55 protein-coding genes (2 of these 55 cut by a window edge) are annotated in these 55,796 nt (G+C 71.6%); 36 read left to right on the top strand and 19 right to left on the bottom strand.

Annotation, left to right across the window (positions count from 1 at the left end; all coding sequences use genetic code 11):
• Positions 1-665: the 5' portion of a sensor histidine kinase gene (locus tag ACIBK8_RS05675; protein WP_399040265.1), read on the bottom strand. It extends 661 nt beyond the left edge of the window; 665 of the gene's 1,326 nt are visible here — the first part of the coding sequence; its start codon is at positions 663-665; its stop codon lies off the left edge, out of view.
• Between the two features lie 253 nt (positions 666-918).
• On the opposite strand from ACIBK8_RS05675, the gene nirB reads away from it, so the two are divergent.
• The 10 genes from nirB to ACIBK8_RS05625 all read left to right on the top strand — a co-directional run bounded on the left by nirB (position 919) and on the right by ACIBK8_RS05625 (position 11,560).
• Positions 919-3,570 (top strand): nitrite reductase large subunit NirB, encoded by a 2,652-nt coding sequence (gene nirB / locus ACIBK8_RS05670; RefSeq protein ID WP_399040264.1) that lies wholly within the window; start codon positions 919-921, stop codon positions 3,568-3,570.
• Complete coding sequence (gene nirD / locus ACIBK8_RS05665; RefSeq protein WP_399040262.1) at positions 3,570-3,947, top strand: nitrite reductase small subunit NirD; 378 nt, start codon at positions 3,570-3,572, stop codon at positions 3,945-3,947. Before nirB ends, nirD begins: the two co-directional genes overlap by 1 nt.
• Positions 3,948-4,062: 115 nt before the next feature.
• On the top strand, positions 4,063-4,542 hold the full coding sequence (locus ACIBK8_RS05660; RefSeq protein WP_399040261.1) for an SRPBCC family protein: 480 nt from the start codon (positions 4,063-4,065) through the stop codon (positions 4,540-4,542).
• Positions 4,539-4,925, top strand: coding sequence for an ArsR/SmtB family transcription factor (locus ACIBK8_RS05655; RefSeq protein WP_399040260.1), 387 nt, complete (start codon positions 4,539-4,541; stop codon positions 4,923-4,925). The genes ACIBK8_RS05660 and ACIBK8_RS05655 overlap by 4 nt, the downstream gene beginning before the upstream one ends.
• Before the next feature lie 88 nt (positions 4,926-5,013).
• A complete protein-coding gene (locus tag ACIBK8_RS05650) occupies positions 5,014-5,955 on the top strand; it encodes an oxidoreductase (protein WP_399040259.1) in 942 nt (313 codons plus the stop codon).
• Between the two features lie 222 nt (positions 5,956-6,177).
• On the top strand, positions 6,178-7,035 hold the full coding sequence (locus ACIBK8_RS05645) for a putative protein N(5)-glutamine methyltransferase (protein ID WP_399040258.1): 858 nt from the start codon (positions 6,178-6,180) through the stop codon (positions 7,033-7,035).
• Between the two features lie 166 nt (positions 7,036-7,201).
• Complete coding sequence (locus tag ACIBK8_RS05640) at positions 7,202-8,476, top strand: ABC transporter substrate-binding protein (RefSeq protein ID WP_399040257.1); 1,275 nt, start codon at positions 7,202-7,204, stop codon at positions 8,474-8,476.
• The gene (locus ACIBK8_RS05635) at positions 8,473-9,465 is read left to right on the top strand and encodes a carbohydrate ABC transporter permease (protein WP_399040256.1); all 993 of its coding nucleotides are present in this window, start codon (positions 8,473-8,475) and stop codon (positions 9,463-9,465) included. The genes ACIBK8_RS05640 and ACIBK8_RS05635 overlap by 4 nt, the downstream gene beginning before the upstream one ends.
• Positions 9,466-9,471: 6 nt before the next feature.
• A complete protein-coding gene (locus ACIBK8_RS05630) occupies positions 9,472-10,308 on the top strand; it encodes a carbohydrate ABC transporter permease (protein ID WP_399040255.1) in 837 nt (278 codons plus the stop codon).
• Between the two features lie 301 nt (positions 10,309-10,609).
• A complete protein-coding gene (locus tag ACIBK8_RS05625; protein ID WP_399040253.1) occupies positions 10,610-11,560 on the top strand; it encodes a TauD/TfdA dioxygenase family protein in 951 nt (316 codons plus the stop codon).
• A gap of 37 nt (positions 11,561-11,597) precedes the next feature.
• Here ACIBK8_RS05625 and ACIBK8_RS05620 read toward each other — a convergent pair whose 3' ends face one another.
• Both ACIBK8_RS05620 and ppdK read right to left on the bottom strand, forming a co-directional pair.
• Positions 11,598-12,443, bottom strand: a complete 846-nt coding sequence (locus ACIBK8_RS05620) for an ArsR/SmtB family transcription factor (RefSeq protein WP_399040252.1) — start codon at positions 12,441-12,443, stop codon at positions 11,598-11,600.
• 582 nt (positions 12,444-13,025) lie between these two features.
• On the bottom strand, positions 13,026-15,806 hold the full coding sequence (gene ppdK / locus ACIBK8_RS05615; RefSeq protein ID WP_399040299.1) for a pyruvate, phosphate dikinase: 2,781 nt from the start codon (positions 15,804-15,806) through the stop codon (positions 13,026-13,028).
• Positions 15,807-16,380: 574 nt separating this feature from the next.
• Between ppdK and ACIBK8_RS05610 the strand changes: the two genes are divergently transcribed.
• Positions 16,381-17,472 carry a glutathione S-transferase family protein gene (locus tag ACIBK8_RS05610; RefSeq protein ID WP_399040251.1) on the top strand — a complete coding sequence of 364 codons (1,092 nt, stop codon included), beginning with the start codon at positions 16,381-16,383 and terminating at the stop codon, positions 17,470-17,472.
• A gap of 21 nt (positions 17,473-17,493) precedes the next feature.
• On the opposite strand, the gene dusB is transcribed toward ACIBK8_RS05610, so the two are convergent.
• Positions 17,494-18,621, bottom strand: a complete 1,128-nt coding sequence (gene dusB, locus ACIBK8_RS05605; protein ID WP_399040250.1) for a tRNA dihydrouridine synthase DusB — start codon at positions 18,619-18,621, stop codon at positions 17,494-17,496.
• A gap of 138 nt (positions 18,622-18,759) precedes the next feature.
• Between dusB and ACIBK8_RS05600 the strand changes: the two genes are divergently transcribed.
• Positions 18,760-20,235: an MFS transporter gene (locus tag ACIBK8_RS05600; RefSeq protein WP_399040249.1), complete on the top strand. Its 1,476-nt coding sequence runs from the start codon at positions 18,760-18,762 to the stop codon at positions 20,233-20,235.
• Positions 20,236-20,273: 38 nt separating this feature from the next.
• Here ACIBK8_RS05600 and ACIBK8_RS05595 read toward each other — a convergent pair whose 3' ends face one another.
• Complete coding sequence (locus ACIBK8_RS05595) at positions 20,274-21,194, bottom strand: helix-turn-helix transcriptional regulator (protein ID WP_399040248.1); 921 nt, start codon at positions 21,192-21,194, stop codon at positions 20,274-20,276.
• Positions 21,195-21,295: 101 nt separating this feature from the next.
• Between ACIBK8_RS05595 and ACIBK8_RS05590 the strand changes: the two genes are divergently transcribed.
• The 3 genes from ACIBK8_RS05590 (at position 21,296) to ACIBK8_RS05580 (ending at position 24,710) form a co-directional block, all read left to right on the top strand.
• Positions 21,296-22,780 carry an MFS transporter gene (locus ACIBK8_RS05590; protein WP_399040247.1) on the top strand — a complete coding sequence of 495 codons (1,485 nt, stop codon included), beginning with the start codon at positions 21,296-21,298 and terminating at the stop codon, positions 22,778-22,780.
• 142 nt (positions 22,781-22,922) lie between these two features.
• Positions 22,923-23,927, top strand: a complete 1,005-nt coding sequence (locus ACIBK8_RS05585) for an aldo/keto reductase (RefSeq protein ID WP_399040246.1) — start codon at positions 22,923-22,925, stop codon at positions 23,925-23,927.
• A gap of 201 nt (positions 23,928-24,128) precedes the next feature.
• Positions 24,129-24,710, top strand: coding sequence for a TetR family transcriptional regulator (locus tag ACIBK8_RS05580; RefSeq protein WP_399040245.1), 582 nt, complete (start codon positions 24,129-24,131; stop codon positions 24,708-24,710).
• Between the two features lie 86 nt (positions 24,711-24,796).
• On the opposite strand, the gene ACIBK8_RS05575 is transcribed toward ACIBK8_RS05580, so the two are convergent.
• Both ACIBK8_RS05575 and ACIBK8_RS05570 read right to left on the bottom strand, forming a co-directional pair.
• Positions 24,797-25,438 carry a response regulator gene (locus tag ACIBK8_RS05575; RefSeq protein WP_399040298.1) on the bottom strand — a complete coding sequence of 214 codons (642 nt, stop codon included), beginning with the start codon at positions 25,436-25,438 and terminating at the stop codon, positions 24,797-24,799.
• Between the two features lie 44 nt (positions 25,439-25,482).
• Positions 25,483-26,694, bottom strand: coding sequence for a sensor histidine kinase (locus ACIBK8_RS05570; RefSeq protein WP_399040244.1), 1,212 nt, complete (start codon positions 26,692-26,694; stop codon positions 25,483-25,485).
• A 177-nt stretch (positions 26,695-26,871) separates the two neighbouring features.
• Here ACIBK8_RS05570 and ACIBK8_RS05565 point away from each other — a divergent pair, with 177 nt between their 5' ends.
• On the top strand, positions 26,872-27,294 hold the full coding sequence (locus ACIBK8_RS05565) for a hypothetical protein (RefSeq protein ID WP_399040242.1): 423 nt from the start codon (positions 26,872-26,874) through the stop codon (positions 27,292-27,294).
• 124 nt (positions 27,295-27,418) lie between these two features.
• Here the strand turns inward: ACIBK8_RS05565 and ACIBK8_RS05560 are convergent, their stop codons facing one another.
• Positions 27,419-28,801 carry a glycine--tRNA ligase gene (locus tag ACIBK8_RS05560; protein ID WP_399040241.1) on the bottom strand — a complete coding sequence of 461 codons (1,383 nt, stop codon included), beginning with the start codon at positions 28,799-28,801 and terminating at the stop codon, positions 27,419-27,421.
• Between the two features lie 231 nt (positions 28,802-29,032).
• Here ACIBK8_RS05560 and ACIBK8_RS05555 point away from each other — a divergent pair, with 231 nt between their 5' ends.
• The 4 genes from ACIBK8_RS05555 to ACIBK8_RS05540 all read left to right on the top strand — a co-directional run bounded on the left by ACIBK8_RS05555 (position 29,033) and on the right by ACIBK8_RS05540 (position 32,331).
• Positions 29,033-30,001, top strand: a complete 969-nt coding sequence (locus tag ACIBK8_RS05555; protein WP_399040240.1) for a metal ABC transporter substrate-binding protein — start codon at positions 29,033-29,035, stop codon at positions 29,999-30,001.
• A 49-nt stretch (positions 30,002-30,050) separates the two neighbouring features.
• Entirely contained in the window at positions 30,051-30,836 is a 786-nt protein-coding gene (locus tag ACIBK8_RS05550) for a metal ABC transporter ATP-binding protein (protein WP_399040239.1), read from the top strand.
• A 1-nt stretch (position 30,837) separates the two neighbouring features.
• Complete coding sequence (locus ACIBK8_RS05545; protein WP_399040238.1) at positions 30,838-31,746, top strand: metal ABC transporter permease; 909 nt, start codon at positions 30,838-30,840, stop codon at positions 31,744-31,746.
• A 150-nt stretch (positions 31,747-31,896) separates the two neighbouring features.
• On the top strand, positions 31,897-32,331 hold the full coding sequence (locus ACIBK8_RS05540) for a Fur family transcriptional regulator (RefSeq protein WP_393680149.1): 435 nt from the start codon (positions 31,897-31,899) through the stop codon (positions 32,329-32,331).
• A gap of 100 nt (positions 32,332-32,431) precedes the next feature.
• Here ACIBK8_RS05540 and ACIBK8_RS05535 read toward each other — a convergent pair whose 3' ends face one another.
• The 3 genes from ACIBK8_RS05535 to ACIBK8_RS05525 form a co-directional block, all read right to left on the bottom strand.
• Positions 32,432-33,250, bottom strand: coding sequence for an isoprenyl transferase (locus ACIBK8_RS05535; RefSeq protein ID WP_393680151.1), 819 nt, complete (start codon positions 33,248-33,250; stop codon positions 32,432-32,434).
• Positions 33,251-33,364: 114 nt separating this feature from the next.
• Positions 33,365-34,111, bottom strand: a complete 747-nt coding sequence (gene recO / locus ACIBK8_RS05530; RefSeq protein WP_393680153.1) for a DNA repair protein RecO — start codon at positions 34,109-34,111, stop codon at positions 33,365-33,367.
• Positions 34,112-34,164: 53 nt separating this feature from the next.
• On the bottom strand, positions 34,165-34,569 hold the full coding sequence (locus tag ACIBK8_RS05525) for a VOC family protein (protein ID WP_399040297.1): 405 nt from the start codon (positions 34,567-34,569) through the stop codon (positions 34,165-34,167).
• Positions 34,570-34,676: 107 nt separating this feature from the next.
• Here ACIBK8_RS05525 and ACIBK8_RS05520 point away from each other — a divergent pair, with 107 nt between their 5' ends.
• Positions 34,677-35,675 (top strand): helix-turn-helix transcriptional regulator, encoded by a 999-nt coding sequence (locus tag ACIBK8_RS05520; protein WP_399040236.1) that lies wholly within the window; start codon positions 34,677-34,679, stop codon positions 35,673-35,675.
• Positions 35,676-35,692: 17 nt separating this feature from the next.
• Here ACIBK8_RS05520 and ACIBK8_RS05515 read toward each other — a convergent pair whose 3' ends face one another.
• From ACIBK8_RS05515 to ACIBK8_RS05505, 3 genes are all read right to left on the bottom strand, one after another.
• Positions 35,693-36,277, bottom strand: coding sequence for a hypothetical protein (locus ACIBK8_RS05515; RefSeq protein ID WP_399040235.1), 585 nt, complete (start codon positions 36,275-36,277; stop codon positions 35,693-35,695).
• A 124-nt stretch (positions 36,278-36,401) separates the two neighbouring features.
• Entirely contained in the window at positions 36,402-36,626 is a 225-nt protein-coding gene (locus ACIBK8_RS05510) for a hypothetical protein (protein ID WP_399040233.1), read from the bottom strand.
• Entirely contained in the window at positions 36,623-36,820 is a 198-nt protein-coding gene (locus tag ACIBK8_RS05505) for a hypothetical protein (protein ID WP_399040232.1), read from the bottom strand. The genes ACIBK8_RS05510 and ACIBK8_RS05505 overlap by 4 nt, the downstream gene beginning before the upstream one ends.
• A gap of 121 nt (positions 36,821-36,941) precedes the next feature.
• Between ACIBK8_RS05505 and ACIBK8_RS05500 the strand changes: the two genes are divergently transcribed.
• The 10 genes from ACIBK8_RS05500 to ACIBK8_RS05455 all read left to right on the top strand — a co-directional run bounded on the left by ACIBK8_RS05500 (position 36,942) and on the right by ACIBK8_RS05455 (position 45,303).
• Positions 36,942-37,787, top strand: coding sequence for a helix-turn-helix domain-containing protein (locus ACIBK8_RS05500; RefSeq protein WP_399040231.1), 846 nt, complete (start codon positions 36,942-36,944; stop codon positions 37,785-37,787).
• Positions 37,769-37,981, top strand: coding sequence for a DUF397 domain-containing protein (locus tag ACIBK8_RS05495; protein ID WP_399040230.1), 213 nt, complete (start codon positions 37,769-37,771; stop codon positions 37,979-37,981). Before ACIBK8_RS05500 ends, ACIBK8_RS05495 begins: the two co-directional genes overlap by 19 nt.
• A gap of 158 nt (positions 37,982-38,139) precedes the next feature.
• Complete coding sequence (locus ACIBK8_RS05490) at positions 38,140-38,427, top strand: DUF397 domain-containing protein (RefSeq protein WP_399040228.1); 288 nt, start codon at positions 38,140-38,142, stop codon at positions 38,425-38,427.
• A 295-nt stretch (positions 38,428-38,722) separates the two neighbouring features.
• The gene (locus ACIBK8_RS05485; protein WP_399040227.1) at positions 38,723-40,249 is read left to right on the top strand and encodes an ATP-binding protein; all 1,527 of its coding nucleotides are present in this window, start codon (positions 38,723-38,725) and stop codon (positions 40,247-40,249) included.
• Entirely contained in the window at positions 40,246-40,674 is a 429-nt protein-coding gene (locus ACIBK8_RS05480; protein WP_393680164.1) for a roadblock/LC7 domain-containing protein, read from the top strand. The genes ACIBK8_RS05485 and ACIBK8_RS05480 overlap by 4 nt, the downstream gene beginning before the upstream one ends.
• Positions 40,671-41,030: a DUF742 domain-containing protein gene (locus ACIBK8_RS05475; RefSeq protein WP_393680166.1), complete on the top strand. Its 360-nt coding sequence runs from the start codon at positions 40,671-40,673 to the stop codon at positions 41,028-41,030. Before ACIBK8_RS05480 ends, ACIBK8_RS05475 begins: the two co-directional genes overlap by 4 nt.
• The gene (locus tag ACIBK8_RS05470) at positions 41,005-41,631 is read left to right on the top strand and encodes a GTP-binding protein (RefSeq protein ID WP_399040225.1); all 627 of its coding nucleotides are present in this window, start codon (positions 41,005-41,007) and stop codon (positions 41,629-41,631) included. The genes ACIBK8_RS05475 and ACIBK8_RS05470 overlap by 26 nt, the downstream gene beginning before the upstream one ends.
• A complete protein-coding gene (locus ACIBK8_RS05465) occupies positions 41,628-43,091 on the top strand; it encodes a cytochrome P450 (protein WP_399040224.1) in 1,464 nt (487 codons plus the stop codon). The genes ACIBK8_RS05470 and ACIBK8_RS05465 overlap by 4 nt, the downstream gene beginning before the upstream one ends.
• Positions 43,016-44,239 carry a cytochrome P450 gene (locus ACIBK8_RS05460; protein WP_399040222.1) on the top strand — a complete coding sequence of 408 codons (1,224 nt, stop codon included), beginning with the start codon at positions 43,016-43,018 and terminating at the stop codon, positions 44,237-44,239. The genes ACIBK8_RS05465 and ACIBK8_RS05460 overlap by 76 nt, the downstream gene beginning before the upstream one ends.
• Positions 44,240-44,448: 209 nt before the next feature.
• Positions 44,449-45,303, top strand: a complete 855-nt coding sequence (locus tag ACIBK8_RS05455; RefSeq protein ID WP_399040220.1) for a hypothetical protein — start codon at positions 44,449-44,451, stop codon at positions 45,301-45,303.
• Between the two features lie 45 nt (positions 45,304-45,348).
• Here ACIBK8_RS05455 and ACIBK8_RS05450 read toward each other — a convergent pair whose 3' ends face one another.
• Together ACIBK8_RS05450 and leuA are read right to left on the bottom strand one after the other, a co-directional pair.
• A complete protein-coding gene (locus tag ACIBK8_RS05450; RefSeq protein WP_393680349.1) occupies positions 45,349-46,050 on the bottom strand; it encodes a TerB family tellurite resistance protein in 702 nt (233 codons plus the stop codon).
• A 370-nt stretch (positions 46,051-46,420) separates the two neighbouring features.
• Complete coding sequence (gene leuA, locus ACIBK8_RS05445; RefSeq protein WP_393680173.1) at positions 46,421-48,199, bottom strand: 2-isopropylmalate synthase; 1,779 nt, start codon at positions 48,197-48,199, stop codon at positions 46,421-46,423.
• A 297-nt stretch (positions 48,200-48,496) separates the two neighbouring features.
• Here leuA and ACIBK8_RS05440 point away from each other — a divergent pair, with 297 nt between their 5' ends.
• From ACIBK8_RS05440 to ACIBK8_RS05420, 5 genes are all read left to right on the top strand, one after another.
• Positions 48,497-49,576, top strand: coding sequence for a M4 family metallopeptidase (locus tag ACIBK8_RS05440; protein WP_399040218.1), 1,080 nt, complete (start codon positions 48,497-48,499; stop codon positions 49,574-49,576).
• Between the two features lie 46 nt (positions 49,577-49,622).
• A complete protein-coding gene (locus tag ACIBK8_RS05435) occupies positions 49,623-49,889 on the top strand; it encodes a protealysin inhibitor emfourin (protein WP_399040216.1) in 267 nt (88 codons plus the stop codon).
• Positions 49,890-50,007: 118 nt separating this feature from the next.
• On the top strand, positions 50,008-51,387 hold the full coding sequence (locus ACIBK8_RS05430) for a GH1 family beta-glucosidase (protein WP_399040215.1): 1,380 nt from the start codon (positions 50,008-50,010) through the stop codon (positions 51,385-51,387).
• Positions 51,384-52,634, top strand: a complete 1,251-nt coding sequence (locus ACIBK8_RS05425; RefSeq protein WP_399040213.1) for an MFS transporter — start codon at positions 51,384-51,386, stop codon at positions 52,632-52,634. Before ACIBK8_RS05430 ends, ACIBK8_RS05425 begins: the two co-directional genes overlap by 4 nt.
• A 111-nt stretch (positions 52,635-52,745) precedes the next feature.
• Positions 52,746-53,705 (top strand): lysostaphin resistance A-like protein, encoded by a 960-nt coding sequence (locus ACIBK8_RS05420; RefSeq protein WP_399040211.1) that lies wholly within the window; start codon positions 52,746-52,748, stop codon positions 53,703-53,705.
• Here the strand turns inward: ACIBK8_RS05420 and era are convergent.
• The 3 genes from era to ACIBK8_RS05405 form a co-directional block, all read right to left on the bottom strand.
• Complete coding sequence (gene era / locus ACIBK8_RS05415) at positions 53,702-54,640, bottom strand: GTPase Era (protein ID WP_399040210.1); 939 nt, start codon at positions 54,638-54,640, stop codon at positions 53,702-53,704. The two genes, ACIBK8_RS05420 and era, sit on opposite strands and share 4 nt — an antisense overlap.
• A 70-nt stretch (positions 54,641-54,710) precedes the next feature.
• On the bottom strand, positions 54,711-55,088 hold the full coding sequence (locus tag ACIBK8_RS05410) for a cytidine deaminase (protein ID WP_399040209.1): 378 nt from the start codon (positions 55,086-55,088) through the stop codon (positions 54,711-54,713).
• Between the two features lie 63 nt (positions 55,089-55,151).
• Positions 55,152-55,796 carry the 3' portion of an AAA family ATPase gene (locus ACIBK8_RS05405; RefSeq protein WP_399040208.1) on the bottom strand. The gene runs 159 nt beyond the window's last position, so only the last 645 of its 804 coding nucleotides appear in the window; the start codon falls outside the window, past its right edge — the gene reads right to left on this strand; the stop codon is at positions 55,152-55,154.

Genomic DNA, 55,796 nt, shown 5'->3' with positions numbered 1-55,796 from the left:
GCGGCGTCCGGGCCGAGCAGGGTGCGCAGCAGCAGGCGGTGCGGGGCGGCGGCGGTGCGCAGCAGCCAGGGCGCGGCGGCCAGCAGCAGCGCTCCCGCGGCGACCACGACCGTCCACCGTGGCCAGGTGTCCAGTTGCACGCCGTGGATCTGGACCGCCACCTTGCGTACGGATCCGTCGGCGTTGTGCAGCGTGAAGTAGTTCCAGTGCCTGATGACCGGGTGGGCGAGCATCAGCAGGCCGTAGACGTAGCCGGCCACCACGGCCAGCAGCGGCGGGAGTGCGGTCAGCGGGGCCAGCAGGGCGCAGCCGACGGCCCGCCAGCCGGCGCGGTCGGCGAGCTGTGCCCGACGCCAGCCGAACACCCCGGCTCCGGTGCGCCGTTCGGCGGGCTCGATCCCGAATCCCAGCAGGCGCCCGGCCATGGCCCGTTGGAGGTCTCCGGCGGCGAGCGCGGCCCGTACGGACAGGGCGAGCAGCCAGGGCCCCGCAGCCGTCCAGGACAGCGCGCCGCCCAAGGCGAGCCCGGCCGGCACCAGCAGCAGGCCGAGCAGCGCCACCGGCAGCGCGAGCAGGGCGTGCAGCGCCCCGGCCAGTGCGCGGGGCGTGAACGGCGTGGTCAGGAGCGTACGGGCGGCGCGCAGGGCCGCGGTCGGGCGGGGCATGGGGGCCAATGTAAGCGGCGGGCGCGATCGTTGGCGGGGCGGCGGCGGGCGCGGTCCCGGGCGGGATCTCACCGGGGCCTCACAGGGGCGGCGCGGGGCCGCTGAGGGCAGTGTTCCGCACGGGAAACAGCGGAGATGCCGGCGGGTAACAGCGGCGGCGCACGCTGGCGGCACGGCGTCGAAGGGCCCGGCGGACCGCCGGGGACCAGGCGTCCCGCCGTTCCCGGCGCACCACCGATGGAGGGTTTCGACCATGGCCGCAGCCGCCCACCGCCCGAACACCGCAGCGCCGGCGACCGGCGCCGCGACCGCCCGTGGCCTGCCCGTCCTCGTCCTCGTCGGCCACGGCATGGTCGGCCAGCGGTTCCTGGAGGAGCTGGCGGAGCGCGGGGTCACCGGGCGGATGCGGGTCGTGGTGCTGTGCGAGGAGCCCCGCCCGGCGTACGACCGGGTGCAGCTGACGTCGTACTTCGCGGGCCGCTCCCCCGATGATCTCTCGCTCACCGCGCGGGACTTCATGGCGCGGCACGGCATCGAACTGCACCTGGGCGACCCGGCGACGGCGATCGACCGGGAGGCCCGCACGGTCACCGCGCGCTCCGGCCGTGTCATCGGCTACGACACGCTGGTGCTGGCCACCGGCTCGGCCCCGTTCGTGCCGCCGGTGCCGGGCCGGGACAGTGCGGGGTGTTTCGTCTACCGCACCGTCGACGACCTGCTCGCGATCGAGGAGTACGCCAAGAACTCCCGTACCGGCGTGGTCGTCGGCGGCGGGCTGCTCGGTCTGGAGGCGGCGGGCGCGCTCAAGGGCCTGGGGCTTCGCACCCATGTCGTCGAGTTCCACCCCCGGCTGATGGCGCTCCAGGTGGACGAGGGCGGCGGCGCCGCGCTGCGCAAGGCCGTCGAGGAGCAGGGCCTGGAGGTGCACACGGGCGTGGCGGGCACGGAGATCACGGCGGGCCGGGACGGCGCGGTGACCGCGATGGAACTGTCGGACGGTTCGCGGATCGGGACGGATCTCGTGATCTTCTCGGCGGGGATCAGGCCGCGTGACGAACTGGCCCGCGCCTGCGGCCTGCCGGTCGGCGAGCGGGGCGGCATCGACGTCGACGGGCGGTGCAGGACCTCCGACCCGGCCGTCTTCGCGATCGGGGAGTGCGCGCGGGCCGCCGACGGGCGGGTCTACGGCCTGGTGGCGCCCGGCTACGACATGGCCCGTACGGCCGCCGAAGCCATCGCCGGTGCGTCAGGACCTGCCTTCACCGGGGCGGACGTGTCCACCAAGCTGAAGCTGCTCGGGGTGGACGTGGCGTCCTTCGGCGATGCGCACGGCGCCGCCGAAGGCTGCCTGGACGTCGTCTACTCCGATGCCCGCAGCGGCATCTACAAGAAGCTGGTCGTCGGGCCCGGGGGCGAGCTGCTGGGCGGCGTGCTGGTCGGCGACGCGGAGGCGTACGGCGTGCTCCGTCCGCTGACCGGCAGTGTGCCGCCGGTGCCGCCCGAGCAGCTGGTGCTGCCCGCGGGACCGGCGGCGGGCGGCGGCGCGGCGCTCGGTCCTGCGGCGCTGCCCGACAGCGCGGTGCTGTGCCACTGCCATCACGTCACCACGGGGGCGGTGCGCGCCGCCGTGTCCGAGGGTTCCTGCGGTGGCGTTCCCGAGGTCAAGAAGTGCACCAGGGCCGGTACCGGCTGCGGCAGTTGCGTCAAGGCGCTGACCGCCGTGGTCAACGACGAGCTGGCCGCTTCGGGTGCCGTCATCGACACCGGGCTGTGCGGCTGCTTCCCGCACACCCGCGCCGAGCTGTACGAGATCGTCCGCACCCTGCGGCTGACCTCGTACGCCGCGCTCCTCGCCTCGCACGGCCGTCCGGCGGCCAGGGGCGGCGAGGGCTGCGAGGTCTGCAAGCCGGCGATCGGTTCGATCATCGCCTCGCTGGCTCCGTCCGTGGGCGCGGGCGGCTACGTCCTGGACGGCGAACAGGCCGCCCTTCAGGACACCAACGACCATCACCTGGCCAACCTCCAGCGCAACGGCTCGTATTCGGTCGTGCCGCGGATACCCGGGGGCGAGATCACCCCGGAGAAACTGATCGTCATCGGCGAGGTGGCCCGCGACTTCGGCCTCTACACGAAGATCACCGGCGGCCAGCGGATCGACCTGTTCGGCGCCCGCGTCGACCAGCTCCCGCAGGTCTGGGCGCGTCTGGTGGCGGCCGGCTTCGAGTCGGGGCACGCCTACGGCAAGGCGCTGCGCACCGTGAAGTCCTGCGTCGGGCAGACCTGGTGCCGCTACGGCGTCCAGGATTCCGTCCGGATGGCGATCGGTCTGGAGCTGCGCTACCGGGGCCTGCGGTCGCCGCACAAGCTCAAGTCGGCGGTCTCCGGCTGCGCCCGCGAGTGCGCGGAGGCCCGCGGCAAGGACTTCGGCGTGATCGCCACCTCGCACGGCTGGAACCTGTACGTCGGCGGCAACGGCGGCGCCGAACCGCGCCACGCCGACCTGCTCGCCCAGGACCTCTCGGACGACGGACTGGTGCGCCTCATCGACCGGTTCCTGATGTTCTACATCCGCACCGCGGACCGTCTGGAGCGCACCTCCGCCTGGCTTCAGCGCATCGAGGGCGGCCTCGACCACGTACGGGACGTCGTCGTGCACGACGCACTCGGGCTCTGCGACGAGCTGGAGGCCCTGATGGCCGCGCACGTCACCCACTACCGCGACGAATGGGCCGAGACGCTCGCCGACCCCGAGCGCCTCGCGCGCTTCGTCTCCTTCGTCAACGCCCCGGACGCGCCGGACCCGACGGTCCGCTTCGTGCCCGAACGCGACCAGGTCAAGCCGGACCCCACCCTGCTGGCCGGCCCGACCCTGCCCGTACGCACCCTGGAAGGGACCTCCGTGTGATGCCCGTACCGACGCCAGAGCCCACGACGCCGGACCGGACCGCCGCCGCGGTGGTCGAGATCCACGGCCCCGACGGCTGGTTCGCGGTCTGCCCGCTGTCCCGGCTCCTTCCCGGGCGTGGTGTGGCCGTGCTGCTGCCCGACGGCGGCCAGGCGGCCCTCTTCGTCGACCGCGCGGGCCGCCCGTACGCGCTCGGCAACCGCGATCCGTTCACCGGCGCGCATGTGCTCTCCCGCGGTCTGACGGGATCGTCCGACGGCCGTCCTTTCGTCGCCTCGCCCCTGCTCAAGCAGCGTTTCGACCTGGTGTCCGGGGTCTGCATCGACGATCCGGACGTCTCGGTCCCCGCCTACCGGGTGCGGACCAGGGAGGGGTAACGGGAAACCGGACGCGCAACCCTCCGGTTGCGCGATCCTCCGTGACGTGCCAGGCTCGACACATACGCAACCCACGAGTTGCACGTCACGGAGAGCGGCACCCAGGAGGCACCCCATGAGCGACACCACCGACGGCCACCACCACGACACCGACCGCATCGAACGGGAGATCAGCATCGCGGCGCCGGTGGCACGCGTCTGGGCGGTGCTCACCGAGCCCGAGCACGTCGGCAACTGGTTCGGACAGGGCGAGCCCACCCCCGTCGACCTGCGCCCCGGCGGCCTCATGCACCTCGACCACGGCCCCTACGGCCAGTTCCCGACCACCATCGTGCGGGTCGAGCCGCCGCACCGCTTCGCCTACCGCTGGGCGAGCGGCCACCCCGGCGAGGTCGCGGTGGAGGGCAACTCCACCCTGGTGGAATTCACCCTCACCCCGGAGGGCGACGGCACCAGGCTGCGGGTCGTGGAGTCCGGCTTCGACACCATCGACATCCCCGAGGGGCGCACCGGCGCCTCGTACGAGAGCCACGCGGAGGGCTGGAGCGGGCAGACCGAGAACATCAGGCAGTACGCGGAGCGGCTCGCGGCATGAGCGCGGAATCCCCCCTGGACACCGTGGCGGACGTGCTGTCCGCCCTGGCGGACCCGACCCGCCGCCGGATACTCGACACCCTGGCCGCCCACGGCGAGGCGACCGCCACGGCCCTGGCGGCGCAGCTGCCGGTCAGCCGCCAGGCCATCGTCAAGCACCTCGCCGTCCTCGACCGGGCCGGCCTCGTCACCGGCCACCGGGAGGGCCGCGAGACGCGCTACGCCGTACTCCCCGCCCGCCTCGGCGTCACCGCCCGCCGGATGGACCGCATCGCCGCCGACTGGGACGGCCGCCTGTCCGCCATCAAGCGCCTCGCGGAGTCGGCACCCGATCCGGACGAGCCGGGCGCGGCGGGCGGCCCCGGTGCCGGGGCGGCCCCCTGAGGGCGGCAGGCGCCGCGGCCCCAACTGCCCTGCTTCCGGGCCGCATCCCCGGGCGTACGCTGGATTCCCCCCGACAGAGGAGCCAGGCGTGCCCCGGTGGACCACCCGCCAGATCCCGGACCAGACCGGCCGCTGCGCCGTCGTCACGGGCGCCAACAGCGGCATCGGCTATGTCACCGCCCGTGAGCTGGCCCGCAGCGGCGCCCGCGTCCTGCTGGCCTGCCGCAACGAAGCGCGCGGCAGCGCGGCCCTGGACCGGCTGCGCACCGAAGTCCCGGCCGCCGAGGCCGAGTTCCGCCCCCTCGACCTCGCCGACCTGTCGTCGGTACGCGCCTTCGCCACCGGACTCGACACCTTCGACCGCAGCCGCCTCGACCTGCTTGTCAACAACGCCGGCGTGATGGCGCTGCCGTACCGCACCACAGCCGACGGCTTCGAGATGCAGCTCGGCACCAACCACCTCGGCCACTTCGCCCTCACCGGCCTGCTGCTCCCCCGGCTGCTCGCCACCCCCGGCGCCCGGATCGTCACCGTCTCCAGCTTCCTCCACGTCCTCGCCAGCGTCGACCCGGACACGCTCAACAGCAGCCGCCCCTACCACCGTTGGGCCGCCTACGGCCGCTCCAAGAGCGCCAACCTGCTGTTCGTGCACGAGCTGGCGAACCGGCTGGCCGCGGCCGGATCGCAGGTCGTCGCCGCCGCCGCGCACCCCGGCTACGCGTCGACCAACCTCCAGACCACCGGCGCCAGGATGGCGGGCCGCAGGTCCGTCGAGCGCCTGATGGAACTGGGCAACCGCATCGTCGGCCAGCGCCCGGAGGGCGGCGCGCTGCCCACCTTGTGCGCGGCCACCGCCCCGCAGGTGAAGCCGGACGCCTTCATCGGCCCGCGCGGCGGCCTGCGCGGCGCCCCGGCCCCGTCCCCGCGCGCCCCCTGGACCACGAACGACGCGCTCTCCGCCCGCCTGTGGGCCGCGTCGGAACGCCTCACCGGCGTCCGCTACGACTTCTCCGCCCCCGCCGGGCCCTGACCGCGGCGTCCGGGCCCGGACGTGGGCCCGCCCCCGCACCGCGGCGGACCGCGCTGCGCGTCCCGCTGCCCCCGGGGTAAAGTGGGTGACTTCAGCAGTGGACACGACGAGGAGGTGAGACCCATTACCGCTGTATCAGCTGGGTGCTCTCACCTCGCGACCGTGCGGTTCACCAGGCAGAGGTGACCGGGAGAGCGCCCTTCGGTACCCCGAAAGGCCCTCATGTCCGTGCATCCTTCTCCTGTTTCCGCCTCACCGGCTTCCCGCACCGCCGTATCCCCCGCCGCGCCTTCGCCCCGCCCCGCCGTCGTCGCCCGGCTGCGCGCCGCGGGCTGCGTCTTCGCCGAGGACGAGGCGGAACTGCTCCTGTCGACCGCCCGCACCCCCACGGAACTCGCCGCCATGGTGCGGCGCCGCGCGGACGGCCTGCCGCTCGAACACGTCCTGGGCTGGGCCGAGTTCTGCGGCCTGCGGATGACCGTGGGCCCCGGCGTGTTCGTGCCCAGGCGCCGTAGCGAACTCCTCGTCCGGCAGGCGGCTGCGCTCGCCGCGCCGGGCGCCGTCGCCGTCGACCTGTGCTGCGGATCGGGGGCGCTGGGCGCGGCGCTCGCCGCGCGGGTGCCGGGTGTCGCACTGCACGCCGCGGACATCGACCCGGCCGCGGTGCGCTGCGCCCGCGCCAACGTCGCCGCCGCCGGCGGCCTGGTCCACGAGGGCGACCTCTTCGCGGCGCTGCCCGCCGCCCTCCGCGGCCGGATCGACGTGCTGCTGGCCAATGTGCCGTACGTCCCCAGCGAAGAGGTCGGCTTGCTGCCGTCGGAGGCCCGTGAGCACGAGCCGCTGGTGGCGCTGGACGGCGGCACGGACGGGCTGGACGTCCTGAGACGGGTGACCGCCGCGGCGGCGGCGTGGCTGGCGCCCGGCGGGAGCCTGCTGGTCGAGACCAGCGAGCGGCAAGCCGACCGGGCCGCCGCCCTGTTCGCGGACGGCGGCCTGACCCCCCGCTCGGTGACGTCCGACGAGCTGTACGCCACCGTCGTCATCGGCACCCGGCCGGGAAGGCGCCCGGCGGACCGGTGAGCAGCGGGCCGGGGGCGCGGGCGGGGCGCCCGCGCCCGTAACCGGCGTGCCAGGGGGCGGATTTGCACGGTTGCCATGCGTTCTTCACGTGCGTACGGCACAGTGGTCGGGCACCGTACGTTGATCGACGATCACCGATGAGCAGCACGGCAGGGGGCGAGGGGCCATGACGGGCACAGGCACCGGCACAGGCATCGGCAGACGACGGCTGCTGGCCGCGGGCGGCGGCCTCGCGCTGACCGGCGCCCTCGCCGCCTGCGGCGCCAACACCGGCCGGGGCGGCGGAGGTTCGGGCCCCGGGCTGAGCCAGTGGTACCACCAGTACGGCGAGAGCGGCGTCGAACAGGCCGTCGGACGCTACGCCGCCGCGTACCGGAAGGCGCAGGTCACCGTGCAGTGGCGGCCGGGCGACTACGACCGGCAGACCGCCGCGGCGCTGCTGACCGACTCGGGTCCTGACGTGTTCGAGGCCAACGGGCCGCTGCTGGACCAGATCCAGAGCGGCCAGGTCGTCGACCTGACCGCGGAGGTCGAACCCGTCAAGGACGACTTCAACCAGGCGGTGCTCGCCCCGAAGATCTGGCAGGACAAGATCTGGGGCATCCCGCAGGCCGTCGACATGCAGATGCTCTACTACCGCAAGAGCCTGCTGAAGGACGCCGGGCTCCAACCCCCGCAGACGCTCGACGCGTTGGTGGACGCGGCGAAGAAGCTGACGACGAAGAAGGCCAAGGGCCTGTTCCTCGGGAACGACGGCGGTGCCGGGATGCTGGGCGGCACCCCGCTCTTCGCCGCCGGTCTGAGCCTGATCACCGAGGACGGCAAGGTCGGGTTCGACGATCCGGCGGCGGCCAGGACCCTCGGCAAGATCCGCCAGCTGTACGCGGACAAGTCGCTGCTGCTGGGGGCGCCCACCGACTGGTCCGACCCGTCGGCGTTCCTCCAGGGCCTGACCGCGATGCAGTGGTCGGGGCTGTGGGCGCTGCCGCAGGTCGAGAAGGCGTTCGGCGACGATTTCGGGGTCCTGGCGTTCCCGAAGGACGGACCGGACGGCCGGCCTTCGGTGCCGGTGGGCGCGTACGGCGCCGCGGTCAGCGCCCGCAGCGCACACCGGGCGCAGGCCAAGGACTTCGCGAAGTGGCTGTGGGTGGAACGCACCGATTTCCAGCAGGACTTCGCGCTGTCGTACGGCTTCCACATCCCGGCCAGGATCTCTCTGGCGAAGAAGGCGGAAAAGCTGCGGAAGGGCGCGGCGGCGGACGCGGTCCGGTTCGCGACGGACCACGGCTCCGCCGAGCCGCTCCTGTGGACGGCCGCGTCCCGTACCGCCTATCAGGACGCGCTGAGCCGCATCATCAAGGACGGGGCGTCTCCGGAGAGCGAGCTGAGGACCGTGGTGCGCAAGGTCAACGCCGAACTGGCGCGGGTCAGGAAGAAGTGACCGTCAAGACGACGGGTGCGGCGGCGGGCGGTCCTGCCGCCGGGGCGCGTCCTGCGGGCGCCGCGCAGGGCCCGCGCCCCGCCCGCTGGCTCGGCCCGCAGCGCCGCACCCTCTGGTTCTGGGTGTTCGTCGGCCCGTTCGCGCTCGGGCTCGGCCTGTTCACGTACGTGCCGCTGGCGTGGAGCGTCTACCTCAGCTTCTTCGACGCGCACAACACCGTCAGCCCCACGGACTTCGTCGGCGCCGGCAACTACACGTCGATGCTGACCGATCCCGCGTTCCTGTCGAGCCTGGGCACGTTCCTGCTGTTCACGGCCTTCATCGTGCCGGCGACCTACGTGCTGTCGCTCTCCCTGGCGCTGATGGTCAACCGGCTGCGCTTCGCCCAGGCGTTCTTCCGGTCGGTGTTCTTCCTGCCGACCGCCTGCTCGTACGTCGTGGCGTCGCTGATCTGGAAGCTGTCGCTGTTCAACGGGGTGCGGTTCGGCCTGGCCAACACCGTTCTCGGCTGGTTCGGCGCCGATCAGACGGCGTGGCTCTCCACCACCGATCCGCCCTGGTACTGGCTGGTCATCGTGACCGTGCGGCTGTGGCTCCAGGCCGGTTTCTACATGATCCTGTTCCTGGCCGGGCTCCAGCGGATCTCCCCGCAGCTGTACGAGGCCGCCGCGGTGGACGGCGCGCGGCCCGGCTGGCAGGTCTTCCGGCACCTCACCTTCCCGCAGCTGCGCGCCACGTCCGTGGCGGTGGTGCTGCTGCTGGTGATCAACTCTTTCCAGGCGTTCGACGAGTTCTACAACCTGCTCAGCGATTCCCGCGGCTATCCGCCGTACGCCCGCCCGCCGCTGGTCTACCTCTACTACACCGCGCTGGGCCGGGACCAGAATCTGGGGCTCGGCAGCGCGGGCGCGGTGATCCTCGCGCTGATCATCGCGGTGGCGACCGTCGTCCAGGCCCGCTGGTTCGGCCTCGGCCGCAAGGAGGACTGACCGCCGATGCACGACGCTCTGACCCGGGTGGGCCGCGCACTGCGGGTGGTACTGCTGCTCACGCTGGCCCTGCTGTTCCTGATCCCGTTCTACCTCCTGGTGCGCAACGGCCTGGCGACCGAGGCGGACATCACCGCGCCGGACTGGACCCTCTTCCCGCGCAGCCTCCAGTGGTCGAACCTGACCGAGGTCTTCGACGACCCGAACCTCCCGCTGGGCCGGGCGCTGCTCAACTCCACACTGATCGCCGTCGCCACGACCGTCGGCACGGTGCTGCTCGCCTCGCTCGCCGGCTACGGACTGGCCCGGATCCCCTACCGCGGCGCGAACGCGGTCTTCTACGCGATCCTCGGCACCCTGATGGTCCCGGCGGCCGTCACGTTCGTCCCGAGCTTCGTGCTGGTCTCGACGCTCGGCTGGATCTCCACGCTGCGCGGACTCGTCATCCCGACGCTGTTCAGCGCGTTCGCCTGCTTCATCTTCCGGCAGTACTTCCTCGGCTTCCCCAAGGAGCTGGAGGACGCAGCCAGGGTCGACGGCCTGGGGTACTGGCGCACGTACTGGCGGATCGTGGTGCCCAATGCCCGCCCGGTGTTCGCCGCGGTCTCCACCATCGTCTTCATCGGCGCCTGGAACGCCTTCCTGTGGCCGCTGGTGATCGGCCAGGACCAGCAGTCGTGGACGGTGCAGGTCGCCCTGTCGACGTTCACCACCGCGCAGAACCTCAACCTCCACAAGCTGTTCGTCGCCGCGGCCGTCTCGATCGCCCCGCTGGTGGTGGTGTTCCTGGTGCTCCAGCGGTACATCGTGGCGGGTGTGGAACGGTCGGGCATCGACGACTGAGGGCCCAGGCCCGCTATGGGCGGCGGCTTCGGCGGCCGGTGGATGGGGTACGGTGCCAGGCATGAGCACGCACCCGAACGTCCGTGAGGCGGCGCCGCGACACCGCGGCCCCCACGGCGAGTGCGCGCCCCGCGGCCTGAGCTTCCTGCGCCGCCGCGGCCGGGTGGGTTCTCCCCCCGCCGCCCTCTGTACGTCCTGACGGCACCCGGTACCGGCTTCGGCCTCCCGGCTCCCGTCACGACGCTCTCTCCCCCTCCCCCTCCCTCTCCCCTGCCCTCTTCTCCCCTACCAGGAGGATCAGTTGACGGCTCTCACCGACTCCCCGCGCCCCGCCACCGCCCCCGCCCTGCGTCCGCACCGCATTCCCGCCGACGGCCTGTACGAAGGCGACCGCGTCCTGCGCCGCACCCCCGACGGCTGGCAGGACCGGCCGTACGACCTGTTCGACGTCGTACCGCAGGGCCGCACCATCGGGGCCGAAATTCGCGGCCTCGACCTGTCCCGTCCGCTCTCCGCCGAGCTGCGCGCGGAGCTGAACCGGGCGCTCGTCGAATGGAAGGTGCTGTTCTTCAGGAGTCAGCATCTGACCTCCGCCGCGCAACGCGAATTCGCCGCGAACTGGGGGGAGTTGGAGACCAATCCGCTCCTGGCGACCGGCGCGGAGAAGGACGTGGTGCGCTTCGACAAGGGCTCCGACTCCGTACCGACGTTCGAAAATGTCTGGCACACGGACGTCACCTTCCGCGAACGGCCCGCGCTGGGCGCGGTGTTGCAGCTGCGGGAGGTGCCGCCGTCCGGCGGTGACACCATGTGGGCCGATATGGCCGCGGCCTACGACAACCTGCCGTCGGACATCAAGGAACGCATCGACGGGGCGCGTGCGGTGCACGACTACCTGCCGGGATTCGCGCGCTTCTATTCCGCGGAACGGCTCGCCCCGCTCCAGGAGGAATTCCCTCCGGTGGAACACCCGGTGGTACGCCGCCATCCCGAGACCGGCCGCCGGATGCTGTTCGTCAACACCTCGTTCACCACCCGCATCGTGGGCCTTCCGGAAGCCGAGAGCGACCGGCTGCTGCGCCTGCTCTTCCAGCAGGCGCACGTACCGGAGTTCCAGGTCCGCTTCCGCTGGCAGCCGGGCGACATCGCCTTCTGGGACAACCGCGCGACCCAGCACTACGCCGTCGCCGACTACGCCCCGCACCGCCGGGTCGCCGAACGCGTCGCCATCGCGGGCGACCGGCCGTACTGAGGGCCGTGCGGCCGGGGGCGGGGCAGTGCCGCCGCCCTCAGCCGCACGTCGACCGCTCGTAGGCCGCCTCCGCCGGTACACCCCCGCGCAGCAGGGCGGTCCCCAGCGGCGTCAGGGTGTGCAGTACGGCGTTGCCCTGCCGGAGGGTGACCAGCAGACCGGCGTCGCGCAGCACCGTCGCGTGCTGGCTGGCCGAGGCGAGCGAGACGTCGACGCGGCGGGCGAGTTCGCTGGTGGTGCAGCCGACGCCGATGCCACGGAGGATCTCCGAGCGGGTGCGTCCGACCAGCCGGCCCAGGGAGTGTTCGGGCGGCAGCGGGGGCACGGTCCGCGGCACCGGGTGCTCGACGGGATAGACCAGGACGGGTGTCAGGTCCGGGTTGTGGAAGGTGACCGGCGTGCGGCGGCAGAAGTACGAGGGCATCAGCAGCAGCCCGCGGCCGTCGAGATGCAGATCGCGGTCGACGGGGTAGTCGGCCTCCAGGACCGGGGCGCGCCAGCGCAGCATCGGCGGGAGGGTGGCCAGCAGTTGGTCGGCGCCGCCGTCCAGCAGGGCCCGGCCGCGGGCGGCCCGGTCGGCCGCTATGCGGGCCTGGAGCCGCGGCCAGTAGGGGGCGACGGCGGCGTCGTGGTAACGCTGGAGGGTGCCGGCGAGGCGGCCGATCTGGCGGACGTCGCCGTCCCCCATGGCCCGTATCCATGACGGGAGCGGGTGGGCGTGGGAGAGCCTGGACAGCTCGGTGTGCACCCGCGCGGGCGGCGTCTCGCGCAGTGCGCCCAGCGCATTGTCGAGGCCCAGCAGCCCTTCGGGCGGGGTGAGGAAATCCGGGAAATAGCCCCGGGTGGGAACGAGCGGCGCCAGCAGACGCGTTTCGCCATTCAACTTCTCTCGTGTTTCTGCGCGCCATTTTCCGAACGCCGTGTCGTCACGTCGGTCGCGCAGTCGGTGAAAACTGAGGATCGTCTCCCACAGCACATCCGGACGCGCGGCTATCCGCACGCGGGCCAGATCGAGTCCACTGAAATGGACGCGTAACACCGAACCCCCACCCATGGCTTCCTCGGTTGCCCCCCGGCACGCCTGAGTATGCACGCCGACACACGCGGTCACCATGCCCTTTTGGCCAGAGTTGAAAAGGGTCGCGCTTCCCCGTGGTGAGCGGGAATGCTGTACTCAATTCAACGGCGGTACGTACGGCACGGATTGCTCGATCCCGTGGGGGGTGATGGGCAAAGACCCGGCCGTTCGGCATTCCCCGTTGAAGGCCGCCTTCCCACGCCGACATGGGAGGCGGCAGCTCCCGAGGGGGGAGTCCGGAAAAAGGCGAGGGCGGCACCTCCGCACAGGTGCCGCCCTCGTTGTGGTGCCGGACCCGGCGGCGCAGTTGAGGGTCTGGTGCCGCCGCCGGTCCGGTGGTCGCATGCCGGGTGCCGCGCGCGCCTAGCGCTCGCGTCACCCGTCGGGTCAGCGGCTGTCGCTCCCCTTCGACTCGGCTGCCGCGCGGCCCGCCTCCAGGCGGGCGACGGGGATGCGGAACGGCGAGCAGGAGACGTAGTCCAGACCCGCCTCGTGGAAGAAGTGCACCGACTCGGGGTCGCCGCCGTGCTCGCCGCAGACGCCGAGCTTGAGGTCGGGGCGGGTGGCCCGGCCGGCCGCCGCGGCGTCCCGTACGAGCTTGCCGACGCCGTCCTTGTCGATGGTCTCGAAGGGGCTGACGCCGAAGATGCCCTTCTCCAGGTAGGCGGTGAAGAAGCTGGCCTCGACGTCGTCGCGGGAGAAGCCCCAGACGGTCTGTGTGAGGTCGTTGGTGCCGAAGGAGAAGAAGTCGGCGGACTCGGCGATCTGACCCGCCGTCAGTGCGGCACGGGGCAGCTCGATCATGGTGCCGAGGGTGAGCTTGAGGCTGACCCCGCGGGCCTGTTCGACCTCGGCGATGACCTGCTCGGCCTCGTCGCGGACGATCTCCAGTTCCTGGACGGTGCCGACCAGCGGAATCATGATCTCCGCGCGCGGGTCGCCCTTGGCGTTCTTCCGCTCGGCCGCCGCCTCGGCGATGGCCCGCACCTGCATGGCGAACAGGCCGGGGATGACCAGCCCGAGGCGCACACCGCGCAGCCCCAGCATCGGGTTCTGCTCGTGCAGCTTGTGCACGGCCTGGAGGAGGCGCAGGTCGTTCTCGTTGGCGTCCTTGCGGGCCTCGGCGAGCGCGACCCGGACCGACAGCTCGGTGATGTCGGGCAGGAACTCGTGCAGCGGCGGGTCAAGGAGACGTACGGTCACCGGCAGCCCGTCCATCGACTCGAACAGCTCGATGAAGTCGGCCTTCTGGAGCGGCAGCAGCTCACGGAGCGCGGCTTCCCGGTCGGCGTCGGTGTCGGCCAGGACGAGGCGCTCGACCATCTCGCGGCGCTCGCCGAGGAACATGTGCTCGGTGCGGCACAGGCCGATGCCCTGGGCGCCGAACCGGCGGGCGCGGGCGGCGTCCTCGGCGTTGTCGGCGTTGGCGCGCACCCGCAGCCGGCGCACCCGGTCCGCGTACGCCATGATCCGGTGGACGGCCTTGACCAGTTCGTCGGCGTCGTCGGCGCCGGCGTGCATCCGGCCCTCGAAGTACTCGACGACGGGCGACGGCACGACCGGCACCTCGCCGAGGTAGACCTTGCCCGACGAGCCGTCGATGGAGACGACGTCGCCCTCCTCGACGACGACGCCGTCCTTGGTCGTCATCCGGCGGGACTTGGTGTCGACCTCCAGCTCCTCGGCGCCGCAGACGCAGGTCTTGCCCATGCCGCGGGCGACGACGGCGGCGTGCGAGGTCTTGCCGCCGCGTGAGGTGAGGATGCCCTCGGCGGCGATCATGCCGTTGAGGTCGTCGGGGTTGGTCTCGCGGCGGATGAGGATGACCTTCTCGCCCGAGCGGGACCACTTGACGGCGGTGTACGAGTCGAAGACGGCCTTGCCGACGGCGGCGCCCGGCGATGCGGCGATGCCGCGGCCGATGGTCTCGGACTTCGCGTCGATGTCGAAGCGCGGGAACATCAGCTGGGCGAGCTGCGCGCCGTTGACCCGCTGCAGGGCCTCGGCCTCGTCGATCAGCCCCTGGTCGACGAGCTGGGTGGCGATGCGGAAGGCGGCGCCCGCGGTGCGCTTGCCGACCCGGGTCTGGAGCATCCACAGCTTGCCGCGCTCGATGGTGAACTCGATGTCGCACAGGTCCTTGTAGTGCGTTTCGAGGGTTTCCATGATCTGCATCAGCTGGTCGTAGGAGGACTTGTCGATGCCCTCCAGGTCGGCCAGCGGCACGGTGTTGCGGATACCGGCGACGACGTCCTCGCCCTGCGCGTTCTGGAGGTAGTCGCCGTAGACGCCCTGGTGGCCGCTGGCGGGGTCGCGGGTGAAGGCGACGCCGGTGCCGGAGTCGGGGCCGAGGTTGCCGAAGACCATGGAGCAGACGTTGACGGCGGTGCCGAGGTCGCCGGGGATGCGCTCCTGACGGCGGTAGAGCTTGGCGCGGTCGGTGTTCCAGGAGTCGAAGACCGCCCGTACGGCGAGGTCCATCTGCTCGCGCGGCTCCTGCGGGAACTCGCGCCCCGTCTCCTTGGAGACGATGGTCTTGAACCGCTCGACCAGCGCCTGGAGGTCGGCGGCGTCCAGGTCGACGTCGACGGTGACGCCCTTGGCCCTCTTGGCCTCCTCCAGCGCCTCCTCGAAGAGGTCGCCCTCGACGTCCAGCACGGTCTTGCCGAACATCTGGATGAGGCGGCGGTAGGAGTCCCACGCGAACCGCTCGTCGCCCGCCTGCGCGGCGAGGCCGGAAACCGACGCATCGGAGAGCCCGATATTGAGGACGGTGTCCATCATGCCGGGCATCGAGAACTTCGCCCCTGAACGCACCGATACGAGAAGGGGGTTGTCGGCCTGGCCGAGCTTCTTGCCCATCTGCCGCTCAAGAGCGTCGAGGTGCTCGGACACCTCGGCACGCAGTGCCTCGGGCTCCTCGCCGCTGTCGAGGTAGACCTTGCAGGCTTCGGTGGTGATGGTGAAGCCGGGCGGGACGGGGAGCCCCAGGTTGGTCATCTCGGCAAGGTTGGCGCCCTTGCCACCGAGGAGGTCCTTCAGGTCCTTGTTGCCTTCGGTGAAGTCGTAGACGAACTTCGCGGACGCAGGCTGGTTTACGTGGGGATTCTGTGTTTCCGACACGGGACTGGACTCCTCGCGGACGGCTGCCCTGACGGCGAGGAACATACCCAGATCGAAGGCGTCTGGGTACGTCCACTTGGTCGACATGCGTGCGTAACCCGTCGTCCGCCACCAGATCGAAAGTTTTCCCTCGCTGCGGCATGAATTCATTACATGAATGCATCACTCCACTGAGTGATCGAATCTGCCGAGGCCCGCTACACATCGTGCATCCTGAGTCGATATACCGAATACTGAACCCATGGCACCCAGTGCCACCGTTGGAGAGATGGAGCCCTCTTGAGGGTGCTCATGTGAGCGGACCCCCTATCAAGGGTGGCGAGAATCACGCGCTCTAGCGAGTCCCGGTCCCCTCATTCGAGCGACATGGAGTGTCGCGCGAGGCACGCAACAGCCGCCCTTTCCGTCGCGATCCGGACCTCTCTCCGGGCCACCAGGTGCCGAGCGACAGGATCCGGTCATAGTTCCGCGGGGCCGGCGGCCGTCGGACCCCGCCTTCCGGGCCGGGGCCGCCACGGCGCTGCGCCCGGTCGGCCGAGCGCCAGGGGATGGCGCTCCGCCCGGCGGGCAGGCTGGTGGGGACAGCGCACCGAGAGCCGCACACGGCAAGGAGCCAACGATGGGCCCCACCGACAGCCACCCGGACGACGCCCAGCCCACCGCAGCGGCCGACGAGGGCCGGGAACAAGGCGCATCCGCCGGAGAGTTCGGCAACGCGACGTACGGGCAGAAGCCGTTCCGCCGGTCCCGGAGCCACTTCGCCGACCGCGTCACGGCCGACGGCAGGGACGGCTGGCCGGTCGAGGCGGGCCGCTACCGGCTGGTGGCCAGCCGGGCCTGCCCCTGGGCGAGCCGGGTGCTGGTCTCCCGTCGGCTGCTCGGCCTGGAGGACGCCCTCTCGCTCGGCATCGCCGACCCCCTCCAGGACGAACGCAGCTGGCGCTTCACCCTGGATCCGGGCGGGCGCGACCCGGTCCTCGGCATCCGGTACCTCAGCGAGGCGTACGACGCGCGGGAGACCGGCTATCCGGGCGGCGTCAGCGTGCCGGCGATCGTGGACGTGCCCAGCGGGCGGCTGGTCACCAACGACTTCCAGCAGATCACCCTGGACCTGGCGACCGAGTGGACGGCGCTGCACCGGCCGGGCGCCCCCGACCTGTACCCGGAGCCGCTGCGCGCGGAGATCGACGAGGTCATGGAGGGGGTCTACCGCGACGTCAACAACGGCGTGTACAAGGCCGGGTTCGCCACCGGGCAGCGCGAGTACGACGAGGCGTGCACGGCCCTGTTCGCGCGCCTGGAGGCGCTGTCCGAGCGGCTGTCGGGGCAGCGCTACCTGGTGGGCCGCTCCGTCACGGAGGCCGACATCCGGCTGTTCACCACCCTGGTGCGGTTCGACGCCGTCTACCACGGCCACTTCAAGTGCAACCGCTTCAAGCTGGCCGAGGACCCGGTGCTGTGGGCGTACGTGAAGGACCTCTACCAGACACCTGGCTTTGGTGACACGGTCGATTTCCACCACATCAAGCAGCACTACTACCGGGTGCACACGGGTGTGAACCCGACCGGCATCGTGCCGCTCGGACCCGACCTCGACGGCTGGCTCACGCCGCACCACCGCGAGGAGCTGGGCGGCACGCCGTTCGGGGACGGCACCCCGCCGGGCCCGGTCCCCGCGGGCGAGGAGGTGCCGCCCGGGGGACGCCCCTGATCCCGGGCCGCCCCGGGGCCGTCAGCCGCCGGAGGTGTCCAGCTCCGCGTCCGCGCCCACGCCGGCGCAGTCGTACGGGTCGTCCAGCCAGCCGTCGGGCAGGACCACGCGGTCCCGGCCCGAGGTGCGGCCACGCGGGCCGTCGGCGCCGGCCGGCCAGGGCTGGTCGAGGTCCAGCTGCTGGAGCAGGCCGTCCAGCTCGTCCAGCGACGAGGTGACGGCCAGGCTCCGGCGCATCTCGGAGCCGATCGAGAAGCCCTTGGTGTACCAGGCGACGTGCTTGCGGAAGTCGATCACACCGCGGGTCTCGTCGCCGATCCACTCGCCGAGCAGCGTCGCGTGCCGCACCATCACGGCCGCGACCTCCTTGAACGTCGGCTCGGTGTACGTACCGGTGCCCTCGAACGCGGCCACCAGATCGCCGAACAGCCACGGCCGCCCCAGGCAGCCGCGCCCCACGACGACGCCGTCGCAGCCGGTCTCGCGCACCATCCGCAGCGCGTCGTCCGCCGACCAGATGTCTCCGTTGCCCAGCACCGGAAGCTCGGGGACGTGCTCCTTGAGGCGCGCGATGGCGTCCCAGTCAGCGGTGCCGCTGTAGTGCTGGGCCGCCGTCCGCCCGTGCAGCGCGATGGCGGTGATGCCCTCATCGGCGGCGATCCGCCCGGCGTCGAGGTAGGTGAGGTGATCGTCGTCGATGCCCTTGCGCATCTTCATCGTCACCGGCAGCGCGCCCGCGTTCGCCACCGCGTCCCGCAGGATCGCCCGCAGCAGGTGCCGCTTGTACGGCAGCGCGGAGCCGCCGCCCTTGCGGGTCACCTTGGGCACCGGGCAGCCGAAGTTCAGGTCGATGTGGTCGGCCAGGTCCTCGTCGGCGATCATGCGGACGGCCTTGCCGACGGTGTCCGGGTCGACGCCGTACAGCTGGATCGAGCGCGGCTTCTCGGTCGCGTCGAAGTGGATCAGCTGCATGGTCTTCTCGTTGCGCTCGACCAGCGCCCGCGTCGTGATCATCTCGCTGACGAACAGGCCCTTGCCGCCCGAGAACTCCCGGCACAGCGTCCGGAACGGGGCGTTGGTGATCCCGGCCATCGGCGCGAGCACCACGGGCGGTTGCACCGCGTGCGGTCCGATCTGGAGCAAGGTCATGGAAGCGGATTCCTTCGGCGGTCGGGGGACGGATGGCGGCGCGGCACCGGGCGGGCCGTCGTGCGACCTCCCATTGTCCCGCATCCGATGACCGGTTCCGGCAGGGCCTTCGGCCACCGGTCGTTGTAGCGTTCAACCATGCCTGAGCTGAGCCACCGGCGGCGCCTGCTCGTCCTGGCGATCTGCTGTATGAGCCTGCTGATCGTCAGCCTCGACAACACCGTCCTCAACGTCGCGCTGCCCTCCGTGCAGCGCGAACTGCACGCATCGGTCTCCGGCCTGCAGTGGACCATCGACGCCTACACGCTGGTCCTGGCCTCGCTGCTGATGCTGTCCGGCTCGATGGCCGACCGGCTCGGCAGGCGCCGGGTCTTCCTGGCCGGTCTGGTCGTCTTCTCGCTCGGGTCGCTGCTGTGCAGCCTGGCGCCCGGCCTGGAGTGGCTGGTGGTCTTCCGGATGGTGCAGGCGGTCGGCGGCTCGATGCTCAACCCCGTCGCGATGTCGATCATCACCAACACCTTCACCGAGCCCCGCGAGCGGGCCCGCGCGATCGGTGTGTGGGGCGGCGTGGTCGGCATCAGCATGGCGGCCGGGCCGATCGTCGGCGGCCTGCTGGTGGAGTCCGTCGGCTGGCGTTCGATCTTCTGGATAAACGTCCCGATCGGTGCCCTGGCCCTCTTCCTGACCCTGCGCTACGTGCCCGAGTCCCGCGCCCCGAGGCCGCGCCGGGCCGACCCGGTCGGACAGCTGCTGGTCATCGCCCTGTTCGGCTCGCTCACGTACGCGATCATCGAGGCGCCCGACGCCGGCTGGCTCTCCGCCGAGATTCTGACCTTCGCCCTCGTCGCGCTGGCCGCGCTGGCCGGTCTCGTCGGCTACGAAAGGCGGCGCCGCGACCCGCTGATCGATCTGCGGTTCTTCCACAGCGCGCCGTTCAGCGGGGCCACCGTCGTCGCGGTCTGCGCGTTCGCCTCGCTCGCCGGGTTCCTCTTCATGAACACCCTCTACCTCCAGAACATCCGCGGCCTGTCCGCCCTGGAGGCCGGGCTCTACATGCTGCCGATGGCCGGGATGACGCTGCTGTTCGCGCCGCTGTCGGGGCGGCTGGTCGGCAGCCGGGGGCCGCGGCTTCCGCTGCTGCTCGCGGGCTGCGCGATGGGCGCCAGTGGGCTGCTGTTCGCGGCGTTCGACGCGGCGGCCGACAACGCGCTGCTGTTCACCGGCTACGTGCTCTTCGGCGTCGGATTCGGCCTGGTCAACGCGCCGATCACCAATACCGCCGTGTCCGGCATGCCGCGCACCCAGGCGGGGGTCGCCGCGGCCGTCGCCTCGACCAGCCGCCAGGTCGGATCGTCGCTGGGTGTCGCGGTGATCGGCGCGGTGCTGGCGGGCGGTGTGCACACCGCCGCGCACCCGGCGCACGCGGCGGCAGCAGCCGACTTCGTCGCAGCCGCCCGCCCCGCCTGGTGGATCCTCACCGGCTGCGCCGCCGCCATCCTGCTGCTCGGCGCGCTGACCACAGGACGCTGGGCCCGCGCCACCGCACGGCACACCGCTGCGCTGTTCGACGAGGAACCGGCCCGCGGGCAGCCGTCGGCGACCACGGGCGCCTGACGTCCGCGGCCCGCCCGGGGCGCGCTGGGCACCCGGTGCTACTCCAGGCGGGCCAGGGCTTCCAGACGCTCCCGGGTCGCGTCGTCGACCGGCGTGTACGTGAGCAGCCTGGGGCCGCGGTTGGGGCCCGTCCACAGCGACGCGACGGCGAACTGGACGATGCCCACCTGCGGGTGCCGGAAGACCTTGGTCCTGCTGACCGGTTGGACGACTTCGTGCCGGGCCCAGATCTCCCGGAACTCCGGTGACGCGTCGGTCAGCCGCGCCAGCAGCGACTTCCAGTCGTGTTCGGCGACGTGGTCGGCCATCGCGGCGCGGAACTTCGCCGCCATCGTCCGCACCACGACGTCCAGGTCGACGAGCCGGGCCCGCCACTCCTCGTTGGTGAACGCCAGCCACAGGCAGTTGCGGTCCTCCTCCGGCAGCGCGTCCAGGTCGCACAGCAGCCGCCCGTAGGTGGCGTTGTACGCGAGGAGATCGAACCTGCTGTTCTGGATGACGGCGGGGAACGGCGACAGCTGGTCGAGCACCTGCCGCAGCGCGTCGGGTATGCCCGTGCACTCCTTGCCGCCCCGCGGCTCGGCCTCCCCGGCGAGCGCGAACAGATGGCTGCGCTCGGCGCGGTCCAGCAGCAGGCCCTTGGCGATGGCGTCCAGCACCTGCGTCGAGACGCGGATGTCCCTGGCCTGCTCCAACCACGTGTACCAGGTGACGCCGACGGCGGCGAGCTGCGCGACCTCCTCGCGGCGCAGCCCCGGGGTGCGGCGGCGCCTGCCCCGGGGCAGGCCGACCTGCTCCGGGGTGATCCGCTCCCGGCGGCTGCGCAGGAAGCTCGCCAGTTCGGCGCGCCGGATCTCGGCGTCGGTGCGCGGACCGGCCGGCCGCAGGGGCCCGGTCCCGGTCCAGCCGGCGGGAGGGGCCTGGATCTGCATCTGAGGGGTGGACACGGTCGCCGTCATGCGTCAAGAGTGCAGCAGGGCTCAGCCGGTTACCAGGTGGTAGCAGTACCAGGATAAAGACACTCTGGTACCAGGCTGAGGCGGCGGTGATCGTCGTCCCCGTGAGCGATACCCGCATACCCACCACCGTTCCTGCCGGCCCCGGAACCGCACCGCCCGCGGCCGGTCACGGCGCCACCGCGGCGTCCGCGCCCGGCGCCGCACCGTCCCTCCTGACCCCCGTCGGCCTGCTGACCGTCCTCCTGGGCGCGGCCCTGCCGATGATCGACTTCTTCATCGTCAACGTCGCCCTGCCGACCATCGACCGTGACCTGGACGCGGGCCCGGCGATGCTGGAAATGGTGGTGGCGGGCTACGGCGTCGCGTACGCGATGCTGCTCGTCCTGGGCGGCAGGCTCGGCGACATGGCGGGCCGCAGGCGGCTGTTCCTGTGGGGTCTTGCCGCTTTCGGTGTGACCTCGCTGGCCTGCGGCCTGGCGCCGGACGCGTGGACGCTGGTGGCCGCCCGGGTCGCCCAGGGCGCGGCTGCCGCGCTGATGCTGCCGCAGGTGCTGGCCACCATCCAGGCCACGACGACCGGCGCGCACCGGGCCAGGGCCGTCAGCCTGTACGGCGGCACGGCCGGGATCTCCAGCGCCGTCGGCCAGGTGCTCGGCGGGCTGCTGGTCTCCGCCGACCTGGCGGGCACCGGCTGGCGGGCGGTCTTCCTGGTGAACGTGCCGATCGCCGCCGCGGCCTGGCTGCTCGCCCTGCGTACCGTCCCTGAGACCCGCTCGCCGCACCCGGCGCGGGTCGACGGCCCCGGCACCGCGCTGCTGGCCGCCGCGCTGATCTCCCTGCTGCTGCCGCTGACCGAGGGCCGGGCGGCGGGCTGGCCGCTGTGGTCCTGGGTGCTGCTCGCCGCGTTCCCGTTCGCCGCCGTCGCGTTCGTCGTCGTCGAGCGTCGCGCCGAACGCACCGGGCGCGCCCCGCTCGTCCCGCCGTCCCTGTTGCGCATCCCTTCCGTGCGCAGCGGCCTCACCATGATCGTTCCGTTCTCCGTCGGCTTCGGCGGCTTCATGTTCGTGGTGGCCGTCGCCCTCCAGGACGGCCTGCGGTACGGGCCGTTGGCCGCGGGTCTGTCGCTGGTGCCGCTGTGCGTCATGTTCTTCCTGGCCTCGCTCGCCGGGCCGCGGCTGGTGGGGAGGTTCGGCCGCCGGGTGGTGCTGGCCGGTTCGGTGATCCAGGCGGCCGGTCTGGTGGCTCTGGCGCTGACCGTGCACGGCGGGTGGCCCGGCGTTTCGGTGGCCGGTCTCGCGCCGAGCATGGCGATTCTGGGGCTCGGCCAGGGGCTGGTGCTGCCGGTGCTGATGCGGGTCGTGCTGAGCGAACTGCCGATGGCGCAGGCCGGGGTCGGCGGCGGTGTCATGGTCACCACGCAGCAGTCCGGGCTCGCGCTGGGCGTGGCCACGCTCGGCACGCTCTTCCTGTCGGTGGCGCCCTCGACCGGTATCCGTGACGCGCTGCTCGCGGCCCTGCTCACCCAGCTGGTGATCGTTCTGGGCACCACCGCCCTGGGCTTCCGGCTGCCGCGCACGCTGCGCTGAGCGGGCCGGGGCGGGGCGGGCGGCCCGCTCCCGGCACCGGACTCACACATGACGACCGATGACGACTGACAGATATTGAAATCTGTCAGTCGTCATGCCATGCTGGGTGCACGCCACCGTCCCTCCCATCAAGGAGCACATCGTGCGCACCCGCACCCTCGGCACCACAGGACCCCGGACCTCCGCGCTCGGTCTCGGCTGCATGGGCATGTCCGCCCTCTACGGCGACACCGACCGCGCCGAGTCCATCGCCACCCTGCACGCCGCCCTCGACGCCGGCGTCACCCTGCTCGACACCGGCGACTTCTACGGCATGGGGCACAACGAACTCCTCATCGGCGAAGCCCTGCGCACCGCTCCGGCCGCCGCCCGCGAAAAGGCCCTGACCAGCGTCAAGTTCGGCGCCCTTCGCTCCGTCGAAGGCGCCTTCAACGGCTACGACGGCCGTCCCGCTGCGGTCAAGAACTTCGCCGCGTACTCCCTCCAGCGGCTGGGTGTCGACCACATCGACATCTACCGCATCGCCCGGCTCGACTCCGACGTCCCCGTCGAGGAGACGGTCGGCGCCATCGCCGAGCTGGTCGAGGCGGGCCACGTCCGGCACATCGGCCTGTCCGAGGTCGGCGCCGACACCCTGCGCAGGGCCGCGGCCGTCGCCCCGATATCCGACCTCCAGATCGAGTACTCCCTCATCTCCCGCGGCATCGAGGACAGCATCCTGCCCACCGCCCGCGAGCTGGGCATCGGCGTGACCGCGTACGGCGTGCTCGCCCGCGGCCTGATCAGCGGGCACTGGCAGCGCGACCGCAAGCTCGCGGCGAACGACTTCCGCGGGATGAGCCCGCGCTTCCAGGGCGAGAACCTCGACCGCAATCTCGACCTGGTGGACGCGCTGCGCACGATCTCCGAGCAGCGGGGCGTCTCGGTCGCCCAGACCGCCATCGCCTGGGTGCTCTCCCGCGGCGAAGACATCGTGCCGCTGGTCGGCGCCCGCCGCCGCGACCGGCTGGCCGAGGCCCTGGGCGCCGCCGACCTCACGCTGGACGCCGACGACCTCGCCGCCATCGAGGCCGCGGTACCCGCCGGTGCGGCGTCCGGCGACCGCTACCCGAAGGAGGCGATGGCGGACCTGGACAGCGAGCGGTGAGCGGCGGGGGCACGCGGGGCGGCTGCCGGGTACGGTCCCGTACGTATCCGGCGCACCCGCCAGGTACGGTCCGTACGTACCCGGCGCGTGTGTTCCCCGGTGTCCGCCTCCTCCGGCGGGTGCCGGGCGGGCACTCCGGGCGGGCGCACCCGCCGGATGCGTCCGTACTCCGCCCCGTCACTCCGAAAGGCCGGCCGCGTCATGTCCTCCGAGACCCTGACTCCCGAGCGCATCCTCGAAGCCACCGAGGACGTGCTGCGCCGCTACGGCCCGGCGAAGGCCACGGTCGTCGATGTCGCGCGTGCCCTGGGAGTCAGCCACGGCAGCGTCTACCGCCACTTCCGTACGAAGGCGGCGCTGCGCGAGGCGGTCACGGCGCGCTGGCTGGACCGCACCAGCGAGCAGCTGTCGGAGATCGTCACGGAAGAGGGCCCGGCGGCCGACCGCCTGGACCGCTGGATGACCGCCCTGTTCGAGGCCAAGCGGCACAAGGCCGGTGACGACCCCGAGCTCTTCGCGACGTACATGGCGCTGATACGCGAGAGCGGCGGCGTCATCGACCGGCACATCACCGACCTGGAATCCCAGCTCACCGCCATCATCGAGGCCGGCGTGGCCCAGGGCACCTTCACCGCGCCTTCCCCCGCCGTCACCGCCCGCGCCGTCTTCGACGCCACCGGCCGCTTCCACGACCCGGCCTACGCCCCCGAGTGGTCCCGCCCCGACATCGCCCCGGCCTTCGAAGCGGTACGCCACCTCGTCCTGCGCGGCCTGGGCGCCTGACGCCGGAGGCGGGAGGCGGGAGGCGGGAGGCAGGAGGACGGCGGCCACGGGCCGGGCCACCGGGCCGGGCCACGGCCGCGTGCCCCTCAGTCCCGCCCCACGCCCAGGAAGCGGAGCACCGCCAGCACCCGGCGGTGGTCGGCGTCGGTCACCGGCAGGTCGAGCTTGGCCAGGATGCTGTTGATGTGCTTGGCGACCGCGCTCTCGCTCACGACGAGCTGCGCGGCGATCCCCGCGTTGGAGCGGCCCTCGGCCATCAGCGCCAGCACCTCGCGCTCGCGTCCGGTCAGCCGCTCCATCGGGTCGCTCGCCCTGCGCACCAGCAACTGCGCGACGACCTGCGGGTCGAGGGCGGTGCCGCCGTCCGCGACCCGCCGCAGCGCCTCGATGAACTCCTCGACGTCCGCGACCCGTTGCTTGAGGAGATAGCCCACCCCGCTGGTGTGGCTCGCGAGCAGATCGGCCGCGTAGCGCTCCTCCACGTACTGGGACAGCATCAGCACCGCGGTACCCGGCCACTCCCGCCGGATCGACAGCGCGGCCCGCACCCCCTCGTCCGTGAAGCCGGGCGGCATCCGGACGTCCACCACCGCGAGGCCGGGCCGGTGGGCGGCGACGTCGGCCAGCAGCTGCTCCGCGTCGCCCGCTTCGGCCAGCACCGTGAACCCGGCCATCTCCAGCACCTTGACCAGGCCGATCCGCAGCAGGACCGAGTCCTCGGCGATCACGGCGGTGCGCCCGCCGGCGCCCTCGGGGACCACGGCGGCACGGCTCACATCGGGCACGGCAACTCCACTCTCATCACGGTCGGCCCTCCCACGGGGCTGCTCATCCGGAACGTCCCGTCCACCGAACGCACCCGCTGGGCAAGCCCCTTCAGGCCGCTCCCCCGCGACACGTCGGCGCCGCCCGCCCCGTCGTCGGCTATCGCCACCCGCAGTATTCCGCCGAGCCGGGTGACGGTCACATCGGCCCGGGTCGCGTCCCGCGCGTGCTTGGCCACGTTGGTCAGCGCCTCCGACACGACGAAGTACGCGACGGCCTCGACGGGCGCCGCGGCCCGCTCCGGCAGATCGACCCGCAGCCGCACCGGCAGCGGCGCACGGGCCGCGAGCCCCGACAGCGCGGCGTCCAGGCCGAGTTCGTCGAGTACGGCGGGGTGCAGCCCGCGCACCAGGCTGTTCAGCTCCTCGATCGCGTCCTTCGCCTCGCGGTGCGCCGCGTCGATGACGTCCTTGGCCTCGGGAGGCAGATCGGTGAGCGTCGCCTTCGCCAGACCGAGGTTGAGCGCCAGCGACACCAGGCGCTGCTGGGCGCCGTCGTGCAGATCCCGCTCGATGCGGCGGCGTTCGGCGTCGGCCGCGTCCACCGCACCCGCCCGGCTCTCGGTCAGGTCCTCGACCCGCCGCTCCAGTTCGTCGGACCGGCTGACCCCCAGCACCGCCCGCCCGACGAGATCCTCCAGCCGCACCAGACCGGCGGCCAGCGGCGGCACCGCGGCCAGCGCGAGCAGGCCGAGCGCGGTGACGTAGGCGGCCCGGGTCGTGTAGCCGGGGTGCCCGACGCGCCACTGCCAGGGCACGATCCAGATCCACACCAGCACCGTCGACGCCGCGATGCCCACCGCCAGCAGCGCGAGCAGCAGGAGTTCGAGCACGCCGAGCAGCGGGCCGATCAGGAACTGGTAGCCGAACTGCCGCCGCGCGCGCCGGAATCCGAGCCGCGGCAACTCCACCCCGCACAGGGCGCGGAACCGCCACCGCTGCGCCTCCGTCAGGCCGTACCCGGCGGCGACGAGCAGGGCCAGCGGGACGGAGAGGATCACCGGGGCGTCGGACGAGGTGCCGGCCAGCGTCTGGCCGATGAGCACCGCGGCCCAGACGAACAGGGGGACCGGCAGCAGGTGCACGAGCACCCCGGCGGCGAGGAAGAGCAGGTCGCGCCGCAGCCGCAGCAAGCGGCGCAACCAGGGCGGAAAGGTCATGTCCCCACGCTATGCGGGGTGCGCGCGGCACCGCATTGACGCCACCTTCCGGTTCGGGGGTGTACCTGGTGCCACCCCAGGTCGGACAGCCGGGCTACCGACACGGGCGGCCCGGATCACCAGAGTGGAAACCGAGCCCGAGAGCCGGGTTCCCTCTCCCCGAAAGTGGTCCCGACCATGGCCCTTGTCACCCTCAACTCCCCTGTCCCGACCGGCGGTTGGCGCCTCGCACGGGTCGGTGGCGGCAGCCGTTGGCAGGGCCGGGTGCTGACCGGCGCGGGGCTCGCCCTGCTGCCGTGGACGGTCTGCCTCGCCACCACGCTGCCGCCCCGGCAGGCCGCCGCCTGGATCGCCCTCGACCTCCTGGAGGCGGCGGCCCTGCTGACCGCGGGGGCCCGCCTGCGGCGCGGCACGCCGGGCCACCGCACGGCCGCGGCGGGCGCCGCCGTACTGCTGACCGCCGACGCCGTCGTGGACGTCGCCACCGCGGCCGGCCCCGACCTGGCCTGCGCCGTGGCGATGGCGCTCGCCGCCGAACTCCCGCTGGCGGCCCTGTGCGCACGGCTCGCGCTGCGCCCGGCCACGCCGCACGGCCGCTGATCCGGCCCCGCGACCCGCCCCCTTCGCCACACACGTCAGGCGCCGTCCCTCCGGGAATTCCCGGCGGGACGGCGCCTGATGCGACGCGTGGACGGCGCGACCTCGAAAGGCCCCGCGCCCCGGACTAGCAGCCGAGCAGCCGCGCGCCCAGGTATGCCTGGATCTGGTCCAGGGAGACGCGCTCCTGCTTCATGGTGTCGCGCTCGCGCACGGTCACCGCGTTGTCGTCGAGGGTGTCGAAGTCGACGGTGACGCAGAACGGGGTGCCGATCTCGTCCTGGCGACGGTAGCGGCGGCCGATGGCGCCCGCGTCGTCGAACTCGATGTTCCAGTTCTTGCGCAGGTCGGCGGCGAGGCCCTTGGCCTTCGGCGACAGCTGCGGGTTGCGGGACAGCGGCAGCACGGCGACCTTGACCGGCGCCAGGCGCGGGTCGAGACGCATGACCGTGCGCTTCTCCATCTTGCCCTTGGCGTTCGGCGCCTCGTCCTCGATGTACGCGTCGAGCATGAAGGCGAGCATGGCGCGGTTCACGCCGGCCGCCGGCTCGATGACGTACGGAGTCCAGCGCTCGCCGGCCTCCTGGTCGAAGTACGACAGGTCCTGGCCGGACGCCTTGGAGTGCGCGGACAGGTCGAAGTCGGTGCGGTTGGCCACACCCTCCAGCTCGGAGAACTCGGTGCCGCCGAAGTTGAAGCGGTACTCGATGTCAGCGGTGCGCTTGGAGTAGTGGGAGAGCTTCTCCTTGGGGTGGTCGTACCACCGGATGTTCTCCTCACGGATACCGAGGTCGCGGTACCAGTTCCAGCGCTGCTCCATCCAGTACTCGTGCCACTGCTCGTCCTCGCCCGGCTTGACGAAGAACTCCATCTCCATCTGCTCGAACTCGCGGGTGCGGAAGATGAAGTTGCCCGGAGTGATCTCGTTCCGGAACGACTTGCCCATCTGCGCGATGCCGAACGGCGGCTTCTTGCGGGAGGTCTGCTGGACCTGGGCGAAGTTGGTGAAGATGCCCTGCGCGGTCTCGGGGCGCAGGTAGGCGACCGACGCGGTGTCCTGCGAGGGGCCGAGGTGGGTGGAGAGCAGGCCGGAGAACTGCTTGGGCTCGGTGAAGGAGCCCTTGTTGCCGCAGTGCGGGCAGTTCAGGTCGGCCAGACCGTTCGCGGGCAGCCGCCCGTGCTTCGCCTCGTACGCCTCTTCCAGGTGGTCGGCGCGGAAGCGCTTGTGGCAGGCGGTGCACTCGGTGAGCGGGTCGGTGAAGGTGGCGACGTGGCCGGAGGCCACCCAGACCTCGGGGGCCAGGATCACGGACGAGTCGAGGCCGACGACGTCGTCGCGCGAGGTGACCATGGAGCGCCACCACTGACGCTTGAGGTTCTCCTTGAGCTCGACACCCAGCGGACCGTAGTCCCAGGCGGCCCGCGAACCGCCGTAGATCTCACTACAGGGGTAGACGAAGCCACGGCGCTTGCTCAGGCTGACGATGCTATCGATCTTGTCGGCGGCCACGGTGCTCTCTTCATACGACGACGAACGATGGATGGGGGGCGGCGCACAGCGCCACGATGCGGAGGCGGTGATGAGACGAACCAAGAATGATTCAGGGTACCGGCGGCCGTACCCCCCGGGCCAAATCGGATAACGGCCACTTCCCGCTTCGTCCCGGAACCCGCCCTTCCCTACCGGTCCGACAATCCGCTTTGTTGACAATCGTTTCCAACTTTGTTGAAAATGACTGTCATGAACATACGTCGCCTCATACCGACCGCTGCCGTCGCCGGAGCCTCCGCCCTCGGTCTCCTGGCCCTCTCCGCCTGCTCCGCGTCCGACGGCGCGGGCCGCGACAACGGCAAGCTGAAGGTGACGGCGTCGTTCTATCCGATGCAGTTCCTCGCGGAGCAGATCGGCGGCGACCACGTCGAGGTGTCCAACCTCACCAAGCCCGGCGTCGAGCCGCACGACCTGGAGCTTTCCCCGCGGCAGACCGGCGCGCTCGGCGAGTCCGGCGCCATCGTCTACCTCAAGGGCCTCCAGCCCGCCGTCGACGAGGCGATCAAGCAGTCCGGCGTCAAGAACGTCGCCGACGCCGCCGCGATGACCTCGATGGAGGAGCACGGCTCCGAGGTGGGCGGCCACCACCACACCACCGGCGACGACCACGCGCACTCCGAGGCCGAGGCCAAGGCCGGCGACGACCCGCACATCTGGCTCGACCCCGTGAAGTACGCCCAGGTCGCCAAGGGCGTGAACAAGACCCTCGCCAAGGCCGACCCTGACCACAAGGCCGACTACCAGAAGAACACCAACGCCCTGGTCAAGAAGCTGGACGGGCTGAACACCGCCTTCGAGAACGGCTTGAAGAACCGCGCGTCGGACACCTTCATCACCACCCACGCGGCCTTCGGCTACCTCGCCGAGCGCTACGGCCTGACCGAGGAGGCCATCAGCGGCATCGACCCCGAGTCCGAGCCCAGCGCCAACCGCATCAAGGCGCTGCACGGCCTCGCCGACAAGCACCACGTCTCCACGGTGTTCTTCGAGACCCTCGCCAACCCGGCCACCGCCAAGTCCCTGGCGGGCGACCTGCACCTGAAGACCGACGTCCTCGACCCGCTCGAAGGGATCACGGACAAGACCCGCGGCCGGGACTACTTCGAGGTGATGCAGTCCAACCTCGCCGCCCTCCAGAAGGCGCTCGGCAGCAAGTGACCCACCCCCAACCGCCCGCCCTGGACCGCACGTCGTGACGGAGACCACCATGAACACACCGGCGCGAGAGCCGGACCGGCAGCCGGTCATCGACCTGCGCGCGGCCACCGCGACGCTGGGCGCCCGCCAGGTCCTGCGCGGCGTCGACCTGACCGTACGCACCGGCGAGGTCGTCGCCCTGCTCGGCGCCAACGGCTCCGGCAAGTCCACCGCCGTACGGTCGGTGATCGGCCAGGTGCCGCTCACCGGCGGCACGCTGTCGCTCTTCGGCACGGAGTTCCGCCGCTTCAAGGACTGGGCGCGGATCGGCTACGTGCCGCAGCGCACCACGGCCGCGGGCGGCGTCCCCGCCACCGTCAGCGAGATCGTCACGGCCGGGCGGCTGGCCCGTACGAAGTTCGGCCTGCTGCGCAAGGCCGACCGCGCCGCCGTGCACCACGCCCTGGAGCTGGTCGGGATGGCCGACCGCGCCAAGGACTCGGTGAGCGCGCTCTCCGGCGGCCAGCACCAGCGGGTGCTGATCGCCCGCGCGCTGGCCGTCGAGCCGGAACTGCTGATCATGGACGAGCCGATGGCCGGTGTGGACCTGGCCAGCCAGGAAGTGCTGGCGGGCGCGCTGCGCGAGCAGGTCGCCCGCGGCACCACCGTCCTGCTCGTACTGCACGAACTGGGCCCGCTGGAGCCGCTGATCGACCGTGCCGTGGTCCTTCGGGACGGCTGCGTGGTGCACGACGGCCCGCCGCCGGAGGCCGTCGGCCAGCACGCCCTGCCCGGCCACGACCACGTCCACCCGCACGCCGACCCGGCACCGATCCGTACGGGACTGCTGAGCTGACATGGAAATCCTCGACTACACCTTCATGCAGCGGGCCCTGCTCGCCGCCCTGATCGTCGGCATCACCGCGCCCGCCATCGGCATCTACCTCGTCCAGCGGCGGCAGTCCCTGATGGGCGACGGCATCGGCCACGTCGCGCTGACCGGCGTCGGCCTCGGCTTCCTGATCAACAGCGGCTCCATCTGGGCCAGCCCGGTCTGGGTCGCCACCTTCGTCGCCATCGGCGGCTCCGTCGCCATGGAGCTGATCCGCTGGTACGGCAGGACCCGCGGCGATCTGGCGCTCGCCATGCTGTTCTACGGCGGTATGGCCGGCGGCGTGATGCTGATGAACCTGTCCGACGCGGGCTCCAACGCCAACCTCAGCACCTACCTCTTCGGCTCCATCACCACCGTCTCCTCGCAGGACATGGTGACGATCTGCGTGCTGGCAGCCGTGGTCCTCGCGATCACCATCGGGCTGCGCCGCCAGCTGTTCGCGGTCTGCCAGGACGAGGAGTTCGCCCGGGTCACCGGACTGCCGGTGCGGCTGCTGAACCTCCTGGTGGCGGTCACCGCCGCGGTCACCGTCACCGTCGCCATGCGGGTCGTCGGCCTGCTGCTGGTCTCCGCGCTGATGGTGATCCCGGTCGCCGCCGCCCAGCAGATCACCCGCAGCTTCGCGGTGACCTTCGTGCTGGCCGTGGCGATCGGCGTCGGCGTGACCCTGACCGGCACCGCCACCTCGTACTACGTCGACGTCCCGTCCGGCGCGACCATCGTGCTCTTCGCCATCGTGCTGTTCGTGCTCTTCACCGCGCTCGCCGCACCCCTAGCGAAAAAGCGCGCGCGGGCTGCCGCCGGCGGCGCGAAGGGGTGCACCCTGGAAGTACCCGGCGGCCGGACCGCGGCGGACGACGTGAGCGTCTGACCTCGGGGGCGGTGCCGGGTGACAGTGCGGGCGGGAGTGCGGGTGACCCGCCCGGGACTGCCGGTAAGTGTTCCACCGGCGTTCCGGTCATCACCTGGCACAATGGCCCCACCCGTCCAAGGGGGACGGCCACGACCTAGGGAGGCAACGGTGGCGACGAGCGCGGGATCTCCGGTACGCGGCCGGTCGACGCGGCAGCGGACCGCGGTGTCCGCCGCACTCGACGAGGTGGACGAGTTCCGCAGTGCGCAGGAGCTGCACGACATGCTCAAGCACCGCGGCGACTCGGTCGGGCTGACCACCGTCTACCGCACGCTGCAGTCCCTCGCCGACGCAGGCGAGGTCGACGTACTGCGCACCAGCGAGGGCGAGGCCGTCTACCGCCGGTGCAGCACCGACGACCATCACCACCACCTGGTGTGCCGGGCCTGCGGCAAGGCCGTCGAGGTCGAGGGCCCTGCGGTGGAGAAGTGGGCCGACCAGATCGCCGCGGAGCACGGCTTCCGCGACGTGGCGCACACCATCGAGATCTTCGGTACCTGCGGCGACTGCGCGGGCGAGCAGCCGGACGCGGCGCAGGCGTAGCCGCAGAAGCGAACGAACGGGCCGCCTCCCCCTGATCCGGGGAGGCGGCCCGTTCTGCGTTCTCGGCGTTCTCGGCGTTCCGCCGCGGCTGCGACAGGCCCTACGTCGCCGACTCGCCCTCCGCGACCGGCGCCGCGCCGAACCTGCGGTCCCGCTTCGCGTACTCCAGGCAGGCTTCCCAGAGGTTCCGGCGGTCGAAATCCGGCCAGAGAATGTCCTGGAACACCATCTCGGCGTAGGCGCTCTGCCAGATCAGGTAGTTCGACGTGCGCTGCTCGCCGGACGGCCGCACGAAGAGGTCCACGTCCGGCATGTCCGGGTAGTACATGTACTTCGCGAGGGTCTTCTCGTTGACCTTCGCCGGGTCGAGCTTCCCCGCCTTCACGTCCGCCGCGATCCCGGCGGCGGCGTCCGCGATCTCCGCCCGACCGCCGTAATTCACGCAGAAATACAGCGTCATCGCGTCATTGTTCTTGGTCTGCTCCTGCGCGACCTGGAGTTCCTGGACGACGGACTTCCACAGCTTCGGCATCCGCCCGACCCACCGGATGCGGATACCCAGCGCGTCCATCTCGTCACGCCGCCGCCTGATGACGTCCCGGTTGAAATTCATCAGGAAACGCACCTCGTCGGGTGACCGCTTCCAGTTCTCCGTCGAGAAGGCGTACAGCGAAAGGTTCTTCACACCCATTTCGATGCAGCCCTTGAGCACGTCCATGACGACGCCCTCGCCGACCTTGTGCCCTTCGGTGCGCGGCAGCCCGCGTTCCTTGGCCCAGCGGCCGTTCCCGTCCATGACGACGGCGACGTGTTCCGGCACCAGCTCACCGGGAATCTTCGGCGGACGCGCGCCGGAAGGATGCGGTTCGGGCGTCTCGTATTCACGCCGGTTACGGCCCAGAATCCCGCGTCGTGCCATGCGCCCCACGTCTCCCATTTCTCCATCGCCCTGGGCCGGTTCAGGCCGGACCGGGCCGGATTACGTCTCGTCCTGCGTCTCGTCGATTCCTGCACACCGGGCCCCCGTCACGCGCTATTTCTCCACGTACCTGAGGGAACGCAGACCCCGCTCCAGGTGCCAGTGCAGATACGCGGCGACGAGCCCGCTGCCCTCGCGGACATGCCGCGGCTCGCTCGCGTCCGCCGTCTCCCAGTCGCCGGTCAGCAGCGCGCTGAGGAGCCCGATGGCCTCAGAGGAGGGTACGACGCTTCCCGGCACCCGGCAGTCGCCGCACACCACACCTCCCGAACCGACCGAGAAGAACCGGTTCGGGCCCGGCAGTCCGCATTTCGCACAGCTGTCGAAGCTCGGCGCGTAGCCGTTGACGGCCAGCGAGCGCAGCAGGAACGCGTCCAGGACCAGATGCGGCTCGTGCTCCCCGCGCGCCAGCGTCCGCAGCCCGCCGACCAGCAGCAGGTACTGCTGCACCGCCGGCTCGCCCTCGTGATCGGTGAACCGCTCGGCCGTCTCCAGCATCGCCGTGCCCGCCGTGTAGCGGCCGTAGTCGGTGACGATCCCGCCGCCGTACGCCGCGATCGTCTCGCTCTGCGTGCACAGCGGCAGCCCGCGCCCGATCAGCTCGCTGCCGCGCGCGAAGAACTGCACGTCGACGTGGGAGAACGGTTCGAGGCGCGCCCCGAACTTCGACTTCGTCCGCCGCACGCCACGCGCCACCGCCCGTACCCGGCCGTGACCACGGGTGAGCAGCGTGATGATCCGGTCCGCCTCACCCAGCTTCTGGGTGCGCAGCACGATGCCGTCGTCGCGGAACAGACTCATGGGGGCCATTCTCGCGCATCGGCCGGACGCGGCGGGCCCGGCCCTTGGGGACCTCAGGCTCGGGACGCGAACTTCTCGATGGCCGCCGTGGTGACGGGGGTGAAGAAGTTGACGAGGTTGCCGTCGGGGTCGCGGAACAGCAGCGACCTGTTGCCCCAGGGCATCGTGGTGGGTTCGGCGACGAAGTCGGGGACGAAGCCGGTCAGCTCCTGGTGCACGCGGTCCACGTCGTCGACGCGGAACTCGGTGATCACGCTGCGGTTGTCCGCCGGGCGGGCCGAGCCCGGGGCGAACAGCGGGACGGTGCGGGTGCCGGCGATCGCGAGGGTCGCGTGGGGAGTCCTGAGTTCGGCGAAGTCCTCGGTGGCCCACGCCGCCTGCACCCCCGTGACGCGCTCGTAGAACGCGACGAGGCGCGCGACGTCGCCGGTGATGATGCGGATCGAGACGAAGTCCATGCCCATGGTGATCTCCTTGGCTGCTGAGGCTGCTGGGGCTGTTGCGCCTCGCAGGCTAGGAGAAATAGCGGACAGAATCGGTCCAGTATTCGCGTTAGGTTGGGAACATGCCTCGCCCCACCGGCCGCGTGCTGACACTCCTGGAACTGCTTCAGTCGGGCGGCACGCGCACGATGGCCGAACTGGCCGACCGGCTCGGCGTCGACGGTCGCACCGTGCGGCGGTACGTGGACCAACTGGCCGACCTCGACGTGCCCGTGGAGTCGGTGCGCGGGCGCTACGGCGGGTACCGGCTCGCTCCCGGATACCGTCTGCCTCCGCTCATGTTCAGCGACGACGAGGCGCTGGCCGTACTGCTCGGCCTGGTCGCCGGCCGCCGGACAGGGTTGGTGACGGCGGGGCACACGGCGAGCGAAACGGCGTCGGCCAAGATCCGGCGGGTGCTCCCCCGGCACGTCGCCCGCCGGCTCGACACGCTCCTGGAATCGCTCGCCTTCACGGAGCGGCCCGGCGCGTTCGCCACCCCGGACGCCGGGGTCCTGCTCACCCTCGCCGACGCGGTGCGCCACCACCGCCCCGTCGCGATCAGATACACCGACCGCGACGCCCGGCGCAGCGAACGCACCCTGCACGCGTACGGGATCGTCGCCCATGCGGGCCGGTGGTACGTCACGGGCAAGGACCCCGGGATCGGCGAGGACCGCACCTTCCGGCTCGACCGCATCGCAGACGCGCGGACCCTGCCCGGCTCGTTCGATGCGCCCGCCGATCCCGATCCGGCACAGCGCGTGCTGTCAGGGTTCGCCGCGGCCGAGTACCGGCACGAGGTGATCTTGCGGATCCACGGGACGGCCGAGCAGATCCGCGCCCACCTTCCCGCCGCCGTCGCGAGCCTGGAAGAGCCGACGGAGCACGAGCCCGTGCCGGGCGGAGCCCCGGCGACCGCACACCGGCTGCACGTCCGCCTACGGGTGGAGCGGCTCGACTGGCTGCCCCCGGTACTGGCCGCCCTCGACCGGCCGTTCGTCATCGAGCGCCCCGATGAACTCCGCGACCTCGTCATCGCGTTCGCGGACCGCCTCGCGTCCCACGCCCGCCGGACCTGACCGAGGGGGAACCGGCGTCAGGCCACCTCGTCCCAGTCGTCGCAGCTCTTGATGTCGTCGTCGCAGCCACGCACCTTGTCCGGCGCGACAGTGTTCAGCTCCCAAAGGATCAGGCCGGTGCCGTCCTTGATCGGATCGATGGCGGCCGTGAACGGCTCGCCCGGCGGGATGTTGAACTGATCTGCTTGGTTATCCCCGCAGGCGATTCCGTAGGGCTGCTCGTGACCGCCACGGGACAAGGTGAGAGTGAGTTCGCCGATGCCCTGGGTGTTGCAGGTGATATCGAGGCGGTAGTGCCTCTTCCCCGTCGCGGTGAATTTCTTCGCCATCCCCGTCGTGACAGAGGGCCCTTCGGTCTCCACGAGTACGGGATGCGAACCGTCATCGTCGTCATAGCGCAGCGCTCGCTCGGCCCGCTGCAACGCTCTCTTGGGGTTCCACTCGGGGGCACTTCCGCCCGATGCCGTCTCGTCCTGATCGGAAGACGTCGACGACTCCGTTGAGACGGCGTCCGTTTCCCCGCTCTCGCGGGCCTCGCCCTGGGAACAACCGGCGACGAGAACGGCGGCGGCACAGAGCGGCACGACACGTCGTATACGCATAGTGATCCTTGTGGTCCTTTTGAAGTGCGGCAATACGACGCAGGAGGTCAGGGCCATATACGGTGCCACAACTGCCGTGAACGACCTCCCCGCCGTGCATCACCGCGCGGCAGCGCCACCTGCCTCAGGCCACCTCCCCCCTACTGCGGGCGTTCAGGTAAGCGGTGGCCGCGCTGAGGCGTTCGGCGACGGTCGCCTGGCGGGCGTCGTCGGCCGGGCAGTCCCACTCCCTGCCGCCGCCGATCGGCCGCAGGCAGAGGCGGGGCCCGTCGTACGCCATGACCTTGCCGACCCGCCCCGTACGGGTGTCCACCGCGAAGGTCCACAGCGGTGGCCGGCCCGCCGTCACCGCCTCTCCCGCAACACCGCCGCCAGCCGTCGCGCCACCTCGGTGTTGCAACGGCCCAATTCGACGAGCGGGGGCAGTGAGAAATGCGTGCAGGAGACGATGTCGGGGCCGAGTGACGGCAGCACGATACCGACACCGGCGAGCGCTTCCTCCAATTCCTTCGTGGCTTCTTCAACTTCCTTGGTGCGGTTCATCCGCCGCCCTCCACACTTTCGCTGGGATATTCCCCGTTCGCATTCCCAGCGTGCCGGTACGGAACTAGGCTGCGCAACGAGCGGCGGGCAGCAACTGCCGCGCAGACAAGGGGAGTAGGTCATGGCCAAAGGTCCACAGAGTGGTCAACGACAGGCCGCCTGGGAGTTCTTCGGAGCGGAACTGAAGCGGCGAAGGGAGAATGCGAGTCTCACGCAGGATGCCCTGGGGGCCCTGGTTTTCGTCTCCGGCGGCTATATCGGGCAGTTCGAGCAGGCGATTCGCAAGCCGCAGTTGGATGTGGCGATTCGGATCGATGAAGTTCTACAAACCGAGGGCTTTTTCGAGCGGACCTGGCGACAACTGATCGATGACAAGCGGTATGCGGATTACTTCACGGCAGCGGCGGATCTGGAGCGGCTGGCGACGAAGATCTGCGAGTTCGAGTCGATGGTCGTGCCGGGACTGCTGCAGACCTCGGCATACACACGAGCAATCATGCGTGCAGGCAGCCCGTTCACGGCAGACGAGTTGATCGAGGAGAACGTCCGCTCCCGAGCGGATCGGGCGGTCATCCTCGGGTGCGCTACACGCCCCACGTATTGGGCAGTGCTGCACGAGGCTGTGCTGCGGCTCCCCGTGGGCGGCCCAACCGTCATGGCCGCCCAGTTGGGGCACATCACCCAAACCGCACGCGAGCACAAGGTCCTCGTACAGGTCCTCCCGTTCGCCGCGGGCCCCTACCCATCGGTGGGCAAGATGCTGAGGCTCATGGAGTTCGACGATGCTCCGCCAACGGCCTATACGGAAGGCGTGTATTCGGGGAATCTGCTGGACGATCCGGCCATAGTGAAGCGCGCACAACAGGACTACGATCTGATTAGGGCCGCCGCGCTGTCGCCGGAGGCGTCCCTGGCCCTGATCGAATCGGCGGCGGAGGACTACAAACGATGCGCGAGTACGACCTGAGCACCGCCCAGTGGCGTAAGAGCAGCTACAGCGACCACAACAACGGCAACTGCGTCGAGGTCGCGGACCATCTTCTCGACATCGTCCCCGTCCGCGACAGCAAGAACCCCACCGGCCCCGCGCTCGTCTTCCCCGCCGCCGACTGGTCGGCGTTCGTGACGGCCGTGAAGGTGGACGGGTTCGACGCTCACTGAGCCGTATCCGGCCCCGTCCGCCTCCGGGTGACGGGGCCTCATCGTGTCCGGGACCTGGATGGTGAAGCCGCCGGGTTCGCCCTACGATCCGCCCAGGGCCGCCCCGTACCGCGAAGGCGTCCCTGGCCCTGACCGAATCGACGGCGGAGGACCGAATAATGCGCTACGACCTGAGCAACGCTCACTGGTACAAGAGCAGCTACAGCGATCAGAACGGCGGCAACTGCGTCGAGGTCGCCCACGACTTTCTTGACGCCGCCTCCTGGCGCAAAAGCACCTACAGCAGTGCCGCCTCGGACAACTGCATCGAGGTCTCCGACAACCACCCCGGCATCGTCCCCGTCCGCGACAGCAAGAACCCCACCGGCCCCGCGCTCGTCTTCCCCGCCACCGACTGGTCGGCGTTCGTGACGGCCGTCAAGGTGGACGGGTTCATGGGCGGCTGAGGTGCGTCGCTGCTCCACCCAGGCCCCGTCCACCCCCGGGTGACGGGGCCTCACCATGTCCGGTCCGCATCCGGTCCGTGTCCGGATCGCGCCCCCTTCGCGCAACAGGGACGGAACGTGACCTTCCGCACTTCTCCGACGACCGTAGGTACGGGCCCTCACGAAGCGCCGACACGCCGGTAGCATCCCGTCACATGATCGGCCGCTCCACGCGATGCCACCGGAGGCCGCTCCGGCGGCATCGAGTGCTCGACGCCGTGACGACCGGCCGCCCCCGTTCCCCACGAGGATCCCGATGACATCCATACCGGAGGCGCTGTTGTGGTGCCTCAGTGCAGGATCGGCCGCCGCCGTGGTGCTGGCGGTTTTCCTGTTCCGAGCACGGACACAGCGGAACGGGCTCACCGAGCGCCTGACCGCGTCCGAGGAACAGGCCGCGGCCACAGTGCACAGCAACACCGAACTCACCGCCAGGCTGCGAGCCACCGAGGCGGAGATCCGGCACCTCGCCGGCGCCCGTATCCCGGACCTCACCACCGCGATCGCCCACCCGCACGTGCCCGTACGCGGGTTGCTCGACCCCCGGTTCGCCGGTTCCGAGACCGACCACGCGCTGACCGCCGTACTGGAACAGATCCGCGACGCGGTCAGCAAGGAGCGGCTGCGCGTGGACGCCGCCGCCCAGTCCACGCTGCGCGGTGCGACCACCACCATTCAGGCGCTGCTCTACCGCCTCCAGACGGCGCTTCAGGACATGCAGCACCGCTATGACGACCCGGACGTCGCGCAGGACCTGCTGAACGCGGACTTCCTCAACGAGCAGGCGCTGCGGCGCATTCAGGCAACCGGTGTGGTGTGCGGCGCCTGGCCCGGCCTGACCCGTGAGGACTCCTACCTCGCCGAACTGGTCGTCGGCTCCGCCTCCCGGCTGCGCGGCTACGAGCGTGTGCAGGTCAGCAACCAGCTGCGCGACCCGGTGGCCGTCGTCGCCCGTGCCGTCGAGCCGGTGGCGATCACCGTCACCGAGCTGCTGGCGAACGCGCTGCACCACTCGCACCGCGAACTGCCCGTCACCGTCACCCTCCAGCAGGGCAACCGCGGCGCCTCGGTGATCATCGACGACTACGGCGTCGGCATGCACGCCGACGAGGTCGCGCACGCGATGAGTCTGCTGTCAGGCGAGGACGACGTGCTGCTGACCCAGCTCGGCGACCCGCCGCGCTCCGGCTTCGCGGCGGCCGGCCAACTGGTGCGCCAGTACGGCTTCGGCGTGCACGTCGAGTCGTCGCCGTACGGCGGGGTGCGGGCCGTGGTCTACGTGCCGGGCGACCCCCTTCTCACCGTCCTCGACGAGAGCCGACAGCCCATGTCCGTGATGGCCCCGCTGCCGCACAGGTCCGGCGCCACGGACCGGTCCGCCGTCCTGCCCACCGGCGCCTCATCGCCCGCCGCCTCGCACGCGCCCGCCCACGCGGCGCCGAGCCACGCCGCTCCTTCGCACGCGGCACCCTCACACGCCGCCCCGTCGCACGCGGCACCGGCCCACGCCGCGCCCGCCGCGCCCGCGCACGCCGCGCCCGCACAGCCCGGCCCCGCCGATGCGCCCGCCGACCCGCCCGCCGAGGGTGAACTGCCGCGCAGGCGACGCCGTAAGCCGACCGCCGAGCAGGAGCAGAGCCTGCCGCGCACCGAGCCGGTCCACGAACGCACCCCGGAAGAGGCCGCCTCCCGCTGGGGCGCACTCCAGCAAGGCACCGAATCCGGCCGCGCCGCAGCCCAGTCAGAACCCCCTCGCAGCCCCGAAGGGAACCCCCAGCCATGAACACCCCGACCCGCCGCCGTGTCACCGAGGACAAGTCCTGGGTGCTGGCCCCTCTCCTGGAGCTGCCGCATGTTATCCACGCCGCCGTGATCTCCGGTGACGGATTCATCGAGGGAGCGTCGCCCGGCCTGAAGCGTGAGGCCGCCGAAGGCGTCGCCGCCATGATGTCCGCACTCCAGGGAGCGGGGCGCGCGGTGACCGCGGCGTTCGCCGAACAGGACGACGCCAAGCTGCGGCAGACCGTCATCGAGTCCGAACAGGGCTGGGTCTTCGCCATCCCCTCGGGCGAGAACACCTGCCTGGCCGTCTTCGCGGGACCTGAGGTCAACATGGGAGTCGTCGCGCACCACATGCAGATCCAGGTCACGACCCTCGGCAACAAGGTCATGAACAGCCCGGCTCGGGACCTCGGCAGCCCCGCATGACCCCGCGCCAGAGCAGCAGGCGCCTCGTACCGGCCTATCTGGCGACCGGCGGACGCGCCCAGCCCAGCCGCAACACGTTGGACCGGCTCACCCTGCTCCACAGTGCGGGGATGCCGATCACCAGTGACGTACGGCCGGAACAGCACCGGATCCTGGAGCTGCTCCAGCCCGGTGCCCTGTCTCTGGCCGAGGTCGCAGCCCATCTCCACCTGCCCGTCAGCGTGGTGAAGGTGCTGGTGGCCGACCTCGTCGACGCCGGCCGCCTGCACTCCCGTGTCCCCATACCCGAAGCCGAGCAATTCGACCGGCAGATCCTGGAGAGGGTTCTCGATGGACTCCGCTCTCTCAAGTCCTAGCAGCGGCCCCGGCACCGACGGCATGTACCTGTCCGGGGCCGACCAGACCCTGGTCAAGCTCCTGGTGGCAGGGCCGTTCGGGGTCGGGAAGACCACCCTCATCCGTGCGCTGTCGGAGACGCCGCCGCTGCACACCGAAGAGGTGATGACGCAGTCGGGCGCGCTCGTCGACGATCTCGCCGGGGTGCGGGAGAAGACCACGACCACCGTCGCCATCGACTTCGGGCGGCTCACGCTCCCCGGCGACCTGGTCCTGTACCTGTTCGGCACGCCGGGCCAGAAGCGCTTCCGGCCGCTGTGGCAGGACATCGCCCGCGGCGCACTCGGGGCGCTGGTCCTCGCGGACACCCGCCGCCTGGCGGACTCGTTCGAGGTGATGGACATCATCGAGGAGGCGGGGCTGCGCTACGCCGTCGCGGTCAACACCTTCCCGGACGCGCCGCAGCACGACATCCACTCGCTGCGCGACGCCCTCGACCTGCACCCCGATACGCCACTCGTGATGTGCGACGCCCGTGACCGTGACCAGTCCGTCGACGCGCTGATCGCGCTCGTCGGCCACGTTCTCGCCCATACGCCCCAGGAGAACCAGACCCCGTGACTTCCCCGTACCAGCCGGGCGCCACCCCGCCGCCCGGCTGCCCCGCGCACGCCCACGGCGGCGCGGCCACCGGTCCTGCGGACGCCTTCGGCCAGGACGCCCACACCCAGGACGCCATCGGCCAGGGCGGCTACGCCCAGGAGGCCCCCGCACAGGGCGGCCACCCCATGGAGCGGACCGACCGGAACTCGCTCGTGCGGCTGTACGACCCGGAGTTCGCGTCCGACCCGCACCGCTTCTACGCCTACCTGCGGCAGTACGGTGCCCTGGCACCCGTGGAGATCGCCACCGGCGTGACCGCCATGCTGGTCACCGACTACCGGGCCGCGCTCGACCTGCTGAACGACGACGCCACCTGGTCGAAGGACTCCCGCAGCTGGCAGGCGACCGTGCCGCCCGACTCGGCGGTGCTGCCGATGCTGGGCTGGCGCCCCAACGCCCTGTTCGCCGACGGTGACGTGCACCGGCGGCTGCGCCAGGTCATCACCGACAGCTTCCAGCTCGTCGAGCCGCACGAACTGCGCACCCGGGTGCGGCGGGCCGCGGACCGCCTCATCCGGAAGTTCGGCGCGCGCGGCGAGGTGGACCTCGTCCCCGAGTACGCCCAGCAGTTGCCGCTGCTGATGTTCAACACCCTCTTCGGTATGCCCGACGAGTACGGCGAGCAGCTGATCGCGGCCATGGGCGGGCTGATGGACGGGGCGACGCCGGAGGAGGCCGCGAAGGCCGACGCGGCGTTCTCGGCGTACATCATGGAGCTGGTCACCCGGAAGAAGAACCAGCGCGGTCCCGACCTCACCTCCTGGTTCCTCGACCACCTCAACGGCCTGTCCGACGACGAGGTCATCGCGCAGATCGTCGTGACCATGGCCGCGGGCAACGAGCCGCTGGCCAACCTCATCGGCAACGCGCTGTCCCGGATGCTCTCCGACGACCGTTACTACAGCACCCTGTCCGGCGGCGCGCTGACCGCGCAGGACGCCATCAACGAGGTGCTGTGGAACGACCCCCCGATGGCCAACTACTCCGCCCACTACGCGCGCCGTGACGTCTTCTTCCACGGCACGTGGGTGCGCGCGGGACAGCTGGTGATGGTCTCGTACGCGGCTGCCAACACCCAGTTCGGTACGGTCTCGCTCGGTGAGGGTTCGGGCAGCGGCGCGCACCTGGCCTGGGCGGCGGGGCCGCACGCCTGTCCCGTGCAGCGGCACGCGCTGGTGATCGCGACCACCGCGATCGAACGACTCACCGCCTGGCTCTCCGACATCGAACTCTCTGTTCCCGCAGAGCAGTTGCAGTGGCGGCCCGGCGGGTTCCAACGGGCTCTCGCAGCTCTTCCGGCCCGCTTCACCCCCATCACCCCCGATCAGGCAGGAGCCACCCCATGGGACAGCAGCTCGTCGCCATCGACCCGACCGGATCCGATATCCACGCAGAGGCAGACCGCCTCCGCGAGCTAGGCCGCGCCACCCGCGTCCAGCTTCCCGACGGACCGGAGGCGTGGGCGATCACCAGCCACAGCCTCCTCAAAGAGCTGCTGACCGACCCGCGGGTCTCCAAGAACGCGCGGGAGCACTGGCCCGCCTGGCAGCGCGGCGAGTACCACGAGACCTGGCTCCAGACCTGGGTCGGCGTCAGCAACATGTTCACCGCGTACGGCGCCGACCACCGGCGGCTGCGCAAGCTGATCGCGCCCGCCTTCACCGCCCGGCGCACCGAAGCCATGCTGCCGTCCGTCGAGCGCATCACCGCGTCCCTGCTCGACGGACTCGCGGCGGTACCGGCCGGCACCGCCTGCGACCTGCGGGCCGGTTTCGCGCACCCGCTGCCCCTACAGGTCATCTGCGAGCTGTTCGGCATCCCCGAGGGCGACACCCGCACCGAGCTGGCCCGGCTCGCCGAGATCATCATGACCACCGTCGACCCGGAAGAGGCCGGGGTCACGCTGGTGGCCACCCAGGAACTCCTGGGCGGCCTGGTCGCGTTGAAGCGACGGCAGCCCGGCGAGGACCTGACCAGCCTGATGGTGTCCGAGCGGGACGACGAGGGCCACACGATGAGCGAGCAGGAGCTGATCGACACGCTCCTGCTGGTCCTGATCGCCGGCCACGAGACCACCGTCAACCTCATCGGCAACGCGGTGCACAACCTGCTGACGCACCCGGACCAGCTCCAGCTGGTGCGCGACGGGAAGGCGTCCTGGAACGACGTCATCGAGGAGACCCTGCGCTGGTCCCCGAGCGTCGCCAACCTCCCGCTCCGCTTCGCCGTCGATGACATCGCCATCCCGGGCGGGCCGACCATCCGCAAGGGCGAGGCGATCCTGCCCGCGATCGCGAGCACCGGACGCGACCCGGAGCAATTCGGCGCCACCGCCGCCGGGTTCGACATCCTGCGGCCCAACGTCGAGCACCTCAGCTTCGGCTACGGCGTGCACCGCTGCCTGGGCTCCCCGCTGGCCCGCATGGAGGCCAGGGTCGCCCTCCCGGCGCTCTTCGACCGCTTCCCCGACCTGGAGTTCGCCGTTCCCCCGGCGACCCTGGAGCCCTCCGGCGGCTTCATCGTCTGCGGCTACCGCACCCTGCCCATCCACCTGACGCGCGGCTGACCCGCCCGTACGGCCACCGGCCCCACGCCCTCCGCGGGCGGCGGGGCCGGTGCTGTCGCACGCCCCCACGCCCCTCAGGACAACACCCCTGCCCCACCGGGCAGTTCACACCGAATCCCCGGTAACCCACACGAGCGGCACAATGCATCTGTTCAGGGCATAGCGGGCAGGTAGCCCTTCCGGACAGTCGTGACTGTGTGGAGGCCGAGATGAGCAGCAGGCGGATCCCCCTGACAGCGGCGCTCACCGCCGTGGTCCTGACCACCGGCATGACGACCACCGCCGCGCAAGTCAGCGGCAAACCTGCGGCCAGGCACGCCGCCGTGGCGAAGGCGCCGCTGGACCACTCCGGCGTCCTGGGCGAGACGGTGGTCGTACCGCCCTTCGCCACCGGCACCGCGATCGCCCGCTGCCCCGAGGGCCGGCAGCCCAGCGGGGGCGGCGGCGTGAGCGAGGACGGCGGGATCTTCCTCAACGGCTCGGCGGCCTCCGGCAACGGATGGCAGACGTACTTCAGCAATGAGTCCGGCGTGCCACGGACGGCAGCCGCGTTCGCCGTCTGCACGCAAACGCCCCATGTCCGCGTCAACGGCCCGCTGGTGGAGGTGCCGGCGCTGGCCACCAGCCCCGCGTCGGCGACGTGCCCCGAGGGACATGTGGTCAGCGGTGGCGGCTTCCGGGTCAGCGGCCCCGACGGCTCCGACCTGCTCGTCGCCAATCTCACCCCTGGCCAGGCAAACCAGTGGTTCGTCCGAGCCGTCAACAACACGAGCGAACTACGACGCGTGTCCGCCTACGCCGTCTGCTCCACCGCTCCCCACTCCCTGCACGCGGGCGCCTTGGTGACGGTGCAGCCGGGCCGGGATGCGAGCGCGACGGTCGCGTGCCCGGCGGGCCAGGTGGCCAGCGGAGGCGGCGGCCGGTCCACCTTCACCGGCGTCCCGCGCGCCCTCATCACCTCCTCCCGCGCGCTGCCGGGCGGCGGGGGCTGGGAGGTCCGCTTCAGGAACTCGGATGACGTCCCCCGCAGCCTGATCGCCGAGGTGGTCTGCACCACCACATAGAGCGCAGCGGCCCGCTGTCCGGCCCGGACGGTCCGTGCGCGTCGGTCAGGACGGCGTGCGGGCCGCCGCCAGCAGGCGGTCGGTGTCGGCGGGGCAGAGCTTCAGGGCGGCGCCAACGGTGCCGAGCACCTCGCGTTCGGCGGGGGTGTAGGAGCCGTCGGCGAGGGCGATGCGGGCCCCCTGGAGGAGCAGCGATTCGCGGCCCGCCGGGGCGAGATGCGGGGCCAGCGGCTCCAGGGACGCGTGCAGTTCGATGGCGAGCGCCGTGCCGCAGGGGTCGAGGCCGCCGCGGGGACGGCGGTCGCCCGCGCCGAGTGCCTCGACGGTGCCGCTGAGCGCCCCGGTGTCGGCGGCGAGCGCGGCGAGGAGGGTGAGCAGCTGGTCCTCGGACGAGTCCGCGAAGCCGGCCGCGCGGACGGTGTCGACGGCGGTGTCGCGTACCGCCTTGGCTGACGTGCCGCCGGCCGCGAGTACGGCGAGGGTGACGGTGTGCACGGCGTCGCGGAGCATCGCGGAGAGCCGCACGGTGGTGGGGTGGTCCAGCGCGTCCTGGCCGAAGTGGCCGTGGCAGGCGGAGCATTCGATGACCGGGTCGGCCGCGCCGCGGGAGAGCAGCGGGATGCCGAGTACGGTCAGGCGCCGGTGTCCTGTCCTGCGGAGGTAGTTGCGGTCGCCGCCGCAGTCGGGGCAGAAGAACTCACCATCGGCGACGGTACGCCAGGACGTGCACACGCCCAGCACACACATCTTGTGCCTCACGCCAGACCTCCGTAACTCCCCCGCAGCCTTCAGGACACGGGAAGTAACACCGTGGCCACGTCGCCGTATTGACGTGATGTTAGCCACATCCGTGATGCGGCGTCAGCACCTCGAACGGACAACTGGCCGAATGACGAAGGGTGCGCCCGCGCGCGGACCGCTGCGGGCGGCCGTCCGACGGCGCCGGGCGGGTGCGAGGGGCGGCCGTCCGGAAGCGGGTACGGGCAGGTGGGGACGGGTCGGTGGCCGCACGACACGGTGCCCCGGTGCCGCGTACGCGAGGCGTATGCGGCACCGGGGCACCGGGAAAGTGGCCGAAGGGCGGGCGCCCGCACACGGCGCCCGACCTCCGGGACGGTCAGCGTCCCGCGCGGTTGACCGCGGAGGCCACGGCCTTGATGGACGCACGCACGATGTTCGCGTCGATGCCGACGCCCCACAGGACCTTGTCGCCGATGGCGCACTCGACGTACGCGGCGGCCTGGGCGCCCGCGCCCTCGCTCATCGTGTGCTCGACGTAGTCCAGGACCCGGACGTCCGCGTCGATGGCGTGCAGCGAGTCGATGAAGGCGGCCAGCGGGCCGTTGCCCGATCCCGTCAGGACCGTGTCGGCGCCGTCCACCACGGCCTCGACGGTCAGCGCGTCGGTGCCCTCGCTGGTGGTCGAGGTCTGCGCGGAACGCAGCGCGATCCGGCCCCAGGCGTTGTCCGGGGTGGGCAGGTACTCGTCCTGGAAGGTGGCCCAGATGGCGGCCGGGGTGACCTCGCCGCCCTCCGTGTCGGTCTTCTCCTGGATGGTCCGGGAGAACTCGATCTGCATCCGGCGCGGCAGGTCCAGCTTGTGGTCGTTCTTCAGCACGTAGGCGATACCGCCCTTGCCGGACTGCGAGTTGACGCGGATGACCGCCTCGTAGGAGCGGCCGACGTCCTTGGGGTCGATGGGCAGGTACGGCACCGCCCACTCGATCTCGTCCACGGTCCTGCCCGCGGCGGCTGCCTCGGCCTCCATGGCGTCGAAGCCCTTCTTGATGGCGTCCTGGTGGGAGCCGGAGAAGGCGGTGTAGACCAGGTCGCCCGCGTAGGGGTGGCGCGGGTGGACCTCCATCTGGTTGCAGTACTCGCTGGTGCGGCGGATCTCGTCGATCTGCGAGAAGTCGATCTGCGGGTCGACGCCCTGCGAGAAGAGGTTCATGCCCAGCGTCACCAGGTCGACGTTGCCGGTCCGCTCGCCCTGCCCGAACAGGCAGCCCTCGACGCGGTCGGCGCCCGCCATGACCGCCAGCTCGGCGGCGGCCACCGCGGTGCCGCGGTCGTTGTGCGGGTGCACGGACAGGCATACGTGCGCGCGCCGGGACAGGTGGCGCGACATCCACTCGAAGCGGTCGGCGTGCGTGGAGGGCGTCGAACGCTCCACGGTGGCCGGCAGGTTGAGGATGATCTCGCGGCCCTCCTCGGGCTGCCAGACGTCGCAGACCGCTTCGCAGACCTCCAGTGCGAAGTCCAGCTCGGTGTCGGTGAAGATCTCCGGGCTGTACTGGTAGCCGAAGATCGTCTCGTCGCCCAGGATCTTGTCCGCGTACTCCATGACCAGCCGCGTACCGTCCACCGCGATCTGCTTGACCTGCTCCTTCGAGCCGCGGAACACGACCCGGCGGAAGGTGGGCGCGGTGGCGTTGTACAGGTGGACGGTGGCCCGGTGGGCGCCGCGCAGGGACTCCACGGTCCGCTCGATCAGCTCCTCGCGCGCCTGCGTCAGCACGGAGATCGTGACGTCATCGGGGATCGCACCCTCTTCGATGATCGACCGGACGAACGCGAAGTCGGTCTCGCCGGACGACGGGAAGCCGACCTCGATCTCCTTGTAGCCCATCTTCACCAGCAGGTCGAACATCTCGCGCTTGCGGGCCGGCGACATCGGGTCGATCAGCGCCTGGTTGCCGTCCCGCAGGTCCGTCGACAGCCAGCGGGGGGCCTTGGTGATCCGGTTGTCGGGCCAGGTGCGGTCCGGGATCTCCACGGCTTCGTAGCGGCCGTACTTGTGGACCGGCATCCCGGAGGGCTTCTGCAGCGCGGTGGCGTTGGTGACCGGAGTGGGGCGGCCGACGGTGTTCTCGGCGTGGCTCGACGGGTTCGTCATGATGCGTAGGGCTCCTCGTGTGTCCGCTGGACCGGCCGACGGGGCGATATATCGCAGCACCGAACTCCGCGGGGAGGGGGTCGGCCTACGACTACAGGCCCTCGCCGCGGCAGCTAAGGAGAAGCAGCCCGAAACGCATGATGCACAGCACCCTAACCGAGGTCGGCGAGCTACGGCGGCCCGTATCAGTATGCGGGACCGAGGGGACGTAACCGCCTGACTGCGATCAACCACACGTTTTCGGGAATCCCGGCAGCGGGCAGTGACAACTGCGTCACGCAATGCGACATTTGAAGGATGGACGTCACCTCAACGCCGGACACCCCGGCCACCCCGGTCTTCTGCACGATCGTGCCGCCGCACCTTCTCGACAAGCTGGCGCAAACCGACGATCCTGCCCGCAACGAGCCGGCCCGCCGCACTCTCGACCACGACACACAGCTCCGCACCCGGCGCCACGAAAACGCCCGCGCCACCACCGCACGCGCCGCCGCCGAAGCCCCGTCCGGCAAGCCCAACCGCACCATCTACGACGCCGGGCACGCCGAAACACTCCCCGGCACCAAGGTCCACAGCGAGGCCGACAGCCCGTCCAAGGACGCCTCGGTCAACCGCGCGCACGCCGGTCTCGGCGCGACCTTCGACCTCTACCTCAAGGTCTACGGCCGGCACTCCATCGACGGCGCCGACCTGCCGCTCAACGCCACCGTCCACTACGGCCAGAAGTACGACAACGCCTTCTGGGACGGCGAGCGGATGGTGTTCGGCGACGGCGACAACGACCTGTTCCTCGACTTCACCATCCCCGTCGACGTGATCGGGCACGAACTGACCCACGGCGTCACCCAGTACACCGCCAACCTCGACTACACCGGCCAGTCCGGCGCACTCAACGAATCCATCTCGGACGTCTTCGGTTCGCTGATCAAGCAGTACTCCCTCAGCCACAGCGCCGAGCAGGCCGACTGGCTGATCGGCGCCGACCTCCTCGGCCCGAACGTCACCGGCAAGGCCCTGCGCTCCATGAAGGCACCGGGCACCGCGTACGACGACGACGTGCTCGGCAAGGACCCGCAGCCGGCCAAGATGAAGGACTACGTCGAAACGCAGGAGGACAACGGCGGCGTCCACCTCAACTCCGGCATCCCCAACCACGCGTTCTACATCGCCGCGACCACCATCGGCGGCAACGCCTGGGAGCGCGCGGGCCAGGTCTGGTACGACGTGCTGACCGGCGGCCACCTCGCCAAGGACGCCAAGTTCGCCGACTTCGCCGCCCTCACCATCAAGGCGGCCCAGGCCCGGTACGGCGCGGGCGCCGAACACGAGGCCATGGTCAAGGCGTGGTCGCAGGTGGGCGTCACCCCCACCGAATAGCGCACCCCGGAGACGTCCCGCCCGCCCTGCTGGGTAGGAGCCACCCATGCGCATTCACATCCGACGCACCGGTGGCTTCGCCGGCATCGAGCGCCGCGCCGAGGTCGACACCTCGGCGCGGCCCGACGCCGACGACTGGCACACCCTCGCCACCCAGTCCCTCGACCAAGGCCACAACGAGCCCCCGGTCGGCACCCCCGACGGCTTCAGCTACCAGATCACCGTCGACGGACGAACGGTCTACTGCTCCGACCCCCGCCTGACCGAGGAACAACGAAAACTGATCACGCGGGTCATGAAGGAGGGGGCGTAGCGGGGGGCTCCGACCGCGGTGACGCCGTCGGAGCCCGGAGCTCCCGGCATCGGTGGCCCCACCCGTATCCGCTCCCGACCCCTTGACGGGGTTACCGGCGGTTAAGAAGATCCGCCCCATGGATACGACACCGGCACGTCCGTCCTCCCTCCCCCGTTTTCCCTCCAACTTCCTCTGGGGTGTGTCCACTTCGGCGCAGCAGATCGAGGGGGCCGTCGGTGAGGGCGGGCGGGGGCGGTCGGCGTGGGATGTGTTCGCCGGGGAGGGTGGGCGGATCAAGGACGGGTCGGATCCGGGGGTGGCGGTCGATCACTACCACCGGTACCGGGAGGACGTGGGGCTGCTGCGGGAGCTGGGGGTCGGGGCGTACCGGTTCTCGGTGGCGTGGCCTCGGGTGGTGCCGGACGGGAGCGGGGCGGTCAACGCGGCGGGGCTCGACTTCTACGACCGGCTGGTGGACGCGCTGCTGGCGGCCGGGGTCGAGCCGCTGCCGACGCTGTTCCACTGGGACACTCCGCAGGCGCTGGAGGAGCACGGCGGGTGGCTCCGGAGGGAGACGGCCGAGCACTTCGCCGCGTACGCGGATGCCGTCGCGGCGCGGCTCGGGGACCGCGTACGGCAGTGGATCACCCTCAACGAACCGGCCGAGCTGACGCTGCTCGGCTACGGCATCGGGCAGCACGCGCCCGGCCGGCAGCTGGTCTTCGACGCGCTGCCCGCGGCCCATCACCAACTCCTCGGCCACGGCCTCGCCGTGCAGGCACTGCGCGCCCGGGGCGCCACCGGCATCGGCGTCGCCAACTCGCACGGGCCGACCTGGCGGGCATCCGACGACGAGGCGGACGTCGCCGCCGCCGATCTCTACGACCTGCTGCTCAACCGCCTGTTCGCGGAACCGCTGCTGCTCGGCCGCTACCCGGACGAGGGCCTGGCGGCGATGCTGCCGGGGCCGGTGGCCGAGGACCTGAAGGTCATCTCGCAGCCGCTGGACTGGTACGGGATCAACTACTACCAGCCGACGCTGGTCGGCGCCCCCGAGCCGGGCGGCGGCGATGGCCCCACGGACTTCGGCGGCATCCGCATCCCGCCGCAACTCCCGTTCGCGCCACGGGAGATCGCGGGATACCCGCGGACCGACTTCGGCTGGCCGGTGGTCCCCGCGGCCCTCAACGAGCTGCTGCTGACCTTCCGCGAGCGGTACGGGGCGAGCCTGCCGCCGGTGATGATCACGGAGAACGGCTGCTCGTACGAGGGTGTGGACGACCGCGAGCGGATCGCCTTCCTCGACGGGCATCTGCGGGCGCTGCACGAGGCGATGGCGGCCGGCGTCGACGTACGCGGCTATTTCGTCTGGTCGTTGATGGACAACTTCGAGTGGGCGGAGGGCTACGCGCGCCGCTTCGGCCTGGTGCACATCGACTACGCGACGCTGGCACGCACCCCGAAGGCGTCCTTCCACTGGCTGCGCGACGTGCTCCGGGAGCAGGCGCGGGGATGACCGTGCCGGCCGCGGACGCCGGGGCGCTCGCGGAGCCGTCCGCGCCGGTGGGCGGCGGCTGGACGGCCTCGCTTTCGCTGGCGAACGGCGCGATCTGGGTCGGCTGGTACGGCCCCTTGCAGATCCTGCTCGCCGTGCAGGCCGCCGAGTTGGCGCCGCCCGGCACGTCCAAGGAGTCGGTGCTGGCCTGGGTGACGGGCGCCGGCGCCGTGGTCTCGCTGGTCGCCAACCCGCTGTTCGGCGCCCTGTCGGACCGTACGACCTCGCGGTTGGGGCGGCGTACGCCGTGGATCGCCGCCGGGGTCCTGGGTGGGGCGGCGGCGCTGGTGCTGCTGGCCGGGGCGCGGACGGTGTGGGCGATGGCGGGCGGCTGGTGCCTGGTGCAGCTGGCGCTGAACGCCGCGTTCGCCGCGGTGACCGCCGCCGTGCCGGACCGGGTGCCACGGCGGCAGCGCGGCGCGGTGGGCGGCTGGCTGGGCGCGGCGCAGATCCTGGGCGTGCTGGCCGGGACCGGGCTCGCGACGCTGGCCGGCGGGCTCACGGCCGGCTACTTGGCCTGCGCGGCGTTCACCGTGCTCGCCACCCTGCCGTACCTGCTGCGCCGGGATCTCGTGCTGCCCGCGGACGCCCGGCCGCCGTTCACCTGGCGGTCCTTCCGCACCGGCTTCGGATTCGACCCGCGCCGCCACCCTGACCTCGGCTGGGCCTGGCTGACCCGCTTCCTGATCAACCTCGGCAACGCGCTGGCGCTGCTCTACCTCCTGTACTTCCTGCGGGACGTGCTGCACCGGCCCGACCCGCAGGGCGGCGTGCTGATCCTGACGGCGGTCAACGGCGTGACGCTGCTGGGCACGGTCGTCGTCGGCGGCTTCTGGTCGGACCGGGTCGGGCGGCGCCGGCCGTTCGTGCTGTGGTCCGGTGTGATCATGACGGTCGCCGCCGTGCTGCTGGCCTGCTGGCAGACCTGGACCGGCGCACTGGCCGCCGCCGCGCTCCTCGGCGTCGGCTTCGGCGTGTTCACGTCCGTCGACTTCGCGCTGATGACGGACGTGCTGCCGGCCGCCGCGCACCGCGGCAAGGACCTCGGCGTCCTCAACATCGCCAACTCGCTGCCCCAGGTGGCGGCCCCGGCGCTGGCCGCCCCGATCGTCGCCCACCTCGGCGGCTACCGCGCGCTGTATCTCGTCGCGGCGGCGATCGGCCTGCTGGGTGCGCTGCTGGTCCGGCGGATCCGCGGGGTGGCGTGAGGCGGGACGGCCAGGGCCGGTGGGACGGCAGGGGCCGGTGGGGACAGCCCCCCGCTGGAGCGGGTACCAGCCGGATTCTTCACCGCCCCGCCACGCCATAACGTCCCGGCCATGACGTACTCAACGGAGCCCCTACCGCGCGTACGCCGGCGCCGCAGCCTGCTCGTCTACCTCGGCCTCGCCTACGCCGGCATGTGGGCGGCGATGACTCCGCTCCTGGTCAGCGGCTTCCAACGGGGCGACGCCCGGCAGGACACCGGCGCGCTGGAGCAGATCTGCATCGCCGCCGCGATGCTCGCCCCGGCACTGGCCGCGCTCGTCGCCGTCCGCTGGACCGAGGGCGGCGGACGGGTACGGGAATCCCTCGCCCTGCGCTGGCCGCGGCCCTGGGGCCGCGCGGTACGGGCCTGTCTGACGGCCTTCGCCGTCCCCGCCTGCCTCACCGCCGCCGCCCTCGCCATCGGCGCCCTCGCGGGCAGTTACCCCTTCGGCGGTGTGCACTGGGGCGGGCTCGGTACCTGGGCGGCCACGGCGGTGGGCCAGATGCTGCTGTCGCTCCCGCTCTTCTTCGGCGAGGAACTGGGCTGGCAGGGCTACCTCTTCCCCCGCCTGGCACGGGACGGCGGCAGCCTCGGCCTGCTGGGGGCCTACCTGGTCACCGGCGCGGCCTTCGCCCTGTGGCACCTGCCCACACTGCTGATGGGCGGCCAGTACCCGGGGCGGCCCTGGTACGTGTCGGTGCCCGCGATGCTGGTGAGCTGCGTGCTCATCCTGCCGGTCTTCACCTGGCTGCGGCTGCGCTCCGGCTCGGTCGTGCCCGCCGTCATCGGCCATGCGTTCATCAGCTCGGTGAGCGTGGCGATGGTCAAGGAGTTCGCCGACCCGGCCGCCGCGCTCGACCCCCTGCACATGGGGATCAACGGATGGCCCGGCTGGATCGCACTGGCCGCCTTCGTCGCCTTCCTGGCGCTGACGGGCCGCCTCCGGCCGTCCCGCTACGTCCTGCCGGGACCGGTCAGGAACTCGCAGCCCACCCTGGCCAAGCCGGTCCGGGGCGGGCCCGTGTCCTAGAACCCCAGCTTGCGCAGCTGCTTCGGGTCGCGCTGCCAGTCCTTGGCGACCTTGACGTGCAGGTCGAGGAAGACCGGCGTCCCGAGCAGCGCCTCGATGTGCTTGCGGGACTTGGTGCCGACCTCCTTCAAGCGCTTGCCCTTCGGGCCGATGATGATGCCCTTCTGGCTGGGGCGCTCGATGTAGACGTTGGCGTGGATGTCGAGCAGCGGCTTGTCGGCGGGCCGGTCCTCGCGGGCGATCATCTCCTCGACGACCACGGCGATGGAGTGCGGCAGCTCGTCGCGTACGCCCTCCAGCGCGGCCTCGCGGATCAGCTCGGCGACCATGACCTGCTCGGGCTCGTCGGTGAGGTCGCCCTCCGGGTACAGCGGCGGGCTCTCCGGCAGCAGCGGCACGAGCAGGTCGGCGAGCAGGCCGACCTGCTTGTCGCCGACGGCGGACACCGGAATGATCTCGGCCCACTCGATGCCGAGATCCTGGCCGAGCTTGTCGATGGCCAGCAGCTGCTCGGCCAGCGCCTTGGAGTCGACCAGGTCGGTCTTGGTGACGACGGCGACCTTCGGGGTCTTCTTGATGCCGGCCAGTTCGGCGGCGATGTAGCGGTCGCCGGGGCCGAGCTTCTGGTCGGCGGGCAGGCAGAAGCCGATCACGTCGACCTCGGCCCAGGTGGTGCGCACCACGTCGTTGAGCCGCTCGCCGAGCAGGGTGCGCGGCTTGTGCAGGCCCGGGGTGTCCACGAGGACGAGCTGCGCCTCGGGGCGGTGCACGATGCCGCGGACGGTGTGGCGGGTGGTCTGCGGCCGGTTGGAGGTGATGGCCACCTTCGTGCCGACCAGAGCGTTCGTGAGGGTGGACTTGCCCGCGTTGGGGCGGCCGACGAAGCAGGCGAAGCCGGCGCGGTGCGGGGCTGAGGAGTCTGTACGAGCGCTCATGGCGCCCATTGTCCCCGATCCCCGGGGCCGCTCCGACCACCGGCGTACGCCGGTGGCCGGGCACAGGCTCTCAGAGCTGCGGGCCGCCCGCCGGGGTGTTGCCGCGCAGGGTGCCGTCGGGGCCCGCGACCAGGACCGGCGTGCCGGGGCCGCCGAGGTCGCGTACCGCCGCGCGGTCGGCGTCGGCAGCGTCGTCGGCCTCGGTGACCACCGCGGCGGCCTCCAGGGACTGCGCGCCGCTGGCCACGGCCATCGCCACGGCCGTCTGCAACGCGCTGAGCCGCAGCGACTCCAGGGCGACGGTGCCGGCGACGTAGGTGCGTCCGGTCTCGTCGCGCACGGCGGCGCCCTCGGGCACACCGTTGCGGGCCCGCGCCGAGCGCGCGAGCGTAATGATCTTGCGGTCTTCCGGGTCCAGTGCTGCGGCTTCGCTCATACGGCCGAGCATATGCGGGGCGGCGGCTGCCCGGCCGCGCGGGGCGCAGCACCGGAACACGGCACCGGCGGCGGGCTACCGGCGCGGTGCGCGGGCGGCGCGGACGGACCGCGGCGACGGCGGCACGGCGGCGCCTGACGGCTCCGACGACGGCGCGCAGGGCACGGAAACGGCGCCGGAGCACGGCTTCGGGAGCGCGCCGGCCGCCGTGAACCGCGCGGCCCGCACCTGCGCGCGGGACGCCGCGTCGAGCAGCACCACCGAGGCCGCGTCGGCGAGCGAAGCGGGCAGCGCGGCGGCGGACCGGGTGCCGGCCGGCGGCAGGGCGGCGAGCAGCCGGCCGAGGCCGCGGCAGTGCCGGGCGAAGACGCGGCGGCGCACCCAGCGGTCGCGGGCCCGCTGCCCCGACAGGGCGACAGCGGCCCCGACGTCCAGCACCACGAGATGCAGGGTCCGGCCGCGCCGCGCGGCACACCACGCCAGCAGGCGCCGCAGCCACGGCCGGCTGCCGCAGTCGTGCACCAGCAGCGGCCGGTCCCCGCCCAGCTCGGCGCGCAGCCACAGCAGGAGCCTGGCCCGCGCCCAGGGCCGGTAGACCGCGTACGGCAGCCAGCCGGGCATCACCGCCTCGCAGGCGACGTGGACGGTACGCGGGTCGATCACCGCCACATCGGCCGCCGCCGACCAGCGGTGCAGCAGGGTGCTCTTGCCGCTGCCCGG

The organism is Streptomyces sp. NPDC050161, assembly GCF_044460025.1.
Taxonomy (GTDB): Bacteria; Actinomycetota; Actinomycetes; order Streptomycetales; family Streptomycetaceae; genus Streptomyces.
This window is presented reverse-complemented; position numbering and strand designations above follow the sequence as displayed.

Bases quoted from the DNA above. Each gene is read 5' to 3' on its own strand.
- nirB (WP_399040264.1), top strand. From the start codon at position 919: ATGGCCGCAGCCGCCCACCGCCCGAACACCGCAGCGCCGGCGACCGGC.
- nirD (WP_399040262.1), top strand. From the start codon at position 3,570: ATGCCCGTACCGACGCCAGAGCCCACGACGCCGGACCGGACCGCCGCC.
- ACIBK8_RS05660 (WP_399040261.1), top strand. From the start codon at position 4,063: ATGAGCGACACCACCGACGGCCACCACCACGACACCGACCGCATCGAA.
- ACIBK8_RS05655 (WP_399040260.1), top strand. From the start codon at position 4,539: ATGAGCGCGGAATCCCCCCTGGACACCGTGGCGGACGTGCTGTCCGCC.
- ACIBK8_RS05645 (WP_399040258.1), top strand. From the start codon at position 6,178: ATGTCCGTGCATCCTTCTCCTGTTTCCGCCTCACCGGCTTCCCGCACC.
- ACIBK8_RS05640 (WP_399040257.1), top strand. From the start codon at position 7,202: ATGACGGGCACAGGCACCGGCACAGGCATCGGCAGACGACGGCTGCTG.
- ACIBK8_RS05630 (WP_399040255.1), top strand. From the start codon at position 9,472: ATGCACGACGCTCTGACCCGGGTGGGCCGCGCACTGCGGGTGGTACTG.
- ppdK (WP_399040299.1), bottom strand. From the start codon at position 15,806: ATGTTCCTCGCCGTCAGGGCAGCCGTCCGCGAGGAGTCCAGTCCCGTG.
- ACIBK8_RS05610 (WP_399040251.1), top strand. From the start codon at position 16,381: ATGGGCCCCACCGACAGCCACCCGGACGACGCCCAGCCCACCGCAGCG.
- dusB (WP_399040250.1), bottom strand. From the start codon at position 18,621: ATGACCTTGCTCCAGATCGGACCGCACGCGGTGCAACCGCCCGTGGTG.
- ACIBK8_RS05600 (WP_399040249.1), top strand. From the start codon at position 18,760: ATGCCTGAGCTGAGCCACCGGCGGCGCCTGCTCGTCCTGGCGATCTGC.
- ACIBK8_RS05595 (WP_399040248.1), bottom strand. From the start codon at position 21,194: ATGACGGCGACCGTGTCCACCCCTCAGATGCAGATCCAGGCCCCTCCC.
- ACIBK8_RS05580 (WP_399040245.1), top strand. From the start codon at position 24,129: ATGTCCTCCGAGACCCTGACTCCCGAGCGCATCCTCGAAGCCACCGAG.
- ACIBK8_RS05570 (WP_399040244.1), bottom strand. From the start codon at position 26,694: ATGACCTTTCCGCCCTGGTTGCGCCGCTTGCTGCGGCTGCGGCGCGAC.
- ACIBK8_RS05565 (WP_399040242.1), top strand. From the start codon at position 26,872: ATGGCCCTTGTCACCCTCAACTCCCCTGTCCCGACCGGCGGTTGGCGC.
- ACIBK8_RS05555 (WP_399040240.1), top strand. From the start codon at position 29,033: ATGAACATACGTCGCCTCATACCGACCGCTGCCGTCGCCGGAGCCTCC.
- ACIBK8_RS05550 (WP_399040239.1), top strand. From the start codon at position 30,051: ATGAACACACCGGCGCGAGAGCCGGACCGGCAGCCGGTCATCGACCTG.
- ACIBK8_RS05545 (WP_399040238.1), top strand. From the start codon at position 30,838: ATGGAAATCCTCGACTACACCTTCATGCAGCGGGCCCTGCTCGCCGCC.
- ACIBK8_RS05535 (WP_393680151.1), bottom strand. From the start codon at position 33,250: ATGGCACGACGCGGGATTCTGGGCCGTAACCGGCGTGAATACGAGACG.
- recO (WP_393680153.1), bottom strand. From the start codon at position 34,111: ATGAGTCTGTTCCGCGACGACGGCATCGTGCTGCGCACCCAGAAGCTG.
- ACIBK8_RS05525 (WP_399040297.1), bottom strand. From the start codon at position 34,569: ATGGACTTCGTCTCGATCCGCATCATCACCGGCGACGTCGCGCGCCTC.
- ACIBK8_RS05520 (WP_399040236.1), top strand. From the start codon at position 34,677: ATGCCTCGCCCCACCGGCCGCGTGCTGACACTCCTGGAACTGCTTCAG.
- ACIBK8_RS05515 (WP_399040235.1), bottom strand. From the start codon at position 36,277: ATGCGTATACGACGTGTCGTGCCGCTCTGTGCCGCCGCCGTTCTCGTC.
- ACIBK8_RS05505 (WP_399040232.1), bottom strand. From the start codon at position 36,820: ATGAACCGCACCAAGGAAGTTGAAGAAGCCACGAAGGAATTGGAGGAA.
- ACIBK8_RS05500 (WP_399040231.1), top strand. From the start codon at position 36,942: ATGGCCAAAGGTCCACAGAGTGGTCAACGACAGGCCGCCTGGGAGTTC.
- ACIBK8_RS05495 (WP_399040230.1), top strand. From the start codon at position 37,769: ATGCGCGAGTACGACCTGAGCACCGCCCAGTGGCGTAAGAGCAGCTAC.
- ACIBK8_RS05490 (WP_399040228.1), top strand. From the start codon at position 38,140: ATGCGCTACGACCTGAGCAACGCTCACTGGTACAAGAGCAGCTACAGC.
- ACIBK8_RS05485 (WP_399040227.1), top strand. From the start codon at position 38,723: ATGACATCCATACCGGAGGCGCTGTTGTGGTGCCTCAGTGCAGGATCG.
- ACIBK8_RS05480 (WP_393680164.1), top strand. From the start codon at position 40,246: ATGAACACCCCGACCCGCCGCCGTGTCACCGAGGACAAGTCCTGGGTG.
- ACIBK8_RS05475 (WP_393680166.1), top strand. From the start codon at position 40,671: ATGACCCCGCGCCAGAGCAGCAGGCGCCTCGTACCGGCCTATCTGGCG.
- ACIBK8_RS05470 (WP_399040225.1), top strand. From the start codon at position 41,005: ATGGACTCCGCTCTCTCAAGTCCTAGCAGCGGCCCCGGCACCGACGGC.
- ACIBK8_RS05460 (WP_399040222.1), top strand. From the start codon at position 43,016: ATGGGACAGCAGCTCGTCGCCATCGACCCGACCGGATCCGATATCCAC.
- ACIBK8_RS05455 (WP_399040220.1), top strand. From the start codon at position 44,449: ATGAGCAGCAGGCGGATCCCCCTGACAGCGGCGCTCACCGCCGTGGTC.
- ACIBK8_RS05450 (WP_393680349.1), bottom strand. From the start codon at position 46,050: ATGTGTGTGCTGGGCGTGTGCACGTCCTGGCGTACCGTCGCCGATGGT.
- leuA (WP_393680173.1), bottom strand. From the start codon at position 48,199: ATGACGAACCCGTCGAGCCACGCCGAGAACACCGTCGGCCGCCCCACT.
- ACIBK8_RS05440 (WP_399040218.1), top strand. From the start codon at position 48,497: ATGGACGTCACCTCAACGCCGGACACCCCGGCCACCCCGGTCTTCTGC.
- ACIBK8_RS05435 (WP_399040216.1), top strand. From the start codon at position 49,623: ATGCGCATTCACATCCGACGCACCGGTGGCTTCGCCGGCATCGAGCGC.
- ACIBK8_RS05430 (WP_399040215.1), top strand. From the start codon at position 50,008: ATGGATACGACACCGGCACGTCCGTCCTCCCTCCCCCGTTTTCCCTCC.
- ACIBK8_RS05425 (WP_399040213.1), top strand. From the start codon at position 51,384: ATGACCGTGCCGGCCGCGGACGCCGGGGCGCTCGCGGAGCCGTCCGCG.
- ACIBK8_RS05420 (WP_399040211.1), top strand. From the start codon at position 52,746: ATGACGTACTCAACGGAGCCCCTACCGCGCGTACGCCGGCGCCGCAGC.
- era (WP_399040210.1), bottom strand. From the start codon at position 54,640: ATGAGCGCTCGTACAGACTCCTCAGCCCCGCACCGCGCCGGCTTCGCC.
- ACIBK8_RS05410 (WP_399040209.1), bottom strand. From the start codon at position 55,088: ATGCTCGGCCGTATGAGCGAAGCCGCAGCACTGGACCCGGAAGACCGC.